General features: G+C 66.1%; 43 protein-coding genes. 17 read left to right on the forward strand and 26 right to left on the reverse strand.

Annotated elements, in window-relative coordinates:
- The 5 genes from tssC to RUU78_RS13850 all read right to left on the reverse strand — a co-directional run.
- Positions 1-1,035 (reverse strand): type VI secretion system contractile sheath large subunit (tssC, locus tag RUU78_RS13830; RefSeq protein ID WP_313917541.1); only part of this gene is annotated, 1,035 nt, incomplete at its 3' end.
- 26 nt (positions 1,036-1,061) lie between these two features.
- On the reverse strand, positions 1,062-1,613 hold the full coding sequence (gene tssB / locus RUU78_RS13835) for a type VI secretion system contractile sheath small subunit (RefSeq protein WP_313917543.1): 552 nt from the start codon (positions 1,611-1,613) through the stop codon (positions 1,062-1,064).
- 157 nt (positions 1,614-1,770) lie between these two features.
- A complete protein-coding gene (gene tssA, locus RUU78_RS13840) occupies positions 1,771-2,811 on the reverse strand; it encodes a type VI secretion system protein TssA (RefSeq protein ID WP_313917545.1) in 1,041 nt (346 codons plus the stop codon).
- 61 nt (positions 2,812-2,872) lie between these two features.
- The gene (locus tag RUU78_RS13845; protein ID WP_313917547.1) at positions 2,873-3,346 is read right to left on the reverse strand and encodes a TssQ family T6SS-associated lipoprotein; all 474 of its coding nucleotides are present in this window, start codon (positions 3,344-3,346) and stop codon (positions 2,873-2,875) included.
- A gap of 194 nt (positions 3,347-3,540) precedes the next feature.
- The gene (locus RUU78_RS13850; protein ID WP_313917549.1) at positions 3,541-6,639 is read right to left on the reverse strand and encodes a protein kinase; all 3,099 of its coding nucleotides are present in this window, start codon (positions 6,637-6,639) and stop codon (positions 3,541-3,543) included.
- Between the two features lie 493 nt (positions 6,640-7,132).
- On the opposite strand from RUU78_RS13850, the gene tagH reads away from it, so the two are divergent.
- The 7 genes from tagH to tagF all read left to right on the forward strand — a co-directional run bounded on the left by tagH (position 7,133) and on the right by tagF (position 17,490).
- The gene (gene tagH, locus RUU78_RS13855) at positions 7,133-8,968 is read left to right on the forward strand and encodes a type VI secretion system-associated FHA domain protein TagH (RefSeq protein WP_313917551.1); all 1,836 of its coding nucleotides are present in this window, start codon (positions 7,133-7,135) and stop codon (positions 8,966-8,968) included.
- Positions 8,965-9,807: a PP2C family serine/threonine-protein phosphatase gene (locus RUU78_RS13860; protein WP_313917553.1), complete on the forward strand. Its 843-nt coding sequence runs from the start codon at positions 8,965-8,967 to the stop codon at positions 9,805-9,807. The genes tagH and RUU78_RS13860 overlap by 4 nt, the downstream gene beginning before the upstream one ends.
- A gap of 192 nt (positions 9,808-9,999) precedes the next feature.
- Entirely contained in the window at positions 10,000-10,545 is a 546-nt protein-coding gene (gene tssJ, locus RUU78_RS13865) for a type VI secretion system lipoprotein TssJ (protein WP_313917555.1), read from the forward strand.
- Positions 10,546-10,587: 42 nt separating this feature from the next.
- Entirely contained in the window at positions 10,588-11,922 is a 1,335-nt protein-coding gene (gene tssK / locus RUU78_RS13870) for a type VI secretion system baseplate subunit TssK (protein WP_313917558.1), read from the forward strand.
- An 83-nt stretch (positions 11,923-12,005) separates the two neighbouring features.
- Positions 12,006-13,295: a DotU family type VI secretion system protein gene (locus RUU78_RS13875; protein WP_313917560.1), complete on the forward strand. Its 1,290-nt coding sequence runs from the start codon at positions 12,006-12,008 to the stop codon at positions 13,293-13,295.
- Positions 13,295-16,894 carry a type VI secretion system membrane subunit TssM gene (tssM, locus tag RUU78_RS13880; protein ID WP_313917561.1) on the forward strand — a complete coding sequence of 1,200 codons (3,600 nt, stop codon included), beginning with the start codon at positions 13,295-13,297 and terminating at the stop codon, positions 16,892-16,894. The genes RUU78_RS13875 and tssM overlap by 1 nt, the downstream gene beginning before the upstream one ends.
- Positions 16,894-17,490, forward strand: a complete 597-nt coding sequence (gene tagF, locus RUU78_RS13885; protein WP_313917563.1) for a type VI secretion system-associated protein TagF — start codon at positions 16,894-16,896, stop codon at positions 17,488-17,490. The genes tssM and tagF overlap by 1 nt, the downstream gene beginning before the upstream one ends.
- 135 nt (positions 17,491-17,625) lie before the next feature.
- Here tagF and RUU78_RS13890 read toward each other — a convergent pair whose 3' ends face one another.
- Positions 17,626-18,180 carry a hypothetical protein gene (locus RUU78_RS13890; protein WP_313917565.1) on the reverse strand — a complete coding sequence of 185 codons (555 nt, stop codon included), beginning with the start codon at positions 18,178-18,180 and terminating at the stop codon, positions 17,626-17,628.
- 191 nt (positions 18,181-18,371) lie between these two features.
- Between RUU78_RS13890 and RUU78_RS13895 the strand changes: the two genes are divergently transcribed.
- Positions 18,372-19,472, forward strand: coding sequence for a nucleotidyltransferase domain-containing protein (locus RUU78_RS13895; protein WP_313917567.1), 1,101 nt, complete (start codon positions 18,372-18,374; stop codon positions 19,470-19,472).
- Positions 19,469-20,227, forward strand: a complete 759-nt coding sequence (locus RUU78_RS13900; protein WP_313917569.1) for a nucleotidyltransferase domain-containing protein — start codon at positions 19,469-19,471, stop codon at positions 20,225-20,227. The genes RUU78_RS13895 and RUU78_RS13900 overlap by 4 nt, the downstream gene beginning before the upstream one ends.
- Before the next feature lie 38 nt (positions 20,228-20,265).
- On the opposite strand, the gene RUU78_RS13905 is transcribed toward RUU78_RS13900, so the two are convergent.
- On the reverse strand, positions 20,266-20,613 hold the full coding sequence (locus tag RUU78_RS13905; protein ID WP_313917570.1) for a cupin domain-containing protein: 348 nt from the start codon (positions 20,611-20,613) through the stop codon (positions 20,266-20,268).
- A 201-nt stretch (positions 20,614-20,814) separates the two neighbouring features.
- Between RUU78_RS13905 and RUU78_RS13910 the strand changes: the two genes are divergently transcribed.
- Both RUU78_RS13910 and RUU78_RS13915 read left to right on the forward strand, forming a co-directional pair.
- Positions 20,815-21,285, forward strand: coding sequence for a MarR family transcriptional regulator (locus RUU78_RS13910; RefSeq protein WP_313917572.1), 471 nt, complete (start codon positions 20,815-20,817; stop codon positions 21,283-21,285).
- Between the two features lie 166 nt (positions 21,286-21,451).
- Positions 21,452-21,877: an organic hydroperoxide resistance protein gene (locus tag RUU78_RS13915; protein ID WP_313917574.1), complete on the forward strand. Its 426-nt coding sequence runs from the start codon at positions 21,452-21,454 to the stop codon at positions 21,875-21,877.
- 110 nt (positions 21,878-21,987) lie between these two features.
- Here RUU78_RS13915 and RUU78_RS13920 read toward each other — a convergent pair whose 3' ends face one another.
- Positions 21,988-22,368: a hypothetical protein gene (locus RUU78_RS13920; RefSeq protein WP_313917575.1), complete on the reverse strand. Its 381-nt coding sequence runs from the start codon at positions 22,366-22,368 to the stop codon at positions 21,988-21,990.
- 77 nt (positions 22,369-22,445) lie between these two features.
- Here RUU78_RS13920 and RUU78_RS13925 point away from each other — a divergent pair, with 77 nt between their 5' ends.
- Complete coding sequence (locus tag RUU78_RS13925; RefSeq protein ID WP_313917577.1) at positions 22,446-22,664, forward strand: hypothetical protein; 219 nt, start codon at positions 22,446-22,448, stop codon at positions 22,662-22,664.
- Positions 22,665-22,767: 103 nt separating this feature from the next.
- On the forward strand, positions 22,768-23,010 hold the full coding sequence (locus RUU78_RS13930; protein ID WP_313917579.1) for a hypothetical protein: 243 nt from the start codon (positions 22,768-22,770) through the stop codon (positions 23,008-23,010).
- Between the two features lie 25 nt (positions 23,011-23,035).
- Here RUU78_RS13930 and RUU78_RS13935 read toward each other — a convergent pair whose 3' ends face one another.
- On the reverse strand, positions 23,036-24,079 hold the full coding sequence (locus RUU78_RS13935) for a hypothetical protein (protein WP_313917581.1): 1,044 nt from the start codon (positions 24,077-24,079) through the stop codon (positions 23,036-23,038).
- Between RUU78_RS13935 and RUU78_RS13940 the strand changes: the two genes are divergently transcribed.
- Positions 24,056-24,436, forward strand: a complete 381-nt coding sequence (locus RUU78_RS13940; RefSeq protein WP_313917583.1) for a hypothetical protein — start codon at positions 24,056-24,058, stop codon at positions 24,434-24,436. The two genes, RUU78_RS13935 and RUU78_RS13940, sit on opposite strands and share 24 nt — an antisense overlap.
- Before the next feature lie 461 nt (positions 24,437-24,897).
- Here the strand turns inward: RUU78_RS13940 and RUU78_RS13945 are convergent, their stop codons facing one another.
- From RUU78_RS13945 to RUU78_RS14005, 13 genes are all read right to left on the reverse strand, one after another.
- Positions 24,898-25,440, reverse strand: coding sequence for a hypothetical protein (locus tag RUU78_RS13945; protein ID WP_313917585.1), 543 nt, complete (start codon positions 25,438-25,440; stop codon positions 24,898-24,900).
- Positions 25,433-26,110, reverse strand: a complete 678-nt coding sequence (locus RUU78_RS13950) for a GNAT family N-acetyltransferase (RefSeq protein WP_313917587.1) — start codon at positions 26,108-26,110, stop codon at positions 25,433-25,435. Before RUU78_RS13950 ends, RUU78_RS13945 begins: the two co-directional genes overlap by 8 nt.
- Before the next feature lie 241 nt (positions 26,111-26,351).
- Positions 26,352-28,511, reverse strand: a complete 2,160-nt coding sequence (locus RUU78_RS13955; protein WP_313917589.1) for a hypothetical protein — start codon at positions 28,509-28,511, stop codon at positions 26,352-26,354.
- 203 nt (positions 28,512-28,714) lie between these two features.
- Positions 28,715-29,017 (reverse strand): hypothetical protein, encoded by a 303-nt coding sequence (locus RUU78_RS13960; protein WP_313917590.1) that lies wholly within the window; start codon positions 29,015-29,017, stop codon positions 28,715-28,717.
- 283 nt (positions 29,018-29,300) lie between these two features.
- Positions 29,301-29,768, reverse strand: a complete 468-nt coding sequence (locus RUU78_RS13965) for a hypothetical protein (RefSeq protein WP_313917592.1) — start codon at positions 29,766-29,768, stop codon at positions 29,301-29,303.
- A gap of 102 nt (positions 29,769-29,870) precedes the next feature.
- Positions 29,871-31,283: a dihydropyrimidinase gene (hydA, locus tag RUU78_RS13970; RefSeq protein WP_313917594.1), complete on the reverse strand. Its 1,413-nt coding sequence runs from the start codon at positions 31,281-31,283 to the stop codon at positions 29,871-29,873.
- A gap of 290 nt (positions 31,284-31,573) precedes the next feature.
- Positions 31,574-33,073 carry an NCS1 family nucleobase:cation symporter-1 gene (locus RUU78_RS13975; RefSeq protein ID WP_313917596.1) on the reverse strand — a complete coding sequence of 500 codons (1,500 nt, stop codon included), beginning with the start codon at positions 33,071-33,073 and terminating at the stop codon, positions 31,574-31,576.
- A gap of 20 nt (positions 33,074-33,093) precedes the next feature.
- The gene (locus RUU78_RS13980; RefSeq protein WP_313917598.1) at positions 33,094-34,182 is read right to left on the reverse strand and encodes a DUF3883 domain-containing protein; all 1,089 of its coding nucleotides are present in this window, start codon (positions 34,180-34,182) and stop codon (positions 33,094-33,096) included.
- The gene (gene preA, locus RUU78_RS13985; RefSeq protein WP_313917600.1) at positions 34,179-35,456 is read right to left on the reverse strand and encodes an NAD-dependent dihydropyrimidine dehydrogenase subunit PreA; all 1,278 of its coding nucleotides are present in this window, start codon (positions 35,454-35,456) and stop codon (positions 34,179-34,181) included. Before preA ends, RUU78_RS13980 begins: the two co-directional genes overlap by 4 nt.
- Position 35,457: 1 nt before the next feature.
- Positions 35,458-36,825: an NAD(P)-dependent oxidoreductase gene (locus RUU78_RS13990; RefSeq protein WP_313917602.1), complete on the reverse strand. Its 1,368-nt coding sequence runs from the start codon at positions 36,823-36,825 to the stop codon at positions 35,458-35,460.
- Between the two features lie 121 nt (positions 36,826-36,946).
- Positions 36,947-38,209: a Zn-dependent hydrolase gene (locus RUU78_RS13995; protein ID WP_313917604.1), complete on the reverse strand. Its 1,263-nt coding sequence runs from the start codon at positions 38,207-38,209 to the stop codon at positions 36,947-36,949.
- Positions 38,210-38,502: 293 nt separating this feature from the next.
- Entirely contained in the window at positions 38,503-40,005 is a 1,503-nt protein-coding gene (locus RUU78_RS14000) for a CoA-acylating methylmalonate-semialdehyde dehydrogenase (RefSeq protein ID WP_313917607.1), read from the reverse strand.
- Between the two features lie 105 nt (positions 40,006-40,110).
- Complete coding sequence (locus RUU78_RS14005) at positions 40,111-41,469, reverse strand: aspartate aminotransferase family protein (RefSeq protein ID WP_313917609.1); 1,359 nt, start codon at positions 41,467-41,469, stop codon at positions 40,111-40,113.
- Between the two features lie 332 nt (positions 41,470-41,801).
- On the opposite strand from RUU78_RS14005, the gene RUU78_RS14010 reads away from it, so the two are divergent.
- The 3 genes from RUU78_RS14010 to RUU78_RS14020 are packed head-to-tail and all read left to right on the forward strand — an operon-like array spanning position 41,802 to position 46,534.
- Positions 41,802-43,091, forward strand: coding sequence for an amidohydrolase family protein (locus tag RUU78_RS14010; RefSeq protein WP_313917611.1), 1,290 nt, complete (start codon positions 41,802-41,804; stop codon positions 43,089-43,091).
- Positions 43,092-43,141: 50 nt separating this feature from the next.
- Complete coding sequence (locus RUU78_RS14015; RefSeq protein ID WP_313917613.1) at positions 43,142-43,681, forward strand: ECF-type sigma factor; 540 nt, start codon at positions 43,142-43,144, stop codon at positions 43,679-43,681.
- Positions 43,682-43,723: 42 nt separating this feature from the next.
- Positions 43,724-46,534, forward strand: coding sequence for a serine/threonine-protein kinase (locus RUU78_RS14020; protein WP_313917614.1), 2,811 nt, complete (start codon positions 43,724-43,726; stop codon positions 46,532-46,534).
- An 83-nt stretch (positions 46,535-46,617) separates the two neighbouring features.
- Here the strand turns inward: RUU78_RS14020 and RUU78_RS14025 are convergent, their stop codons facing one another.
- The 4 genes from RUU78_RS14025 to groL form a co-directional block, all read right to left on the reverse strand.
- Positions 46,618-47,586: an SEC-C metal-binding domain-containing protein gene (locus tag RUU78_RS14025; RefSeq protein ID WP_313917616.1), complete on the reverse strand. Its 969-nt coding sequence runs from the start codon at positions 47,584-47,586 to the stop codon at positions 46,618-46,620.
- Positions 47,587-47,751: 165 nt separating this feature from the next.
- Positions 47,752-49,050, reverse strand: a complete 1,299-nt coding sequence (locus RUU78_RS14030) for a type II toxin-antitoxin system HipA family toxin (RefSeq protein ID WP_313917618.1) — start codon at positions 49,048-49,050, stop codon at positions 47,752-47,754.
- 38 nt (positions 49,051-49,088) lie between these two features.
- Positions 49,089-49,337: a helix-turn-helix transcriptional regulator gene (locus RUU78_RS14035; RefSeq protein ID WP_313917620.1), complete on the reverse strand. Its 249-nt coding sequence runs from the start codon at positions 49,335-49,337 to the stop codon at positions 49,089-49,091.
- Positions 49,338-49,731: 394 nt separating this feature from the next.
- On the reverse strand, positions 49,732-51,188 hold a 1,457-nt coding region (groL, locus tag RUU78_RS14040), incomplete at its 5' end, for a chaperonin GroEL (protein WP_313917622.1).

Raw genomic sequence — 51,188 nt, forward strand, 5'->3', positions numbered from 1 at the left:
CTTGGCGAGTTCCGCTTCGCGCCGATCCGAGATCGCAATCTCGGTGGGGCACTTCATGTCCACGCCGCCGTCGTCGGACGGGAACGTATGCGTTGGCAGGCCTTCGACCGCGCCGCCGGATTCGACGCCGCGGATCGACGTGCACCAGCCGTAGTACTTGAACGAGCGGTTGATGTTCACCGCCATCGCATAGGCCGAGTTCGCCCAGCAGTAGGCACTGTGCGTCGAGCCGTCGGTCGATTCCTCGAAATCGAACTCGTCGATCGGGTTCGTGCGCACGCCATACGGAAGGCGCGCAAGGAAACGCGGCATCGCCAGACCGAGGTAACGCGCGTCCTCCGAATTGCGCAGGCTGCGCCACGCCACGTATTCGGTGTTCTCGAAGATCTTGGTCAGGTCGCGCGGATTGGCGAGTTCCTGCCAGGTTTCCATCTGCATGGTCGAGGGCGCCGCACCCGCGATGAACGGGCAATGCGACGCGGCCGCGATCTTCGACATTTCGGTCAACAGTTCCACGTCGGGCGGGGAATGGTCGAAGTGGTAGTCGCCGACGATGCAACCGTACGGAACGCCGCCGAGCTGGTCATATTCCGCTTCATAGATTTTCTTGAAGATCGGGCTTTGATCCCAGCCTATGCCCTTGTGCCGGCGCAAGGTGCGATGCAGGTCGCGCTTGGAGATCGGCATGAACTTGATCTTGAGCATCTCGTCGACTTCGGTGTTGTTGACGAGGTAGTGCAGGCCGCGCCAGGCGCTTTCGAGCTGCTGGTAATCGGCGTGATGGATGATCGCGTTGATCTGCTCGGACAGCTTGCGGTCGATCTCGGCGATGATCGCCTCGATCGCCTTGTACGAGTCCGCGCCGATGGTGACCGTGTTTGACAGGGCCTGTTCGGCCAGCGTGCGGACGGCGGTCTGTACCGCTTCCTTGGCTTCGTCGGTCTTCGGCTTGAACTCTTTCTGCAGCAGTGCCGAGAAGTCGCTGCCTTCGGCGAGGGCAGTCTGTTTTTCCTGTAGAACCTGGTTCTGCGCCATGAGTGGATTCCCCGTGTTCTATGCGCTCAAGCGGCGCTGTTGTCGGTATCGCCGGCCTTGGGTGCCTGCGGCGCAGCCGCGAGCGACTTGAGCAGGGTCGGGTCGTTGAGCACCTTCGCAATGAGTTCTTCCGCGCCGGTCTTGCCGTCCATGTAGGTCAGCAGGTTGTTGAGCTGTGTGCGCGCGTCGAGCAGTTGCGAGAGCGCGTCGACCTTCCTTGCGATCGCGCCCGGGGAGAAGTCGTCCATGCTCTCGAAGGCGATATCCACGGCCATGTTGCCTTCGCCGGTCAACGTGTTGGGCACGGTGAACGCGACACGCGGCTTGATCGCCTTCATGCGGTCGTCGAAGTTGTCGATGTCGATCTCGAGGAACTTGCGATCGGCGACCGCCGGCAGGTCTTCGACCGGCTTGCCGGCAAGATCGGCCATGACGCCCATGACGAACGGGATCTGGACCTTCTTGTCCGAACCATAGACCTCGACGTCGTATTCGATCTGCACGCGCGGCGCCCGGTTGCGGCCGATGAACTTCTGCGCGCTGCTCTTGTTGGTGCGGGTGTACTTGGAACCGGTCATCTGCGCAATCTCCTGGAATTCACCACAGTTCTATCGGGTCCGCGTGCGCTACAGGCCAAGCGCGGACTGCCGGGGGACAGGCCTGCCGGCGACATGGTGGCAGCCAGGTCGGGCGTTGGAAGGTCTATTCGTGGTCCTGGCGCGAACGGATTCATGGTCAGCTCCGGTTCGTGCCAGCCAGCAGTTCGGCCTGGGCCAGGCCGTCGGGCGCGAGTTCGCGCAGGATCTGGAGGAAATCCATGCCGATGAGCCCGCGTGCGCGCCGGATCAGCAGCGGCGCCGGATTGGCCGGCTCGGTTTCCTCGAGGAATTTGCACACGGCATCGAGCATCTGCACGGCGTCCTGGCGCGTCAGCGCGCGGCGCGGTACGCCGCCGCCCAGGGCGGGACCGGCGGGCGCTGCCGAGGTCATGTCGTCTTCCGTGAGCGTCTCCGTGTCGTCGGCGGCTACGGCGGCATCGCCTCCTGCGGCCTTGCGCTGCAGATGCGGCGGAAAGATCAGATCGATCCAGGCTGTCAGCGAGTGCAGGTCCGGCGCCTCGCTCGCTCCCATCTGCTCGCGGCAGAGGCGGTCGAGTGCATGCGTCGTGGCGCGCAACTCGAGCAGCGCCGCCAGATGCGGATTGCCGTGGCCTATCTCTTCCTGCAGCAGCGGTTCGATCTGATGGCGCGCGATCGGCGCGCTGCCGGCAGCATCGCGACCGGCAGCGACTTTTTCCAGAATTCCCAGTTCCAGCGAACCAATCTGACGCGTTGGCAGTCCCGTCGCGCGCAGGTCGCCGAGCAGGCCGCCGGCGGCGGTCAGGCTGCTGAGCGCGTTGCCGCGCGGCAGCGGATCGTCCTCTCCATCGACCGTAAGCGCCGGATAGGCCTCGGACCAATGGCGCAGCGCCAGTTCCAGCGTGAGCTTGAGGCCTTCGGCCGCGCCGATCAGACCGTGCTTGCGCGTCAATGCCCGCGCGATGAAGACGGTGAGGCGGAAGTCCTTGCTGCGGCCGAGCAGACTGCTGGCCTGGCGCAACACCAGCGACCAGTCCGGCCCTTCGGCAGGAATGACGGTGTCGCCGTACTGACGTTCGGGCTGACCCTCGACGCTGCGCTCCAGCGTCAGATAGTCCGCGTCGTAGTCGAGTTCGGTCCCGCAGACGCGATCGGCGTCTACCGGGGCGAGCAGCGATTCGACATCGATAAAGCTCATCTTGTCCCCTGTTCTCGTACCGTTGCGCGGCTGACGCCGCGCAACGGTCTAGCGACCGCGACTATTGTGCATTTTTCGCATTCTTGAATTCCGGACCCCAGAGCGGATGATTGTGTTCCGCCGGCGTCAGGTCGAAGTTCGGATCCAGCTGCAGAGCGCGTTCAAACGACTGGCGGCACAAGGCCGGCCGCTCGCTGACGCAATAGGTGAACGCGAGATGCTTGAGCGCATCGATCTTGATGCGGTCGCTGGCGGCCCAGATGTCGGGCGACAGCAGCGTGGCCTCGGCCTGGGCGTAGGAACCGGCCTCGTATTCGCCAACGCCCTTGGCGAGCATTTCCTTGCCGCGCACCTCGGCCTGCTGGCGGGCCACCTCGGCCGGATCCGGCGGCGGCGGCGGCGCTGGTTTGGGCTTGTTCGCGGCGCAGGCGCCGAGAAAGGCGGCGAATGCCAGCACCAGAACAAGCCTGGAGACGCGGCGGAACGAATCGACGAAATCCTTGGTGACCACTGACGCTCCCCTGTTCGATGTCATTGCGTTGATCGACGTCCCGCCGATCAGCCGGACGACTGACCGGCCATTCTCACGCCGCCGCCTGGTGGCGACCGATCGTGCCTCCTGCCCGCAGCGCTGTCGCTGCGGATTACCGGCAGTTTCACCGGCTGGATCGTACTGACAGGCGCCCCCCGACGTCCTGTTCCGCTACCGACGGAAACGGTCGAGCATGGTTACTGTGCTCCGCTCCCGGCAGGCTGAAAGCGATGCTCGATCGCGACCGGCTGACCTGCCGTCACGGTGAGCTGACGGCGCAGCGACTGCAGGCCTGGGTTGCGCAGTTCCACGTTGTAGGTGCCGGGTTCGAGCTGCAGGAAACGCACCGGCGGGCTGACGCCCTTGAGGCTCCCATTGATCCACACCTCGCCCCAGGGCTGGATGCTGAGTTTGACATTTCCCGTCGTCGCCGATGCCACCTTGGTCTCGCGCTTCGGGCGGCCGGGGTTTTCGCGTGGACGGCTGGAGGCTCCGTCGCCGCGCGGCGACGCGTTGCCGGTCAGGTCGACGGTCCTGACCGTGTCGACGCTCGCGACTGCAGCTGGCGGAGTAGTCGCGGGCGCGGGTGGAGGGGTTTCGACGACAGCAGGCGGCGGAGCGACAGCCGGCGCGATGGTCTGGCCCGGGCTCTCGAAGCCGGCCGAGGTGGTTTCGGCCGGCGCATTCAACGGCACCAGCACCTCGGCCGGATCGATGCTCGCGACAGACGTGCCGGCGACGCTTGCGGCGGGATCGGAAAGGCCCGGCGCAACGGCGGCTCCAGCTTCGGGCGGCGTCGGCATTGTGGCAACGTCGGCCGACGCGGTCACCGCGTTCGGATCGGTCGAAGGCGACGCGAGCGGATCGATTGTCGCAGCCGGCGCCTGCGACAACGTGGCGGTATCGCCGACCGCCGCCACCGCCGGCGTTTCAGCCACGATCGGTGGCGGCAAGGGCGCTTCGCTCCCCGAACTCAGATACCACGTGAGCACAGTGGCGAGGATGACGAGCGCGGCGCCTCCCGCCGCCGGTAGCAGCCAGGGCCGTGCCGGTGCTGCGGCTGCGACGGAGCCTGCCACCGCGGGCCTGTCGCCGAGGTCGGCGCGTGCAGGCGTATGGATCACCGGTACGGCAACCGGACGCGAGTCCGTCGCCAGACGGCCCGACAGCAAATCTTCCATTTCCGGAAAACTGTTCGTCGGTGGCTTCTCCTGCTTCGGCACCAGTGCGAGCGGATCGAGATCGAGCAGCGACGGCGCGGGCGTTGCCAGTACGACTGGCGAGGGCAGGATGATGGTTGGCTCGTTGGCGTTTGCGGCGACCGGCGGCGGAGCCGCCGCAGCGACGCTGCGCGCCAGCGCGATGGCGTCGGGCGCAGGCATGATGACGGTGGAATCGCTCGTCATCGCCGGCGCTGTTGCGGCCGTCGGGGTCACCGGACCGACGGGCCTGGACGCCGGCTCCCTTGCGCCCGCGCCGACCGCCTTCGCCACTTCGACGAGGTGCCGCGGCACGGGCATGACGACCGTCGCGTCGATGTCGGCGGCGGAGGTCGGACTGTCCACGGCCGACTTCGAGGCCGAGGCCGGCCCTGACACAGCAGGCGGCGGCGTCACCAACGGCGGTGGCAGCGCTACCGGCTCGATGCGCAGTTCGACAACGACGGGTTCGGCTTCCACAGCGGCCTGCGGTTCGGGCTTGACCATCGGTTCGAGGGTGAGCTCGTAACTCGACACCGCGACCGGTTCGGGCAGCTCGGGCGACACGCCGTAGGTCGGAGGAATCGCGATCGCTGATGTCGGTGCCTCGGCGATGATCGATGCCTCCTCGACGACGGGCTCCACCACCGCCGACGGCAGCGGTGCAGTCAGCTCTACGGAGGACAGTGACGGTGATGTGCCCGCCTCGGCATCGGCGACGACCGGCTCCGCCGGCTCGCGCACGACGGACGCCGCGGCCGCGACCAGGGGTGCGATAGCAACGATTTCGGGGGCGCGCTCGAATGCCGTTTCCACCGGCGCGCCCGCAGCCGCCTCAGCCTCGGCTGTCACCGCATCGATCGTTGGCACGGCAACTGGCACGGCGGGATCGGTGCTTTTCCCGCGCTGCATCTCAGCGGCGCTCGCCGCAGCGGCGTTCGCGGCGGCCGCGGCTTTCGCTCCGGCCAGCTGCTGCACCAGCGCAGCGACTTCCTGCGCCGACACGATGACCGTGCGCTCGTCCTCGCTGCCCGGCAGATCGATATCCAACGCAACGGGCTCGACGATGGGCGGTGTCGGCGCGGTCGCTGGTGCCGCGGCAATGATCGCCGGCGGAATCAGCGGCGGCGGCGCAAAATTGATGATCGTACGGTCGTTCTCGGTCACGCGCAGCAGGTCGCGCAGCTCGGCGATCGACTGCGGCCGGTCGCCCGGCTGCAGCGCGAGCGCACGGTCGACCGCCGTAAGGAATTCGCGCGAATAACCGCTGAGACCGGCGGCCGACAGTGGCTGCAGCGAATCCTTCATGATGCGTGAGATCGATGCCGGCGGCGGACAGCCGACGATGGCGAAATGCAGCAGCGCGCCGACCGCATAGACGTCGGTCCACGGTCCCTGCGGCAGCGCGAAATCGCTGGAATACTGTTCGATCGGCGCGTAGCCCGGCTTGACGACGACAGTGATCGCTTTCTGCAGGCCGGTCACGACTTCGCGCGCGGAGCCCAGATCCAGCAGCACCGGCGTACCGTCGTTCTTGATCAGGATGTTGTCAGGCGCGATGTCGCGATGGAACACATTGCGCGAATGCAGCAGATCGAGCACGTCGAGCACCGGCGCGACGACGCCACGCAGCCAGGGCTCGTCACCCTTCCCGCCCATGTCTTTGAGCACCGACCGCAATGTCTTGCCGGTGTAGCGCGGCATGACCATGTAGGCCGTGCCGTTTTCTTCCCAGAACTGCAGCACCTCGACCAGTCCCGGATGCTTGAACTGGGCGAGCAGCCGTGCTTCGTTGATGAAGCCGTTGAGGCCGGCCTCGAAGGTTTCGCGGTTGTGTTCCGAACGGATGCGCACCGTGGTCGTTGCGACACGGCCGGCGAGCGAGATCGGGATGTATTCCTTGATCGCGACGTCGCGCATGAGCTGCAGGTCGCGCGCGCCATAGACGATGCTGAAGCCGCCTTCGCCGAGCGTCTCGATGATCTCGAACTCGCGCAGGCGCATGCCCGCAACGAGCGCATTGCCCGGAGCCAGGTCCGACTGCAGACCCTTGCCGGAAATAATCGGGGTGACGCGCGTGTTTACAGTTGCGTCCATGCCTGAGCATCGGAGAGGGAGGGCGTCGTATGCAATTTAGGCGAAATGAAAGCGTAGTGCAAAGAGCAGGTTTGACCTTTGTGACCCGCATCCATATTTAATCGCTGCTGCGCCGTAATACTGCGTAGACGATTTGTGATGTAGTCGTTGTTTGACACGGTCGCACGATTGCGCAGCCTGAACCCGTTGGTTGTCGCGCGAACGCACAGCCCACTTCCGTGCCACAGTTGCTGGTTCGAGCCTAGCTGTCGCGCGCTACGCAGCAATGACATCACGGCGCGATCCCGGCATGTGAGATCGTGCGTGTCGATGACATCCTGTGCACGTACACTGCGACGGAAGTTGCGCGTTTGCGAAGCCGGATGCGTTTTGATAGCTTCAAAATTTTCAGGGCTTGGCCGTGTGCGCACGGGTGGGTTCCGCAGCGACGTGTAGCGCGACAGACAAGCGCCGCAGGATCCGAAACGCATCGGGCGCGCACGAGGGAGCGTGAATGTCGGCGGTCAGGCTTGAACTCGTGGTGCTGTCTTATAACGGCCAGGCATTGGCCGCGCCGCTGAGCCGCGCCCTCGATGCGCCGGTCAGCGTCGGTCGCGGCAGCGACAACGATCTGCCGTTGAACGATCCGGAGCGCCTGATCTCACGCCACCAGGCGCGCCTGAGCATGGGTCCGGGCGGCACCGTCGACCTCAGCAACCTCAGCAGCAGCAGTTCACTGTTCATCAACGGCAACGAACTAGCGCCCGGACGCAGCTGTACGCTGAGTCCGTCGGATCAGTTGCTGGTCGGCCGCTATGTGCTGGGACTGCGTCCGGCGAGCCTGCCCGCCTCACCGACGCCCATGCTGCCGCCGGCCCCGGCCGAGATGTCCGCGCCGATCGCCCCACCAGGCATTGCGCCGGTCGTCGCACCCACAAGACCCGCGCCGGCGCGTCCCGTGCCGGTGCCCGCGGCCAACCCGATGGCGACGCGGCCGCGCCCGGTGCAGACCATCCCCGACGATTTCGATGTGTTCTCGCCGCCTATGCAACCCCCGGTGGCTGCCTATGGACTGCCGGTCGGTGACGTCGTCATCGAGGACCTCAGCGAGAAGGCCGCCGTACGCGACATGTTTTCGGAGCTGCAGACGCTCGGCAACGACGTGCTGGCAGAGCCGGACGACGAAGCACGCCAGCGACAGCGCGCGCTCGACACCAACCGCAATCCGCTCGACCCGCTGGAGATGCTGAAGATCGGCGGCGACGACAGCGCCGCCAGCGTCTCGCTCGACCACGGACTCGAGATCGACTCCCTGTTCGTGCTGCCGTCGCTGGTGCCCGAAGGCGGCCTTCCGCCCGCCCCGGCGACAGCCGCGGCGTCCTACGCGATACCGCCGCCGACACCGCTGCGGATGCCACCACCGCCGCAACCGGCCGTCCTGCCGCCCACATCGGCAACAGCACCGGCGAGTTCGGTCGCGGCGGCCGAACGGATGATGGCGGACCTGCTCGAATCTGGACCGGCGCTCGATCCGGCCATGGCGATCACGACCTTCGACAACCTGCCGATGATCGAATCGCCGCCGCCCGCCGCCGCGCGTCCCGCGCCAGCTGCTGCGCCGCCGCCGCGCCCCACGCCGCCGGTCGCCTCGCCCGTCGCGATGCCGGCCGCCGCCACGCCGGCGCAACCAGCCACGCCCGCTCCACTCATGCCCGCACCAGCCGCGTCGGCTTGCCCGATCGACCCGGATGCCGCCGCGATCCTGCGCGCCGCGTTCGCGCGGGGCTGCGGCGTGGACATCAACCACATCAGCGAATTCACGCCGCAGGCGATGGAGGTACTGGGTCGCCTCGTTGCGGCGATGACCGCCGGTACCATACGCCTCATGCATGGACGATCCTCGACCAAACACGAAATGCGCGCGAACGTGACCATCATCGCGACCGATGGCAACAATCCGCTCAAGTTCGCGCCCGATGGTGCGGCCGCGCTGACCCAGCTGCTCGGCCGCGGCTCGCCAGGCTTCATGCCGCCGCTACGCGCGATCGACGACGCCTTCGACGATCTCTCTGCGCACCAGGTCGGCCTGCTCGCGGGTTCGCGCGCCGCCATGTACGACGTGGCGACGATGCTGGGTCCCGAACGCTTCCTGGCCCGCGCCGGCGAAAAGAGCGGGCTGGAAACCATGATGCCCGCCAAGCACAAGGCGCGCCTGTGGGACCTCTACGAGAGCGGCTACCAGGAAATGGTCGGCGAAGCGCGCGAGGAATTCGAGAATCTGTTCCAGCGCGCGTTCGCGCGCGCCTACGAGCAAGAGATCGATCGCATCAACACGGGGAAGAGCCGGTGAATACCTACGTCGCTGGCAGCGGAGTCCGCGTCGAGTTCGCCACCCTGTCGGGCCAGGGCGGACGCGACTACAACGAAGATGCCTGCGGCTACTGGACGTCCGACGGCGGCGCCTGCTTCATCGTCTGCGACGGGGCCGGCGGCCATGGCGGCGGCGACATCGCGTCGGAGACGGCCGTACGCACGCTGCTGTCGGCGTACTCGACGACACCGGAACTCAACCAGCAGAACATCGAGCGACTCATCACACAGACAGACGTCGCGATCCGCTACGGTCAGCAGCTCGCCGGCGGCCTGCGCAAGATGAGCGCGACGGTCGCCGCACTGTTCTTCGACGGCCGCGCACAGAAAGCGCAGTGGTCCAACCTCGGCGACACGCGCCTGTACCTGTTCCGCAAGCGCGGTTTCCGCCAGTTGACCAAAGACCATAGCGTGGTGCAGACCTTCGTCGACGCCGGCGTCATCAGCGAAAGCGAGATCCGTAACCACGCCAAGCGCAACCTGCTGTATGCCGCGCTAGGCATGGGCGATGGCGTGCCGCCGACGGCGCTGGAAACCGCGTTCGACGTCAACGACGGCGATGCCTTCCTGCTCTGCACCGACGGCTTCTGGGAAGTCGTGCTCGAGTCCGAGATGGTGGAGAGTCTGGCCCGCGCGGACTCGGCCGAGGAATGGCTGCTGCAGATGGAACAGCTGATCGAGCTGCGCGGCACGCCGCTGCAGGACAACTACAGCGCGCTGGCGGTCTGGGTCGGACGCCCGAACGAGATCACCATGCCCTGGCCCGACCAGAACGGCGTCAGCAACCTCGCCGCCGAGGCCAGCCCGGACCCTGCCTGAGCACTTGGGGTTCTATCGACGCCGCAGGCGAATTTTCTTTAACTGACGCGAACCGGCAACACCATCCCCACCCCCCCTGCCCTTTAGGCGTTCAGCACGATGAGAACCTGCGGTTCTAAGCCATCGTTCTTCACCCCCTTGAAGGGGAGGGATCCAGAGTCAGAGCCTTCCAAACCAACGGTGCCCGACGCCATGACCGCCACCCGCTCGCTAGTGCGCTACGTCAGTCTGTTCTTCTGCCTGCTTCTGCTGGGCATGCTCGGCGCCTGCTCCTCGGCGCCGAAGAAACGCAATCCCGTCACGGTCGAAGTCGTCGTGACGGCGAACAGCAAGCTCAATCCGGACATCAACCAGCGCCCCTCGCCGGCCGTCGTGACCGTGCTCAAGCTCAAGCGCGCCGCTCCGTTCATGGACGCCGACTATTTCACCCTGGCCGACGAGACCAAGGGCAGCCTCGACGGCGTGGTGGTGCTGCGCGATCCGTTTCCGGTACAGCCGGGCGCCACGGTCAAGAAGAGCTACACCTTCGATGCCGACGAGGACGCGATCGGCGTGATGGTCGGCTTCCGCGACATGGAGAACAGCGTCTGGCGCGCCGCACTCGATCTGCCGCCGCAACGCAAGAAGTGGATCAAGCTGCCGGAGTTCCTCAAGAGCGGCAAGCCCACGGTCGAATACAAGGTCAGCCTCGAGGAGCGCAAGGTCACTATCGTCGGTCCGCCGCTGAAGACCAAGTGATTGCCATGAGCCGCCGCCACGCCGCACTCCAGGGAAGGTGAGATGGACCCCTACAAGAAAGTCGTCTGGGCCGAAGGCATGTTCCTGCGCCCGCAGCATTTCCAGCAGCAGGAGCGCTACCTCGAGTTCCATGCGCACCAGCGCAGCCTCGCGGCCGAACCGTTCTTCTGGGGCTTCCGCGAACTGCGCCTGGACGTGGCGGCGCTCGCGGTCGGCAAGCTCGCGATCCAGAACGCGGTAGGGCTGCTGCCTGACGGCACCTCGTTCGCGTTTCCGCTGCAGAGCGCCGCGCCCGAACCGCTGCATTTCGGCGAGGGCGTGGTCAACCAGACGATCTATCTGGCGCTGCCACTCAAGCGTCCAGGTACCGAGCACGTCGTGTTCGAGGACAACCCCGCGTCGCTCGCACGCTATACGGTCAGCGACGCCATCGTACGCGACGAAAACTCGATCGCCGGCGAAGCGGCCGATCTGCAGCTCGGCACGCCGCGCCTGCGCCTGGTGCTCGAGAAGGATCTGGCCGACGGCTGGCTCGGCGTCGGCGTCGCGCGCGTGATCGAATGCCGCAGCGATCGCCAGCTGCTGCTCGACAGTGAGTACATTCCGCCGGTCGTGAGCTGTTCGACGTTCGCGTACCTGATGTCGCTGCTCAACGAGTTGCACGGTCTGGTCAACCAGCGCGCCGACGTGCTCGCCGACCGCCTGAGCCAGCCCGGTCGCGGTGGCGTATCGGAGGTTGGCGAATTCCTGCTGCTGCAGATGCTCAACCGCTACCAGCCGTTGATTGCGCACCTGATCAATCCGTCGGTGCTGCATCCGGAGCGCTTCTACGCGGCGCTGGTGCAGATCGCCGGCGAGCTCGCCACGTTCATGGAAGCCTCGCGCCGCCCGACGAGCTGGCCGCACTACGATCACGACGATCTCTACGGCTGCATCATGCCGCTGATGTTCCTGCTGCGCCGCGGACTGTCGACGGTGCTCGAGCAGAACGCCGTGCAGATCGACCTGCAAATCCGCAACTACGGTGTTCGCGTCGGCCACGTCAACGATGCGGAACTGCTGCGTACCGCCCAGTTCATCCTCGCCGTGCACGCGAGCACGCCACCCGATGCGCTGCGTGCCAACTTTCCGACCCAGGTCAAGATCGGCCCGGCCGACAAGATCCGCGATCTCGTCAACCTGCACCTGCCCGGCGTCGGCCTGCGCCTGCTGCCGGTTGCACCGCGCCAGATCCCGTACCACGCCGGCTATCACTACTTCGAAATGGACACGTCGGTCGAATTGTGGAAACAGCTGCAGAACTCGGGCACGCTGGCCCTGCATGTGGCCGGCGAATTCCCCGACCTGGAACTCGAATGCTGGGCCGTGCGCCGCTGACCGGCGGCGTCCGCGGCAGCCGGGGCGCTCGCAACCCCGGCCGCTGAAACCCGGCTCGCACTGAACTCCTGACAGAAGCGACCATGTCCAACCCCTTCAACGCCGGCAACAACCGCACCTTCGTGATGCCGAGCCCGGGCGGCGCCGCGGCGCCACTGTCGGGCGGATCGCAGCCCGTCTGGCAGTCGCACGAGCCGGAGATCCCGTCCGGCAACTCGCCGCTGATCGCGGTCGCCAATCCGATCCTCAATCTGGTCTACCAGATCCGCACGCTCGTGCACAACGCCGATCCGGACCGGCTCAAGACCTATCTTGCCGACGAGATCCGCCGCTTCGACGCGAACGCCAAGGCGCAGGGCATCCCGGCCGAACATGTCGTCGCCGCGCGCTACTGCCTGTGCACCGTGCTCGACGAGGCGGCCGCGCAGACGCCCTGGGGCGGCTCCGGCGCATGGTCAAAGAATTCACTTCTTGTCACGTTCCACAATGAAACCTGGGGCGGCGAAAAATTCTTCCAGCTGCTGGCCAAGCTCGCGCAGACACCGGGCCAGTACATCGACGTTCTGGAGTTGATGTACTACTGCATCGCGCTCGGCTTCGAGGGCCGCTACCGCATCGTCTCCAACGGCCAGAGCCAGCTCGAGAACCTGCGCCGCCGCCTCGCCGACATCATCAGGACCGCGCGCGGCGTACCGGACCGTCCGCTGTCGCTGCACTGGCAGGGCAATCCGGCCGAGCTGCCGCGCATCTGGGGCATGATCCCGGTCTGGGTCTCGGCCATCGTCGCCGTCGTGCTCGGCGTCGGCTTCTACATGCTGCTGTCGTTCTGGCTCGCCGCGCAGTCAGACAAGAGCTTCCTCGCGATCAGCGCGCTGAAGCTGCCTCCACCGCCGCCCGTCGTGCGCGACGCGCCACCGCCGCTGCGCTTCTCCAAGTTCCTCGAGAAGGAAATCCGCGAAGGGCTGGTGTCGGTCAAGGAGAATTCCGAGCAGAGCACCGTCACGATCCGCGGCGACGGCCTGTTCGAATCCGGCAGCACCACGATGCGGCCGCAGTATCGCGAGATCGTCGACCGCATCGCCGCGGCAATCAACGAGGTACGCGGCCGCGTGCTCGTCAGCGGACATACCGACGACAGGCCGATCCGCAGCGTGCGCTTCCCGTCGAACTGGGAGCTGTCGCAGGAGCGCGCGCGCGTCGTCGCCGCACAGCTCGACGCGACCATCCGCACGCCAGGCCGTGTCAGCACCGAAGGCCGCGGCGAAGCCGATCCCCTGGCCGACAACACGACACCGGCCGGCCGCGCGCAGAACCGCCGCGTCGAGGTCACGGTGTTTGCCTCGCCCGCCGAGCTGAACAAGGAGGTTCGCTAGTGCTGCGCCGTCTGTTTTCGCTGATCTTCAACCGCTACGTCTTCATCGCGCTGGGCCTTCTCGCTCTCGCCCTCGCGATCTGGTACCTGGGCCCGCTGTTCGCGTTCGCCAACTATCGGCCGCTGGAGCCGGCCAGGGTACGCGCCTGGATCATCGTCGGCATTTTCGTGCTCCTGCTGCTGCGCGTGCTGATCCGCCTGTGGAAGAAGCAGCGCATGAACACGCGCCTGATCGACGCGGTCATGGGCTTGCGCGACAACAAGGCCGCGGCGCCGGACGATCCCTCGCGCGCGGCGATCGACGAATTGCGCGCGAATTTCGAGCGCGCGCTGACCCAGCTCAAGAAGACGCGCTTCGGCGGCAAGAAGGAGGGCGGGCTGTTCGCCCAGTTCGGCCACAAGTACCTCTACCAGATTCCCTGGTACGTATTCATCGGCGCGCCGGGCTCGGGCAAGACCACAGCCCTGCTCAACAGCGGGCTGCGCTTCCCGCTGGCCGAGGAGATGGGCAAGGAAAGCATCCGCGGCGTCGGCGGGACGCGCAGCTGCGACTGGTGGTTCGCCGACGAGACCGTGCTGCTCGATACGGCCGGCCGCTACACCACGCAGGAAAGCGACGCCGCTGCCGACAAGGCCGAGTGGGAAGGCTTCCTCAAGCTGCTCAAGCGCTTCCGCCCGCGCCAGCCGCTCAACGGCGCGATCCTGACGATCTCGGTCGCGGACCTGCTGACCTCGAGCGAGGACGAGCGCATCAAGCACGCGGCACGCATCCGCGCGCGCCTCAACGAGCTGACCGAAAACCTCAACATCGCATTCCCGATCTATGTGCTGGTCAGCAAGGTCGACCTGCTCGGCGGCTTCAACGAGTACTTCGCGAACCTGAGCAAGGAGGAACGAGCGCAGGTCTGGGGCTTCACGCTGCCGCTGCAGCTGGGTGCCGACATCAACCGCGAGCAACTCGGCAAGCAGATGGAACAGGAGATGGACGCACTCGCGCGGCGCCTGTTCGACAAGCTGCCTGAGCTCATGCTCGGCGAAAGCGATACCGCACGGCGTTCGCGCGCCTACACCCTGCCGCAGCACTTTTCGAACCTCACGCCGCTCGTGCGGCAGCTGCTGCAGAACGTGTTCGCCGATTCCAAGTTCGCGCCGACCGCGATGCTGCGCGGCGTGTATTTCACGAGCGGCACGCAGGAAGGTACGCCGTTCGACCGCCTGCTCGGCAGCCTCAACCGCAGCCTCGGCTTTGACGGCCGCGTGTCGCTGCAGCAGACGCCCAAGAGCGGCAAGAGCTTCTTCCTGCAGGACCTGCTGCACAAGGTCATTTTTCCGGAAGCGCACCTGGCCGGCCGCAACCGCCGCGCCGAACGGCGCGAGCGCTGGCTCAGCATCGCCGGCCATCTTGGCGTGATCGGCCTGCTCACGCTGGCCGTGGTCGGCTGGGCCGTGAGCTACAAGCGCAACACCGGCTACATCGATTTCGTCGATTCCAAGACCGCGCTCGTCGACAACCATCTCAAGACCATGCAGAAGGGCGAAGGCGGCGCGCTGCTCGAACTGCTGCCGGGACTCAACGCGCTGGTCAAGCTCGCCGACGGCCCCAACTTCAGCGTCGGCGATCCGCCGGTGAACCTGACGTATGGCCTCTACCAGGGCAACAAGCTCGATGCCGCGGCGCAGGATTCGTACCGCAAGGCGATCGAGCGCGCGCTGTTGCCGCGCATCGTGCGCCGGCTGGAAGAGCTGCTGCGTACCACGCCGGAAGACAACCTCGAGCTGACCTACGAGACGCTCAAGGTGTACCTGATGCTCAGCGATCCCAAGCGCTACGACGCAGCCACGGTGGAAGCGTTCCTGCGCCTGGACTGGGAGCGCAGCCTGCCGGCCTCGGCGACGCAGGAGCAGCGCGACCAGCTCTATACACATCTGTCGCGCCTGCTCGATGCGGATTCGGTCGCTTCGCCGTTCCCGGTGGACGTCGACCTCGTCAAGCAGAAGCGCGAACAGCTGGCGCGCTATTCGCTGGCGCAGCGCGCCTACAGCCGCCTGAAAAACCGCCTCGACAACGGTTCCATCAGCGACTTCACGATCGCCGAAGCCGGCGGCCCGCAGTCGACGCTGGTGTTCCGCCGCGCGAGCAACGAGCCGCTGACCAAGGGCATACCCGGCCTGTTCACGTTCCACGGCTACCACAACGTGTTCCTGCCGGAAGCCGGATCGGTACTCGGCCTGCTCGAAATCGAGGAGTCCTGGGTGCTCGACCGCGTCGCTCAGCGGCCGCAGCAGCAGCTGGATTCGCTGACCGAAGGCGCACTGCAGCGCGACCTCAAGCGCCTCTACCTGCATGAATACGTCGGCCTGTGGGAGGCGTACCTGTCGGACGTGCGCATCATCGAGAGCAACTCGATGTCGCAAAGTATAGAAACGGCACGCATCCTGTCCGCGCCCGATTCGCCGATCGCGCAGTTCCTGCGCGCGGTGGCGCGGGAAACCACGCTGATCAAGCCGGAGAACGCCAACGACACGTCGCTGCTCAACCAGGCCAAGCGCCAGGTCAACACCGCCGCGGACGACTTGCGCCGCACGCTGGGACCGTCGGTCGTGCCCACGGCCGTGCGCAAGGAAGAGCGCCTGGAGCGCATCGTCGACGACCGCTTCGAACCGATCCGCCGCCTCGTGCGCACCGACAGCGGCGCGCCGCAGATCGACAACGTCATGAAGCTCTTCAACGAGCTGTACATGAACATGTCCGGCACGCAGGCCGCGCTGGCGACGCGCACCACGCTGACCGTGCCCTCGACCGAGGTGCTCACACGCGTGCGCGCCGAGGCCGCGCAGCTGCCGATGCCCTTGCGCAGCATGCTGGAGAACCTCGCCGACAGCAGCAGCCGCCAGACCGACGGCAGCATACGCAGCACGCTGGGCGGGGAACTCGACAGTTCGCTCGGCGAGTTCTGCCGCCGCGCGATCCAGGGCCGCTATCCTTTCGAGCGCTCGGCCACGCAGGAAGTCACGCTCGCCGACTTCGCGCGCATGTTCGGCCAGGGCGGCATGATGGATGCGTTCTTCCAGAGCCGGCTCGCACCGATGGCCGATGTCTCGGGTGCGACCTGGGTCCTGCGCCAGCCTGGCGGCTCGCAGGTGTCGCTGAGTTCGTTCCAGAAGGCCGCGCGCATCCGCGACGTGTTCTTCCCGTCCGGCGGCAAGGCCATGGACCTGTCGTTCGAGTTCAAGGTGCTGGAAATGGATGCGACCATCGAGCAGATGACGCTCGATGTCGACGGCCAGGTGTTCCGCTACGCGCACGGTCCGCAGGTGCCGCAGCGCGCGACCTGGCCTGGCCCGCGCGCGACCAACCAGGTGCGCATCGTCACGGCCAGCGCCAAGGACGGCGAGAAGTACATGGTCAAGACCGGGCCGTGGGCGCTGTTCCGCCTGTTCGACGAAGGCGAGATCCGGCCCGGCGCCGGACCCGAGCGCTTCGTCGCGGCACTGCTGATCCACGGCAAGCGCATCGTGCTCGAAGTAACCGCCAGCAGCGTGCAGAACCCGTTCCGCCTGCGCGAGCTGGTCAGCTTCTCCTGTCCGGGCCGCATCTGATGTTCGGCGCGGCGCTGACGGGCGAATTCGGCTTCTACGGCAAGATTCCGGCGCTCGGTGACTTCGTCACGCGCAGCCTGCCGCGTGAACAGGTCGTCGTCGTCGACGAATGGATGCAAGAGGGCCTGTTCGCGCTGCGCTCGATCTCCGAGCAATGGCTGGACAGCTATCTCGTCGCGCCGGTCTGGCAGTTCATGCTGCCCGCCGGCATGTGGTCAGTCGCGCCACTGTGCGGCCTGCTGATGCCCAGCGTCGACCGCGTAGGCCGCTATTTCCCTTTTTTCACCTGTGCAACCTTGAACAACGCCGCAGGCTCGGACCCGCACACGCTGTGGCGCGGCATGTCACGCCTGGCGCTGGAGCTGCCGCGCGTCCTGCATGAACAGCTCGACGCCGAGGCGGTCCTGCAGATATTGCAGGACCCGACCATCAACACGGCCGAGGACTGGCGCAGCATCGTCAGCCTCAGCGACTTCAACGCGCAGAGCAACAAGTCGTTCTGGTGGTCCGAACGCACCCACTACATGCCGCTGCGCGAATACCACCATCGCGGCAAGCCGGATACCGAGCTGTTCCTGCGCCTGTTCGGTCATTGAATGCGCCGTAGCCCGCCGCTGGTGCAGCGAGGTGTGCACTGCCGTCGTCATGCATGATCCCGCCAACCTGAAAGCGACCGCGGAACCTGTGGCGGCCATCACGCCGCCGGAGCTGCCGTCACGTCGTCGCGATCCTCAGCGAATCCGCCGCAGCTCCTGCTCGATATCCGCCAGCAAGGGCTCGACCGTCTCCTGCCCCTTCTCACGCGCGTTGAGCGCCGTGAAATCGACCGACTGCACCGGTGCGCTGAACAGCAGTTCGCCGTCGCTGGGCCGGTAGGCGCTCAGGCTGAACTGCGCGCTGTAAAGCGTGGAGACGTTGCCGTAATACTCGACCTCAGTCGCACCGACCGGATCCGCATCGAGATAGAACACCGCATCGGCCTTGCGCGCATAAGCGCCCGGCTGCGACTCGCGCGAGCGGCCGTTGGCCTGGATCACGCGAAAACCCTGCTCCTGTGCGAATGCGACCAGCGCATCGCGCGCCGGCCCGGCGATCACGCTGTCGCCGCTGATCACGATGGCCACCGTCGGCGCGCGCCGCACAGCCGTCATGTCCTTGCGCGCGGCCACGCGCGGGGCTTTCGACCCAGCGGCTCCGGTCGTCTGCGCCATCGCCGAAACCGGCAGGCCGGACACCATCGCCGCCAGGGCCAGCGCGAGCGCGCCGCATATCGTCCGTTGCTGCATGACTCCCTCCCATCGCGTTGCCCCCCGGCCTGGGCATGATAGGCAGCAGGGAACCAGTGGGCAGGCGACCAATTGGCACTTTGGCCGACGGATGCCGGCACCGCGACGTATTGGCGTGCGTTCGACATGTCCGCGGACCTCCGCCTATAGTCACCGGCCCGGTGCACGCGGTGGACGCCGCCAGGTGAACCATGAGCAGCCTCTACGCCGCCGACAATCCGCGCGCCGGATCCATACTCTTTGAATGTGTCTCCGGCAGTCGCGCCTATGGCACCGCCTCGGCCGACAGCGACGAGGACATCCGCGGCATCTTCGCGCTTCCCGCCGTTGCCTATGCCGCGTTGGCGCCCGCGCCGAACCAGATCGCCGACGAACGCAACAATGTTGTGTATTACAGTCTGCGACGCACCATCGAACTGCTGGCTGCGGCGAATCCGTCCGTGCTCGAGCTGCTGTACATGCCCTCCGACTGCGTGCGCCGCAGCAGTCCCGAGATGCATGAACTGCTGCGCCATCGCGCGCTGTTCCTGAGCCGGCGATGCGCCGATACGCACATCGGTTACGCCTTCAGCCAGATCAGGAAGGCGCGCGGACAGAACAAGTGGATCAACCAGCCCAAGCCGGAGCAGCCGCCGCGCAAGGAAGACTACTGTCATGTGATTCCGCGCGAACGGCTCGCTGCGCGGGACGAAGCGCCGTGCCGACCGCTGTCGCTGCAGGCCAGCGGCCTCGATCTGGACGAATGCCATGCCGCGCGGCTGGAACATGCCCGCGACGTGTTTCGCCTGTACCGCTACGGCGCCGCGGCGCGCGGCGTGTTCCGCGGCGACGCGCTGGCGTGCGAGTCGATTCCGGCGGATGACGAGACCACGCACTTCGCCGGCCTGCTGCTCTATAACGAACAAGCCTGGAAGCAGGCACTGGTCGATCACCAGAACTACTGGACCTGGCGTCGCGAGCGCAACGCGTCGCGCTGGCGGCAGCAGGAAGCCGGCGAACTCGATTTCGACGCGAAGAATCTCATGCACACCATCCGCCTGCTGCTGTCGGGGAAGGCCATCCTCGAGCGCGGCGAACCGCTGGTGCGCGTCGAAGGCGAACCGCTGCAGCTGTTGCGTGACATCCGCGCTGGCCGCTACCGCTACGACGAGATCCTGCAGATGGCCGACGCCATCGTCGCCGACTGCGAACGCCTGAAAACGCGCAGCGACCTGCCGCCTGAAACCGATCCGGCGGCAGCCGATACGCTACTGCTGCAATTGACCGCCGACTGGGAGGCACGCTGCGCATGACGCCCGAGATACTCGCTGCTTTGACCGCACTCGAACACGAGCGCGGGATACAGGTGCTGTTTGCCGCCGAATCCGGCAGCCGCGCCTGGGGTTTCGCCTCGCCCGACAGCGACTATGACGTGCGTTTCGTCTACCGCCACCCACGCGACTGGTATCTGGGCGTGATCGAAGCACGCGACGTGATCGAGCGCATGCTGCCGAACGATCTCGACGTCAGCGGCTGGGACCTGCGTAAGTCCTTGCGCCTGTTCGCGCGCGGCAACGTCGCCCTGTACGAATGGCTGGGTTCGCCCATCATCTACCGCGAGGAACCCGTGTTCGCGCAGCGTCTGCGCGAACTGCTGCCGCGCTACTTCCAGCCGGCGTCGGCGCTGCACCACTATCTCGGCACGGCGCGCACCACGTTTGCCGAACATCTCGGCGGCGACACGGTGCGCCTGAAAAAGGTGTTCTATTTCCTGCGTCCTGTGCTCGCCTGCCGCTGGATCGAACACGCGCGCACGCAACCGCCAACCGCGTTCGCCGAACTTGTCGCTGCGGACTGGGTCGACACCGCCGAACGCGACAGCGTAGCCGAACTGCTGCGGCGCAAGCAGCTCGCGTCCGAGAGCGACCGCGAACCGCTCGATCCGGCACTCAAGCAGTGGATGCAGGCGCAGGTCGACCATTTCACGCGGATCGGACCTTCGCTGGCGCGGTCGCGCGAGGTGGACAACAGTGAGCTGGACGCGCTGATGGTCGAACTCTGCGGCTGAGTTCCCAGCGGCGCAGGCGAGATCCGGCACACCGTTCGCTATGTCGCCGACTTCCCTGCAGCGAGCGGTTCACCGTTGGCTTCATACGCCAGCGGGTAGTAGACATTGAGCGTCTTGAGCAAGGTGCGGCCGGTGTTGCGGATCTCGTGGCGCTCGCCGCGCGCAACGACGAGCAGGCTGCCGGCCTTGAGCCTCTGGCGGCGGCCGTCGACCACAGCGAGGCCGGTGCCGGAGACAACGAACAGCCACTGGTCCGCGCCGCGATGACGATTGTCCGGCCCGCCTTCCTTGCCGCCGGGCGCGATGACCATTTCGGCCGCCTGCACCTTGCGCTGCGCGAAGGCGACGCGGAATCCCTTGCCGAATCGCAAGGCCTTGTGCTGCATGCGAGTGCTCCGAGGAAAGATCCACGCCTATCCTGCATGCAGGTGGTGCTGCCGATGTGAAAGACACCGCGAAACCCCGGCGTACGCCGGTTGTGCGATTGGGCAACACGTGGCCATGCAGCAGGCACGCCAAACTGCGGCTTTGCCGATAGCGACTAAAGTTGCTTGCAATTAAATAGCGCGCTATCTACTATGCGCGGCATGAAGACCAAGCCCGCCATCAAGCCCAACGCCGCGTCGGCACTGCTGCTCGATCAGCAGCTCTGCTTTGCGCTGTACTCGGCCAACCTGGCCATGCACAAGGTCTACCGTCCGCTGCTCAACGCACTGGGCCTGACCTATCCGCAGTACCTGGTCATGCTCGTGCTCTGGGAAGACGACGCGCTGACCGTTTCAGCGATCGGCGAACGCCTGTACCTGGACTCAGCCACGCTAACCCCGCTGCTCAAGCGCCTGGAAACCGCGGGCCTGCTGACGCGCACGCGCGCGGCGGACGACGAACGCCAGGTCGTCATCGATCTGACCGCCAAGGGCCGCCACCTGCGCCAGCGCGCCCAGGACGTCCCCAGCGCGGTGTTCTGCGCCGCCGAGTGCTCCAGCGGCGAACTGCGCGCGATCAAGGCCGAGCTGGAGCGGTTGCGCGGGAACCTCACGCGAAATCGCGGCGAATAGACACCGATACGAAGGCTACTCGCTGCAATCCTCGAACTACATCCACGGCTTCACCACGCTGCAACAAGTAGCTCGCGATCAAATAGCTAGCGACTTATATCCAGACCGCGAACGCAACCGTCATCCGTCGACACACAGAACCCACACCAATCCCAAGGAGAACACCATGTCCATCGCCAACGTCCTCTACCGCGCCCAGGCCAAGGCCACCGGCGGCCGTGACGGACAGGCCAGCTCGGCCAACAACGCCCTCAGCGTCAAGCTGTCCACGCCACGCGAGCTCGGCGGCGGCGGTGGCGACGGCACGAATCCCGAACAGCTGTTCGCCGCCGGCTATTCGGCCTGTTTCATCGGCGCGCTCAAGTTCGTCGCCGGCCAGCAGAAGATCGCACTGCCCGCCGATACCAGCATCGAAGGCGTCGTCGGCATCGGCCAGATTCCACAGGGCTTCGGCATCGAAGTCGAGCTGAAGATCTCCCTGCCCGGCCTGCCGCGAGAACAGGCGCAGGCGCTGGTCGACGCCGCGCACCAGGTGTGCCCGTACTCGAACGCGACGCGCGGCAACATCGACGTAACGCTGACGCTGGTCTGATACGCCGGCGGGCCGGCGGCGCACGCGGCGCCGCCGGCCACCACGCTGTCACTCCCGCAGAGGCAGCAGGTGCCGGTGCGATGCCGATACACGCCGGTTCATGCCACCGCTCAGTGCAGGCGGCGCTTGCCGCGCGGCAGCAGCCAGTCGCCCGGCACCGGCGGTGCCACCGCCACCTGAGATTCGGCGTCGTCCGGGCCGGCCTCGTTCAACGCGGCCACGTCCGACGGCAGTACCTCGTCATTCTCGTCAAGATCGACACCCAGCATCTCCGCCGCCTCGCGCCGGGCCCGCGCGTACGCCACGCGGCCAGCTTCGCCCAGCTCCTCCATGGCAGCCTTGAATTGTCTTTCGAGGTCCCTGCCGATGCGCAGCGCCTCATCCGGCGCCATGCCAGCCTTTCCGATCAGCGTCGCCGCGATGCCGTGGGCGTCGCCAGTCTCATCGTCGTCATCGCTGTCGTCGTCGACGTCATACTCAGGGGTCATCATCTGCGATCCCTCCGGACGAGTTGTGGTGCCCCCAGGGTAACGCCGGCCGGCGCGAACGTCGCCACTTTTTCTGTCGGATGCCCTGTGGACTTTGCGCCGGCGACCTGCAGCGCGTGCTGCAGCGCGAGCCGGTACAGGCGCTGGCCAGCTCACGCGGCCACGTCACACGCAATTACCCGCAGCGTCATTGGCCGTGGCTTGCGACCGCGGCGCTGTTCCTGCTCACCATCGCGGGCTTCGCGCTGCGCGTCATGGCCGATCGCGATCGCGATCGCGCCGAGGCCGCCGAGCGCTAGTCGCTGCACGAACGCGACAGCGCCGTGCAGGCGCAAGCGTCCTCGCGCCAGATCAGCGAGTTCCTCGTTTCGGTGTTCAACGGCAGCCATCCCGGTGCAGTCGGTGGCGAAATTCCGACCTCCACGCTGGTCGCGCAGGCGCTGGCGCGCATCGACGGCGAACTCGCCGGCCAGCCAGCGACGCAGGCCGAACTCCATACGCTGGCCGGCGTGCAGCTCGTGCTCGCGCGCCCCGACGACGCGCGCGAACTACGGCAAGGCCATTGCGATCCAGCGCACGCGGGACCAGCCATTGCTGCTCGCGCGCCAGCTCGTCCAGCGCGACGAGGACGACGACGGTCTGTAACTGGGAGGTCACAGCATCCCGACAGCTACGACATCCGCGCAATCCATCGCCGCAGCAGAACTTCGGTGTCCGGCTCTCCGGCCAATTCCTTCGAGCTGCGCGTGCCGGGGATGTCTTCGTTCGGGTCAAGGCCGAGGCGCTGTACGAGATCACCGGACCCACCGCCTGTCGCGCCATCCGGCGGATCGGCAAGCGCTTCCGCCCATTCATCGATTTCCTTCTGCATCTCCTCGACCGGAAGCCGCGCAACGATCTCTGCCGGCAAATCCAGTCCGTCGAGAATCGACGACGGGTCGAGCGGTTCGTCCGCCGGCTCGTCCTCTCGGCACTTATCCGCGTCGGAATCTACGTTCTGCTCGCCTTCTTCGTGCCAGTTCGCCGCAACGAATCGGGTCACCTGCGGCACCAAAGCAACGCTTTGCGGCCCCAGCGATTGCAACAGTTCAAGCAGCGAATCGGCGGACAGTTCACCGGCGTCGACATCGGTCTCATCGAGCCAGCACCCGATGCGTGCAACAGCGGGCACGGACTGCTCCTTCCAGGCGATGAGCGTGTGCAGCGCATTGGCATGCGGATATCCATCGTATCCTTCCCAGTCGCCGAGCCGATCGGCGACGGCGATCGCCAGTTCCGCGGTGGGCGTCCACGCTGCTACGGCCAGGCAAGCATTGCTGCGCGTCACCCAGTCCGTGTCCCGCAACAACGCGATCATCGCTACGTCGTGCGATTCCACATTTCCCATGCGCACCAGACCCCATGCCGATGCGGCACGCAATAGCGGGGCGTTCGATTGCGACAACGTCTCGGCACACTCAAGCAGCCCCCGCGTGGCCGGCGACGAGGCGCCCTGCGCAATTCGGATCAATGCAACGAACAAGGTATAGCGCTCCGAGGCATCCGCACTCCTGTCGAAACGCTCGCGCATCGCGGCAGCCAGCGGCTCGGGGACCTGCGGCAAATGGCCTGCAAGCTCGCAGATCACTTCGATCCGCTGATCGCCGACATTGGCACGCAAGGCATCGGCCAACTCGCACGCAAGCGACGGATGCGCAGCGATGATCGCCGCCAACGCACGCATCGGCTGGTCGGGCGCGAAACGCGCGCCGCGTTCAAACGCCATGTCACGCATGGCCGGGAAGGCAACGATAGCCGCCGCCGGCAGGTTGCCGAGTATCGTCCAGCAGCGGTCGGCGACCAGAGGTTCCGGATGAGCCAGCCCTCGCTGCAACTGCGGCACGAGAAATTCCAGGCGGGCGCTCTGGCCGAGCAGATATTCGCCTATGCCCATACCGAACAATCCGAACGCGTGAAAGCTCGGTCTTTCACGACAGAAAAACACCGGAACATGCGGCGAAGGCTGCCACGATGGCGTCGCATCGGCTCTGCTACCGAATCCTTTCATCCGAGAGGCAAACGCGATTGCTGACGCATCCATCCAGAACAAGGTGAGATCGCGCAGGAAATCCCTTTCCTCGGCCCCGAAGCGCGTTGTTGCCGCATCGATCAATGCGGCCATCTGCGGATTCTTCTCGCCGCCCGATGCGCAGAACAATGAAAACATCAGCGAGTCGGCCGCTTTCCGGTCCGCAATCTCAGGCGCGACTAGCGCGCGCAGCAGCGCGTGCATGGATTCCGCGGTGTAGCTGCTGGCCATGTGTGTCTCGGTATGCGTGTGATGTGCGCGACGTTGCCTGCGTTATGCAGCCATACGCAAGCGCTTGGCGGGCTTCCGGACGCCGGAGTGACCTGTCCTCTTGCCGATGCCGCCCGTTCTTGCAAGGCAAGAGGCTGAAGCCACATTGGCGCAGCGCCCATTCCCAGCATGGCAATCCGCGACGACTGAACGTCGAGGCGCGACAACCGGCGAAGAAGAGGGTGCTGGCATCGCTATTCCGGCACCAGTGGAACAGTCACACCCAGCGCCGCCAGAAACCCGTCGATGTCCTCCGGCGACACGACGAGATCGAAGTCACGCGCCGGCACGAACACCGCATCGCTGGCGGTGAGGATGGTGACGACGGTTTTCTGGCCGGGGCCGGAGTATCGGCGCACCACGAAGCCCGGTATACGGAACCCGCTACGCCGCAGAGGCTGTTCGAGATCCCACAGGGGCGTGCGGGTGAAGCGCTGCACGCGATCGAGCTGGATATCGCGGCGCGCGATCACGTGACGGATGGGACCGCCCTGTACGACGAGCGTCTCGTCGTCGAGTTCGATGCGCATCTTGCAGGCGATGACAACACCGCATGTATATAACATCGCAAATGCGGCAAAGCCGACCCAGACCGTGATGTGATAACCCGGTTCGATGCGCATGAACGGAAGCACACAGGCGAGCAGCGCGCCGACGATGAGCGCAAAGGGCACGACGCGCTCCAGCGCGCCGAAGCCGAAGACCTGCGGTTTTCTGGCGGCGGACGGTTCACTCATCGCGATGCAGCGCATACAGCACCACCGCAGCGCGATCGACATAGCCGAGCCGCTCGTAGACCTGCTTTGCTCGCGTATTGCCCGGGCTCACATGCAGGAACGGCAGCAGGCCCGCGGCGAACACGTCGCGCGTGACTTGCGCGACCAGGCGCTGGGCGTAGCCGCGGCCGGTGTGGTCGGGATGCGTGCAGACTGCGCTGATCTCGCGATGGCCCGGCAAGGCCATGCGTTCGCCGGCCATCGCGGCGAGGCGGTCGCCGATGTAGATGCCAAGATAGCGGCCCATGCGCAACGTGTCGCGACGGAAGTAGCCGGGGAATACGAGGGCGGTGAGTTCCAGCATGTCCGCGACGTGCCCAGCGCCGAGTTCGACCATCGCCGGACCGTCGGGCAGATCCGGCGCGCGCGCGCAGAGCATCTGGTCAATCACGCCGTGGTCGTCGAGGCGCCAGCCCGGCACGACCGGCGGAATCACGCCGACGAGGTAGTACGGCTCGCGATCACCGAGCAGGGTAGCCAGCGCGGCGCCGCACTGCGCATCGGCGGAAGCGACGCCGGCGAATGGCGCGATGTCGGGGTCGTAGCAAGCCGCATGCTGGCCGCCGTCGCCCAGGGCGGCATGCCGGCTGCGCAGCGAATGCCAGATCGGATTGTCGAGCGGCGTGTTCATGACGAGGATGTCTCGGCCCCCGCCACGCGAAGCATTTCCCACGGCCCATCAGCAGCGTCGGGGTCCCGGCGCACGCGCCGCCGTCGCTGCGCGAGATCGCGAATGCGCGCTTTCGCGGCGATTTCCCGTTGACGCTGTCTGCTCGTTCGTTTGCGCATGCGATGTCGTCCGTGGAAAACGCCGCGGCCGGCGCAACCGGCGCAGCGCGGGAAACGTAGTGTGCCGCGGTGCGGCGCGCCGGTCAGCGCGCGGCCGGCAGCAGCCGTGGCTGTTGCCCGAACCATTCTGCCGCCTTGAGCAGGTGGAATTTGCGCTCGTCGTCCTTCAATTCAAGCCCGAGTCCAAGCCGGGCCCAGCGCAGGAACAGAGCGCCCTGCGCGCGCTTGTCGGCGAGGCGCACGCGCGCCTTGAGGTCGAAGCGGTCGTTACTGACGGACAGATCCTCGAGCACGATGGCGCCGTCGCGCATCACGGCGCGCATCGACGCGTCCACGACGCCCGCATCGAGCAGACGCAGCACCCAGCGCGGATAGTCCTTGTTGCGCGTGAACAGCGCGAGCAGCAGGCTCACGTCGTGCAGGCGCGCGGACGCCGTCGCGTCGATACGCAGCGGTGATCCCCAGTGCAGACGTCCACGGTCGAAGCGGATGTCGGCCCACCAGTCGCCAGGCGAGGCGCGCTCCGGATCGCTGACCTTGACGTTGCGAACACCCAGCCGCGTGCCGTCGAGCACGAACTCCTCGTTCCCGAGGTCGGCGCGCGCGAGTTGAGCGGCGACGTCGACGTCGCCGCTGAATTCGAGGTCGCTCAACGCCAGCTGTGCCTGGCGCGCCTGCACCTGCAGGCGGCCCTTGCCGACCTTGCCCGCAGGGTCGAGCTGCAGGTCGCCGCTGAGCTGGCCGCGACCACCGAGGAATCGCAGCGTGTGGCCCGGCAGATAGCGGTTGAAGCCGCGCAGGTCGGGCACGTCGGCGCGCTCGAACACGAGCCGCGCGCGCAGCGAATCACGGAATTCGATGACGCGGCCGGTCGAGCGCAGTTCGAGGCGCAGGTTCTTGCCGCGTACCATGGCCTGCTGCGGCGAGGCCGATTCGCCGATCTGGAACTGCTGCACGACGATATCCACGCGCGGGCGCAACTCGCCGTCTTCGGTATCGACGCGACCGTCGGCGCGCGCGCGCCCGGTGAAGCGTTCGCCCTGCACGTCGGCGTGCCACGCCACGTCCGGAATCTTCAGCGTGCTGCCCGCGTCGATGCGGCCGTCCTTGAGCAGGATATTCGCGTCGATTTCGCCGGCGCCGTCGAGGTGCAGCCACGCCGCCTTGGCCAGCAGCGGGCCGAACCAGTCCAGCGAATCGAAGCGCCATTGGACCCCGACCGTGCCCGAGACGCGCGGCAACAGCGGCGGCGCCTTCTGGTGCGGGATCACCTCGCGGCCGGCGACGCGCAGATCGGCCGAGATGCGGCCCTTTCCGGACGGCGGTGGCGGCAGGTCGAGCTTGAGTTCGATCGTCTCGGCAACGCGGCCTTGCAGGTTCGCCTGCTGCGTCCAGCGCTTGCCGGCGCTGTCGGTGGCCTGCAGCGGTACGCCGAGCGTGAGCACGCCGCCGGGCATGAGTTCGCCGCGCTCGAGCGCAAGCCTCGCGTGCACCGTGCCGCCCTCGCCCTGCCCCACCGCACCGCGCCAGCGCGGTTCCTCGTCCATGTGCACCGCGAAGGCCGGCACCTGGCCATCGAGCTCCAGCGACAGCGTCGCCAGCGCGAGCCGGTGCCAGCCGGCCGCCTCGTCGCGCGTGTGCCGCGGCAGCGCAAAGCGAACCGCCAGCGTGGCATCGCGCAGCCAGTCGATGTCACCCTGGCGCAGCCGCACCGTCCGCAGCGTCGCCTGCGACGGGAAAATTTCCAGAGCGCCGCCACGCAGCTGCTTCCACATACCGAATTCGGCGCGACCGTCCGAGGTCAGGGTGTGGCTGCCCCAGCGTGCTTCGCGCAGGCTGTCGGTGGCGATGCGGTCGAAGCGCAATACCCAGCCGCCCGGCCGCGGTTCCGCCGGTTCGAGCTCGTGCGTGAGATCGAGCCCACCGGTCACCTGGTCGGCCCAGGTATGCGGCACCTGCAGTTCGCGCCGCAGCAACGGCCACAACGCGATGCGTCCGCTGAGCCGGTCGGCGCGCGCATGCCAGGCGATGCGACGCGCGTGCCCGCGGAATTTCGCCTGCCACAGCACGACATGCCCCGGATACAAGCTGAGGCCATGCTCCCACTGCATGCTGAAGCGGTCCGGCTTGCGGTTGATCAGGCCCGGCCCGAATCCCGCGTTGAGAAACACGTTCGCCGCAATGAGATACAGCACGAACAGCAGGGCCAGCAACCAGCCGATACGACGCAACGCTCTGGCCACGAGTCCACTCCGGCGATGGGCCGGTGCAGCATGCCTCAATTGACCGCACCGCCGTAAGCGCGGACGATGTACGCGGTGGCCGCCGTCGGCCGTGGCGCTTTAGCTCTCTCCCCCAAGTGCGTTCACGCGCTTGGGGGAGACGGAGAACCTGACGGCCGCGCTGATTGAATGGTGGCTTTCGGGGTCACGTCAGCTCGGAAAGCTCATATGCCGGACTCCGCCTTGCGCGCGACGCTCGCGGCGACCCGACGGCCTTCCTGCTGTGCCTTGTGGACCGCGAGCAAGGCTTCGTAGCGCTCCTGGCCAACCGCCTGCGTGAACTGATGCTTGACCTGCATGTAGGAGGCCTTGAACTCCGGATACGCCGCCGAGGCGCCGAACAGCATCGCGACCTGGCGCGTGCTCAGGTCGGACTGCGCTGCGAGCACGTCGAGATCGATGCGGGATTCCGCCATGGCCGTGGAACCGCACAGGGCCAGGGCAAGCGCGAACAGACGAGCTTTCATGATGACCTCCACTTCAGGCAAGCCGGACTGCGGGCCGACACCGCGCGATCCCGTGGATCGCTTGCCGTCACGTTCTGCGTGACTGCGGAATCATCTGACGCCTCTACGGAGGACTTGGCTGCGCGCAGCACCGATGACGTCAAGAACCGCACATTCGCGGCGTGTCATTGGGCAGGGATGCAAAACGACAACGCGATGTTGCCGATCTCGCCACGCAATTCCTGCAACGCGCGAGACGCTGCCGGACGTTGTTCGATCGGTCTGGCCTTGCGTGAGAAGCCGCTCAAAGCACGATCCGGCCTACAGCCTCCGCGTATATCCAGCGACCTTCTTTTTTCTCGAATCGCACGGCCTCGCCTCCACCCTCAGGCCACCCACACGACACCAGATACGTCAAGAACGCTTCTCGATCGGATGTGATCCTGAAGTCGAACATCGTCAACCAGCAAGCCCTTACCGCGGGAAATCCTTTTCGTGTGCAGACCTGCCTGTCGCCTTTCTCCACGCAGACGCACTCGGCCGGACCGCCCAGGTTGCGCCCGTGGTCGGCGGCATAGCGCGAAAGCGTGTTCGGCAGCAGCGGAGCGTTTTCTACGGACACGCAGACAAAGTGCGTGTCCTCGATTTCGGACAATGCTTTTTCCAGCAAGATGGCCACCGCTTCTGTCCGAAATTCGCTGTCGTCAACAGGTGCCGCGGCTGGCGCAGCAATGGCTGCGGACAGCACTGCGAATGCAACGGCGACTCTCATCAGGTTTCCCTCTGCGCGACGCCGGCGCCGCCGAAATGGGCGGCTCCGCACTGTTGCGGGATTTGCCGTACAGGTCAGCAGACATTGTGCCGTGCGACGAGTTCAGCCACGCCGCTTCGCATTGGCCTCGAAATAGCTCGGGAATGTCGGCCGCGGCAGATAGCGGCCGGCGCCGCGTTCGGCGCGCAGGTCGCCATCGGTCCAGACCAGCTTGCCCCCGGCGACGGTATGGCGCGCGAGTCCCTGCACCGTGCGTCCCTCGAAGATGTTGAAGTCGACGTTCTGGTGGTGCGTGCTCGCCGAGATCGTGCGCGTCGCGGCCGGATCCCAGACCACGAGGTCGGCATCGGCGCCGACGTCGACCGCGCCCTTGCGCGGATACAGGTTGAAGATGCGCGCGGCATTGGTCGAGGTCACCGCGACAAACTCGCTGGGCGTCAGACGGCCCGTGTTGACGCCGTAGTGCCACAGCACGCCCATGCGGTCCTCGACGCCGCCGCAACCGTTCGGGATGCGTGTGAAGTCGTCCTTGCCCGCGGCCTTCTGCGGCGCGCAGAAGGTGCAGTGATCGGTCGCGGTCGTGTGCAGGTGACCGGCCTGCAGCGCCTGCCACAATGCTTCCTGGTGGTGCTTCGGACGGAACGGCGGACTCATGACGTGCGCCGCGGCGCGTGTGAAATCCGCATCGAGATAGACCGAATCGTCGAGCAGCAGATGCCCGCCGAGCACTTCGCCGAACACGCGCTGGCCTTCGCCGCGCGCGCGTGCGATTTCCTGCACGGCTTCGCGCGCCGACACATGCACGATGTACAGCGGCACGCCGATGACTTCGGCGATGCGGATCGCGCGGTTGGCCGCTTCGCCTTCGACGGCGCTCGGCCGCGACAGCGGATGCGAAGACGGTCCGGTCTTGCCCTCGGCCAGCAACTGCTTCTGCAACTGGTAGACGAGCTCGCCGTTCTCCGCGTGCACGGTCGGCAGCGCGCCGAGTTCCAGCGCACGGCGGAAGCTGTTCACGAGGATCTCGTCGTCGGCCATGATGGCGCCCTTGTACGCCATGAAATGCTTGAAGCTGGCCACGCCGTGTTCGTTGGCGAGCACGCCCATCTCGCGATGCACCGACTCGTCCCACCAGGTGACGGCGACATGGAAGGCATAGTCCGACGCGGCCTTTTCCGCCCAGCCGCGCCAGGCGTGAAAGGCCTCGAGCAGCGACTGCTGCGGGTTGGGAATGACGAAGTCGATGATGCTCGTAGTGCCGCCGGCGAGACCCGCCGCGGTGCCCGAATAGAAGTCGTCGCTCGCGACCGTGCCCATGAACGGCAGCTCCATGTGCGTATGCGGATCGATACCACCGGGCATGACGAGCTGTCCGCCGGCGTCGACAATCACGGCGCCGGCTGGGGCTTCCAGGTCAGTACCGATCTGCGCGATGCGTCCGTCGATGCAGAGCACATCGGCACGGTAGCTGTGGGTGGAATCGACGACGGTGCCGCCACGGATCAACAGGGTCATGGGATGTCTCCGGACTGGATGCGGCATGGTTGCTGCCGACGAATGACTAGGACGACGTGGCGCGGCGATCTGGCGGCGAAGCAAACACCATCCCCACCCAACCCTCCCCTCGAAGGGGAGGGCTTGTTCAGGCCGTACGCACGCGGCCTGGAACGGCGGTAAATACCGTCCCCTTCAAGGGGGGTGGAAGCGGTGGCGGAGAACCGCAGGATTCTTACCGTCTCAAGGGCCGGACGGGCCGGAGGGCTTGGATGGGGATGGTGTTCGCCGTGCACGTCATGCCGCCCTGTTCAATGCGGCTGAACCAGCGACTCACGCGAAACCACGCCACGCATCAGCACCGCATAGACAATCGCCGAAATGCCAAGCCCTGCGAACCACGCGTAGGTGTAAAGCACCTTGAACACCTCCGGCACGCCCGCGAAGGACTGCGGAAACGCCGCATGCAGGAAGCCGGGCAGGTTCGGCAGCACGCCGGCCAGCAGCGCGATGATCGCGGCCGGGTTCCAGCCGTTGCGGTAGGCGTAGATGCCGCGTTCCTCGAACAGCTGCTTCACGTCGAGTTTCGTATCCCTCAACACGTAGTAGTCCACGAGCATGATGCCGGCCACCGGGCCAAGCAGCGCGGAATAGCCGACGAGCCAGGTGAAAATATAGCCTTGTGTGCTTTCGAGAATCTTCCACGGCATCGCGAGCAGCGCGATGCCCGCGGTCATCAGGCCACCGGTGCGATAGGAGATGCGCTTGGGATTCAGGCTCGCGAAATCGTAGGCCGGGCCGACGAGGTTCGCCGCGAGGTTGCAGCACATGGTGTCGAGCGTCAGCACCAGCAGCGCGATGCCTACGCCGATGCCGGTAAAGCGGCTGGACAGGTCCACCGGGTCCCAGATCGCCTTGCCGTAGATCACGACCGTCGCCGAGGTCACGATGACCGACATCAGCGCGAGCAGGCCCATTGGAATCGGCAGGCCGATGGTCTGGCCGATGAGCTGGTCGCGCTGCGAGCGCGCGAAACGGGTGAAGTCGGGGATATTCAGCGCGAGCGTCGCCCAGAACCCGACCATCGCCGTCAGCGAGGGCCAGAACACCACCCAGAACAGACCGGCCTTCTCACCGCCTTCGACGAATTTCGACGGCATCGACATCATGCTGCCGAAGCCGCCGGCGTGGCTCAGCGCCCAGCCGACGAGGAACAGGCACATGACGATCTTGATCGGCGCGGACACGGTTTCCAGCCAGCGGATAGAGTCCGTGCCGTGCACGACGAAGTAGAGCTGCAGCGCCCAGAACGCGAGGAAGCAGATCAGCTGGCCGGCATTGATGCCGAGCAGCGGCAGCGCATCGGACTGCAATGCGTTGCCGGTGATGATGTTGAGCAGCGTGTACATGGCCAGGCCGCCGAACCAGGTCTGGATGCCGTACCAGCCGCAGGCGACGACGGCACGCAGCAGCGCCGGCAGCTTGGCACCCTGCGTGCCGAAGGACGAGCGCACCAGCACCGCATACGGGATGCCGTATTTGGTACCGGCGTGACCGATCAGCAGCATCGGCACGAGCACGATGGCATTGCCGAGCAGCACCGTCGTCACCGCCTGCCACGGCGACATGCCCTGGTCGATCAGCCCCGCCGCGAGCGTATACGACGGGATGCACATGACCATGCCGACCCAGAGCGCGGCGAAGTGATACCAGGTCCAGGTGCGCTGGGCCGCGGTGGTCGGCGCCAGGTCGGCGTTGTACAGCGAACCCGTAGCAAGAACCTCCACGCCATGGGTGAACTTATCGGTCATTTCCAAATATCCTAATCATTTTAGGTCTTCGGGATCGCCTCAAACTTGATTGGCTCCAAGGCGTAATACCTGAGTAGCTGCTCAGATGTCATCTCGCTAGAAGACTCCGGAACCCCGCTGCCGAAGTTCACAATCACGAACACAGAATTTGGATGGTTTTTGACCGAAAAATCGACTTGCGCGCTTGATATGAATATACGCCCCGTTTCAGACGACCGCATTGACTTCACTTCTATGAAATGGTCGCAGTAGCCAGTACCCGACCTATCCTTTCTCTTGGTCTTGATATCGAACGGTGCCGTTGGGGTGGCTTGAGAAGTCCATTCTACCGATGAAGCACTGAGACCGATTGTTTTTACGTACTCGACTTCTTTCTCAAATACATATTTTTCCCCCAAGTAGCCAATTTCGTGATCAGCAGACTGGGGCGATCCGTGATTTCTTTTCGACATCCCCGAAGCTGCAGAACCAAAATATGCTCCCCGTATCTTTTCGAGAACAGCGCGCTCGCGCTCGCGCGCATAAACTTCTGTTGGTGAACTAGCGGGTCCGCATTCGTTTAATCCACGAAGCGCCGCATTCAGAATTGATTGAGCATGTAAAGGCTTAAGGTTTCTCAGGCCATAGCCCCATTTTGAGTACGCTGGCGTAAATTCCCCATCGCCCGCAGCATATGGCAGACGAGCAGAGAACAGCGTAGTCAAGGCTGGGTCCGCTTCGAAGTGATACCAGAATGGATCTACACCCCGAGCGTTCTCATAACTGGGACGAGGCAAACCATCTCGCCCCAAGAAGCGGCAACCTGCATGCACCCCAACGACTTCCGAGGATCGCTCTCGGTCGCCCTTATATGTAAATGAGAAGACAACAAGATCCTCCTCAGACTTCTTGGGCATGCATGTTGGCGGTAGATACGCCCTAACTTTTTCGTAGTCCGTCGGTATTCGAAAATTCAGGCACTCATGAAAACCTTGACCACCTATGCCGCTTTCGTAGAGGCTGAGATATTCGTCGTTCTCTTGCTTAGTGGCGGCCCGTGAGTATTTGGCGAAATAGGGCAAATCTCCACGATGATCGTAGTGAATCTTAATCGCTATGAAAGTAGTCATACGATTTCAGTCTTTCCGACCCGGCCCGGGTTGTTCTCGTGCGTGGTCCAGTTGGCATAGCCGCCCTCGTCGACGCGCACCATGCTGATGCAGTTGTCGACCGGACACACGTGCATGCACAGGTTGCAGCCGACGCATTCCTCGTTGATGACCTCGAAGTGCCGCTTGCCGTCCTTTTCCTTCGCGATGGCCTGGTGCGCAGTGTCTTCGCAGGCGATGTGGCAAAGGCCGCACTTGATGCATTTGTCCTGGTCGATCAGCGCCTTGATGTCGTACTTGAGGTTGAGGAACTTCCAGTCGGTGACGTTGGGCACGGCGCGGCCGCGGAAGTCCTCGAGCGTGCGGTAACCCTTCTCGTCCATCCAGTTCGACAGTCCCGCGATCATGTCGTCGACGATGCGGAAGCCGTAGTGCATGGCCGCAGTGCAGACCTGCACGTTGCCGGCGCCCAGGGCCATGAATTCGGCTGCGTCGCGCCAGGTCCCTATTCCGCCTATCGCGGAGATCGGCAGGGTCCGCGTTTCGCTGTCGCGCGCGATCTCGGCAACCATGTTCAGCGCGATCGGCTTGACCGCCGGCCCGCAGTAGCCGCCGTGCGTGCCCTTGCCGTCGACGGTCGGCGTCGGCGCCATGATGTCGAGATCGACCGAGACGATGGAGTTGATCGTATTGATCAGCGACACCGCGTCGGCGCCGCCGCGGAATGCGGCGCGCGCCGAGTGGCGTATGTCGGTGATGTTCGGCGTGAGCTTCACGATGCAGGGCAGGCGCGAGTGTTGTTTCACCCAGCGCGCGACCTGTTCGACGTATTCGGGCACCTGGCCGACGGCCGAACCCATACCGCGCTCGGACATGCCGTGCGGGCAACCGAAGTTGAGTTCGACCGCATCGCAGCCGGTGTCTTCCACCAGGGGAAGAATGTACTTCCACGACTCCTCATCACAGGGAACCATCAGCGAGACGATCATGGCGCGATCGGGCCAGTCGCGCTTGACCTGGCGGATCTCGTCGAGATTGACCTGCAGCGGACGATCAGTGATCAGTTCGATGTTGTTGAGGCCGGCGATACGCTGGCCGTTCAACTGCACGGCGCCGTAGCGCGAACTCACGTTGACGACATGCGGGTCGAGGCCGAGCGTCTTCCAGACCACGCCGCCCCAGCCGGCTTCGAACGCGCGATTGACGTTGTAGGCCTTGTCGGTCGGCGGCGCGGAGGCGAGCCAGAACGGATTCGGCGACCGCACGCCGACGAAGTTATTGCGCAGGTCCGCCATCTCAGTTCTCCGCGTTTGCGTGGGTGCCCAGGCGCGCATGGATCGCGCGCGCGGCGCGCTTGCCGTCTTCGACCGCCTGTACCGTGAGGTCCACCTTGCTGCCGACGCAGTCGCCGCCGGCCCAGACGCCACGCACCGAGGTCTCGAATTCGGCGTTGACGACGATGCGGCCGTTGCTGACTTCGATGACCGCGCTACCGTCGCCGTTCGCGCGCGGCGCGAGTAGCACCTGGCCGATGGCCTTGAGCACGCTGTCGGCGGGCAGGCTCAGGAATTCGCCGGTGCCGAGCAGGCGGCCGGACTCGTCGAGCTGGGTGTATTCGAATTCGATCGCGGCCACGGCGCCGTCGCCGAGGATGCGACGCGGCTGCGCCCATTCGATCACGTTGACGCCCTGGGTCTTGGCGAACTCTTGCTCCGCCCAGGTCGCGCTCATGCTGCTGCTGCCGCGGCGATAGACCAGGGTCACCGATTCGGCGCCGAGCTTGCGGCTTTGCACCGCCGCGTCGATCGCGGTATTGCCGCCGCCGATCACGACGACGCGGCGGCCGACCGGCAGCTGCGTCAGGTCGTCGCATTGGCGCAGGTCGGCAATGAAGTCGACCGCATTGCGCACGCCAGCCAGCTGTTCGCCCTCGATGCCGAGCGCGTTGACGCCGGACAGGCCCAGGCCGAGGAATACTGCATCGTAGTCGCGGCGCAGTTCGGACAAGTGCAGGTTTTCGCCAAGCGCCTGGTTGCCTTCCCAGGTGATGCCGCCGATGCCGAGCAGCCATTCGATCTCGCGCGCGGCGAAATCGAGCACCTTGTATTCGGCGATGCCGTATTCGTTGAGCCCACCCGGCTTGGGCTTGGCGTCGAAGATCGTGACGTCGTGGCCGGCGCGTGCGAGCGCATGCGCGCAGGACAGGCCGGCCGGCCCGGCGCCGACGACCGCAACGCGTTTGCCGCTGGCGGCTGCGCGGTCGAACAGAACGGTGTTGCTGTCGAATACCCAGTCTGTCGCATAGCGCTGCAGCGCGCCGATCTGCACCGGCTGCGATTCCGCCGTGTTGCGCACGCAACTGCCCTCGCAGAGGATTTCGGTCGGGCAGACCCGCGCGCACATGCCGCCGAGCACATTGGCCCCGAGTATGTCCTGCGCCGCGCCGCGCAGATTGTCGGTCGTGATGCGGCGGATGAAGCTCGGGATGTCGATGCCGGTCGGACAGGCCTCGATGCACGGCGCGTCGTAGCAGTAGTAGCAGCGCTGCGCCGCGATCAGCGCGGCCTGGCGATCGAGCGGCGGCGAGACGTCATCGAAATTCTGTGCCAGCGTGGCGGCCGGCAGACGCGCGGCGGCGATGTCGGCGGTGTCTTTGCGGGGCATTCGGGCTCCTGGGTTTGATGCGGTTGCCTGGGAGTGCTGGGGCTCTCTCGGGTCTTGGGCGAGAGCGTGTTCTTGAGCCCTCTCCCCCGCGCTTGCGCGGGGGAGAGGGAGTTTGCAGCGATCAACTCTGCGCGCGCTCCAGCATCGCATGCAGCAGCACGTTCGCGCCGGCTTCGATCCACTCGGGCGTCGCGTCCTCGATCTCGTTGTGGCTGATGCCGCCGATGCAGGGCACGAACACCATGCTGGTCGGCGCAACCTTGGCGAGATAGCACGCGTCGTGGCCCGCGCCCGAGACGATGTCGCGGTGCGAGTAGCCGAACTTCTGCGCACCGGCGCGTACCGAGGCGACGCAGTCGGCGTCGAACGCGACTGGCGCGTAGTAGAAGATCTGCTCGAGCGTCGTCACCTCGACGGCCGCCTCGCTCGCTGCCGCGGCGATACCGGCGCGCAGGTCGGCATCCATCTGCGACAGCACCGCGTCTTCCGGATGACGGATGTCGACCGTGAAGAACACGCGGCCCGGAATCACGTTGCGCGAATTCGGATGCACCTGCAGCATGCCGACGGTCGCGCAGGCGTAAGGCGCGTACTTGTGGCCGATCGCGTTGACGAGCTGGATGACTTTCGCCGCGCCGAGCAGTGCATCGCGGCGGCGCGGCATTGGCGTCGGGCCGGCATGCGATTCCTGGCCGGTGAACACGACTTCGTACCAGCGCTGGCCCTGCGCCGCATGCACGACGCCGATGGTCGTGCCTTCGGCTTCGAGAATAGGCCCCTGCTCGATATGCAGCTCGAACGCCGCGTGGATGGGCCGGCCGCCGACGGGCTGGTCGCCGGCATAGCCGATGCGCGCGAGTTCCTCGCCCATGGTCTTGCCATCCACGTCAGCACGCGACAGGCCGTAGTCGAGCGAGAACACACCGGCGAACACACCCGAGGAGACCATCGCCGGCGCGAAGCGCGAGCCTTCCTCGTTGGTCCAGATCACGACTTCGATCGCGCGCCGCGTCGTGATGCCGTGGTCGTTGAGACTGCGGATCACTTCGAGCCCGCCGAGCACGCCGTAGATGCCGTCGAACTTGCCGCCGGTGGGCTGCGAGTCCGCATGCGAGCCGGTGATGACCGGCGCGAGGCTGTCGTCGCTGCCGGCGCGGCGCGCGAACACATTGCCCATCCTGTCGACACTGATCGTGCAACCGGCCTCCCTGGCCCAGCGCACGAACAGGTCACGGCCCTGCTTGTCGAGATCGGTCAGCGCGAGGCGGCAGACGCCGCCCTTCGGCGTCGCGCCGATCCGCGCCATTTCCATGAGGCTGTCCCAGAGGCGCTGACCGTTGACCTGCGGCCCGGCCGTCGAATCGTCTTTCAGCACAGCACTCATGAGTACACTCTCCGCGCAAGAATGAAGTAGGACGCGACACGAGACGAATCGAAACGCGATGTGCTTTCAGCCCTCTCCTGCGTCCTTGCGAAATTTCCCGTTACGCCGACATCTGCTGTTGATCTTGGAGCCCCCTTGAGTCAAGGGGGTGAAGAGTGATCGCTCAGAACGTAGGTTCTGATCGCTCTGAACGCCCGACGGGCCGGACCGGCCAAACGCAACGCGTTTGGCCAGGGTTGTGGAGATCTGGTGCCGGGCACAAGAGCGACCATGCAAACGCCGCCCAGATCTTCCTAAGTATGCGGCATCACAAACTGCGCGCCCGCTCGGATGCTGGTCGGCCAGCGCGTGGTCACGGTCTTGAGGCGCGTGTAGAAGCGCACGCCTTCGGGGCCGTAGACGTGATGGTCGCCGAACAGCGAGGCTTTCCAGCCGCCGAAGCTGTGGAAGGCCATCGGCACGGGAATCGGCACGTTGATGCCGACCATGCCGATCTGCACGCGCTGGGTGAAGTCGCGCGCGGCGTCGCCGTCGCGCGTGAACAGCGCGACGCCGTTGCCGTATTCGTGCGCGTTGACCAGCGCGACGGCTTCCTCATACGTGCTCACGCGCATCAGCGACAGCACCGGTCCGAAGATTTCCTCGCGGTAGATGCGCATGCCGGGTTGGACGTGGTCGAACAGGCACCCGCCGAGGAAGAAGCCCTCTTCGCACCCGGCTACGCGATGGCCGCGCCCGTCGACGACGAGCTGCGCGCCTTCGTCGACGCCGATGTCGACGTAATCCTTGACCTTGTCGCGATGCGCGCGCGTGATCAGCGGGCCCATGTCCATGGCCGCGTCATCCCCGCGGCCGATCTTCAGCGCGGCCACGCGCGGCGCGAGTTTCGCGATCAGCTTGTCGGCCGTCTCGTCGCCGACCGCCACGGCGACCGAGATCGCCATGCAGCGCTCGCCGGCCGAGCCGTAGCCGGCACCGAGCAGCGCGTCGGCGGCCTGGTCGAGATCCGCATCGGGCAGCACGACCATGTGGTTCTTCGCGCCGCCGAGCGCCTGCACGCGCTTGCCCGCAGCACAGCCGGTCGCATAGATGTAGCGCGCGATCGCGGTGGAGCCGACGAAGCTCACGGCGGCGATGTCCGGATGCGCGAGGATCGCATCGACGGCGACCTTGTCGCCCTGCACGACGTTGAACACGCCGGACGGCAGGCCCGCCTCGGTCAGCCAGTCGGCCAGCAGCAGCGACGGCGACGGATCGCGTTCCGACGGCTTGAGCACGAAGCAGTTGCCGCAGGCGATCGCGATCGGAAACATCCACAGCGGCACCATGGCCGGGAAGTTGAACGGTGTGATGCCGGCCACCACGCCGAGCGGCTGGCGCAGGCTGTGCGAATCCACCGCCGAGCCGACGTTCTCGGTCATCTCGCCCTTGAGCAGCTGCGGAATGCCGCAGGCGAACTCGACGACCTCGATGCCGCGCTGCACTTCGCCGAGTGCGTCGCTGTGGGTCTTGCCATGTTCGGCGGTGATTGCCGCGGCGAGTTCGTCGGCGCGCTGCTCGATGATCTCGCGCAGCTTGAACAGTACGCGCGCGCGCTTGAGCGGTGGCGTCTGCGACCAGGCCGGGAACGCGGCACGCGCGGCCTGCACGGCCGCATCGACGTCGGTCGGCGTGGCCAGCGCGAGGCGCCCGGTCTGCTCGCCCGTGGCCGGGTTGTAGACCGGCGTCGTGCGCGCCTCGTCAGTGCTGTGACGTTCGCCGGCAATGAAGTGCGGAATGATGGCGGGGGCTAGCATGGTTTTCTCCTGGGCATCGGCCGCGCTGTGCGAGACCGGTGCGATGGCTTCGCGCGGAAGCCGGTTCAATGACAGGGGCGCAGCGAAAAACCGCCGCGCTGCCCATCACGCCACGGCGCGGATGCAGGCACGTACGCCTTCGATCATCTGCTCCAGTTCCGTATCGGTCGTGATGACCGGCGGCGCCATCGCGACCGTGTCGCCGGTGAAGCGCAACAGAAGGCCGCGCTTCAAGCCTTCCTCGAACAGGCGCAGGCCGCGCAGTCCCGGCTGGCCCGGCAGCGAGGACAATTCCACCGCCGCGGACGCGCCGCAGTTGCGGATGTCGATCACGTTGGGCTCGCCCTTGAGCGTATGCACGGCGTCCTCGATCTTGCGCGCGAGTTCGGCGAAACGCTGCGGCACGCCGTCGTCGTGGAGGATGTCGAGGGTCGCGTGCGCCGCGGCCACGGCCAGCGCATGCGCGGAATAGGTATATCCGTGGAACAGTTCCACCGTGTAGTCGGGGCCTTGCATGAAGGTATCGTAGATCGCGTCGGTCGCGATCACACCGCCCATCGGCACGGTGCCGTTGTTGACGCACTTGGCGAAGGTGATCAGGTCCGGCGTCGCGCCGAAGACCTGCGCGCCGAACCAGTCGCCCATGCGGCCGAAGCCGCAGATCACCTCATCGAAGATCAGCAGGATGCCGTGCTTGCTGCAGATCTCGCGCAGGCGCGCGAGGTATCCCTGCGGCGGCACGACCACGCCGACCGAACCCTGCATGGGTTCGACGATGACCGCGGCGATGGTCGAGGCATCGTGCAGCGCGACCAGGCGCTCCAGATCGTCGGCCAGGTGCGCGCCCCAGGTCGGCTGGCCGCGCGAGAACGCCATTTCCTTGAGGTTGTGGGTATGCGGCAGGTGGTCGACGCCGGGCAGCATCAGCGGCGCGAACATCTTGCGGTTGGCGAGCATGCCGCCGGCCGAGATGCCGGCAATGCCGACGCCGTGATAACCCTTCTCGCGGCCGATGATGCGGGTACGCGAGGCGTCGCCGCGCAGGCGGTGGTAGGCGATCGCGATCTTGACCGCGGTATCGACCGCCTCGGAGCCGGAGTTGGTGAAGAACACGCGATTCAGATCACCCGGCGCGACCGCGGCGATGCGCTCGGCCAGGCGGAAGGTGTCGGGACTCGCGACCTGGAACGCGGGAATGTAGTCGGCCTTGTCCAGCTGCGCCTTGACCGCCTCGACGATGCGCGGATCGCGATGGCCCAGCGACGAACACCACAGGCCGGACAGGCAGTCGAACAGGCGCTGGCCTTCGACGGTCGTGTAGTACGCCCCTTCGGCGCCGACCAGCAGGCGGTCGAGCGGACGGTGGGCTTTGAAATAGCGGTTGTGCGTGAATGGCATCCAGTACGGGTCGAGGTTGAGATCCGTAGCGGACGGCGGCGCCGGGGCGGTCGCGGCAAGATTCATGGTGGGCTCGGTCCTGGGGTTTCGTGCGGGCAAGACCGGATGGTGCCGCAATGGCGCCGGTTCCGCTTGCGCGCGCCTGGGTTAGCGCGAGTGCAATGTGCGGGAACGGCGTCGCCGGGGGCGCCCGCTGTTCCTGCTGTCTTTCGCTGCGGGCGCGAGGCCGCACGGCGGGAAGTTTCTGCGCGCTGCGGACTGACTGCCGCAGCGCAATCGGCGAGACCGTATCGCCGACCGAACGCCGAGCGTTGCACTACCTGCGCACGGATGCAAGCGGCGGCGCAGCGGCGCGGCGCGTGCTAGCTTTCGGCTCCGTTTTCGCTACCCGCCACGCCATGGACCTGATCCTGCGCCACGCCAACCTGCCCGACGGACGCCGCGACCAGGACATCGCGATCCGCGACGGTCGCATCGCTGAAGTCGCCCCGAACCTGCCGGCAACGGCGCGCCAGGAAATCGAGGTCGGCGGGCGTCTGGTCTCGCCGCCGTTCGTCGACGCGCACTTCCATCTCGACGCCGCGCTGTCGCTGGGCCTGCCGCGTCGGAACCGATCCGGCACCTTGCTCGAAGGCATTGCGCTCTGGGGCGAACTCAAGCCCACACTGACCCAGGCCGCCCTCGTCGAGCGCGCGCTGGCTTACTGCGACATGGCCGTGAGCCAGGGGCTGCTCGCGATCCGCAGCCATGTGGACATCTGCGACGACCGCCTGCTGGCGGTCGATGCGCTGCTGGAGGTCAAGCGCCGTGTCGCGCCGTATCTGGACCTGCAGCTCGTCGCGTTTCCACAGGACGGCCTGCTGCGGTGTGCCACGGCGCAGGACAACCTCTTGCGCGCGCTCGACCGCGGCGTCGAGGTAGTCGGGGGCATCCCGCATTTCGAGCGCACCATGGCCGACGGCGCCGAATCGGTACGCCGGCTGTGCGGGATCGCCGCCGACCGCGGCCTGCTCGTCGACATGCACTGCGACGAGTCCGACGACCCGCTGTCGCGACACATCGAGACGCTGGCCGCCGAAACCCATCGGCTGGGCCTGCACGGTCGCGTGACCGGTTCGCACCTGACCTCGATGCACTCGATGGACAATTACTACGTGTCCAAGTTGTTGCCGCTGATGGCGCAAAGCGGCGTCGCGGCGATTGCCAACCCGCTGATCAACATCACGCTGCAGGGGCGCCACGACACCTATCCGAAACGCCGTGGCATGACGCGCGTGCCGGAGCTGCTGGCGGCCGGCGTGAACGTCGCGTTCGGCCACGACTGCGTCATGGATCCCTGGTACTCCTTCGGCAGCGCCGACATGCTCGAGGTCGCGCACATGGGCATCCATGTGGCGCAGATGACGTCGCAGGACGCGATCCGCCAGGCCTTCGACGCGGTCACGGTCAACGCCGCGCGCATCCTGCACCTGGACGGCTACGGCCTCGAGCCGGGCTGCCGCGCCGATCTCGTCGTGCTGCAGGCGGCCGATCCGTTCGAGGCGATACGCCTGAAGGCCGCGCGCCTGTACGTACTGCGCGCCGGCCGCATCGTCGCGCGCAGTCCCGAGCGCCGCAGCGAGCTGGACTTGCCCGACCGGCCGCGCGACCTGACCCTGGAATTTGCGGCAGGGTCCATAGCCGGCTGAGACCAATCCGGGCGCACAATGCGCCACCGCATTCCGACACCGGCCCGCGCATGTCCTCGACACCCGACACGACGCCCGATGTCCCCGCGCCGAATGCCGACGCCCTGTTCGGTGAAGTCTACGAACGCCTCAAGCGCATGGCGCACCGCGAACTCGGCCGCGTCGGCGGAGGCACCGTCAACACGACCGAGCTGGTGCACGACCTGTATGTGCGGATCAGCCACGGCGACGAACTCGCGTTCGCCGATCCGGCCCAGTTCTTTTCCTATGCGGCGCGCGCGATGCGTCACATTCTCGTCGACCGCGCGCGCCAGCGCCTGCGTCTGAAATCCGGTGGCGACCAGGTGCGCCTGTCGCTGACCGACCCGGCCGTCGACGCCGTCGGGCTCGGGCCGCAGCAGGCGCTGCAGCTGGACGCCGCGCTCGACGCGCTCGCGCGCGACGACGAGCGTGCGGCCAGGGTCGTGGAGCTGCACTATTTCGGCGGGCTGACGCTCGACCGCGTGGCCGAGCTGCTCGGCGTCGTGCGCCGCACGATCGACCGCGACTGGCGCTATGCGCGCGCCTTCCTGCTCGCGCAGATGGAGTAGGACCGTGTCGCAGCCGTGGGGCGAACCGCGTTACGTGCTTGCATGAAGCCACAGGACGCCAGCAAGACCACGACCAATGCCTCGCAGCTGCGCGAGCTGTTCGAACGCTGTGCCGAACTCGACGCCATCGCGCGTGACGTATTCCTGAGCGCGCACGGCATCGGCGAGCAGACCCGGCAACTGATCGAATCCATGCTCGCGGCCGACGCGCGCAGCGGCGACGTGTTCGCGCATCCGGCCCAGGTCTGGGCCGACGAGCTGCAGCCGCCGCCCGGCGACACGAGCGAACTGCTCGGTGGCAGCATCGGCGGCTTCCGCTTGCTGTCAGTGCTGGGCCAGGGCGGCTCGTCCGTCGTGTTCCGGGCCGAGCGCCAGGTCGGCGGCGCGCTGCAGCCAGCGGCACTGAAACTGCTGCGCACAGGATTGTTTTCCTCGGATGCGCAGCGCCGCTTCCGCCGCGAGCAGGCGATCCTCGGCCAGCTCGCGCATCCGAACGTCGCGCATCTCATCGATGCGGGCATCAGCGAGGCTGGCATCCCCTATATCGCGATGGAGCTGGTCGAAGGCGCGAGCCTGACCGACTACGCCCAGCAGCGCGCGCTGGACCTGCCCGCACGCCTGCGTCTGCTCGCGCAGCTCGGCCACGCCGTCGACGCGGCGCACCGCCTGCTGATCGTGCATCGGGATCTCAAGCCGTCGAACGTGCTGGTCACAGCGGATGGCCAGATCAAGGTGCTGGATTTCGGTATCGCCAAGCTGCTGGGGGATACCGAGGACGGCGACACGCAGACCCAGCACATCGCGCTGACGCCGGCCTATGCCGCGCCCGAGCAGTTCCGCCGCGGCGCCGTCACCACGGCGATCGACGTGTATGCGCTCGGCGTGATCGCCTCGGAACTGCTGCTCGGTGTGCGCCTGGACGCCGACGCGGGACTGCCGCGCGACACTGTCGAAGCAGACGGCGTGCGCGGGCGCTGGCGCGCGCTCGATGCGGACCTGATCACCGTGCTGCGCACTGCACTGGCCACCGACGCGCAGCGGCGCTATGCCTCGGCACGCCATTTCGCCGAAGACCTCGAGCGCTTCCTGCGCAACGAGCCGATCGCCGCGCGCGCGCCGTCGCGGCGCTACCGCGCGCGCAAGTTCATCGCGCGCCATCGCCTTGGCGTGTTCGCCGCCTGCGCCTTCGTCGCGACGCTGATCGCAGCGCTGAGCGTGGCACTGTGGCAAGCCAGGCTCGCGCGCCAGGAAGCGCGCCGCGCGAACAGCGTCAGTGCCTTCGTCGAAGGCCTGTTCGCGCCACTGCGCGACGGCATCGCCGAGGGGCGCCAGCCCAGCCTGACCGAACTCGTGGGCAAGGGCGTCGCGCGCATCGACGAGACACCCACGCTCGGCGCAGCCGAGAAGGTGGATCTGCTGCTGCTGTTCTCGCGCGTCTACGACTACCTCAACGAGCGCGGCGAGATGCAGCGCCTGACCCAGCGCGCGGGCGAACTCGCCGACGCCGAACTCGGCCGCCTGCATCCGCTGGCGCAGGAAGCCGCGGTCAGTCGTGGACTCGCGCTGCTGCGTGCATCGGACTACACGCGCGCCGCATCCGTGTTGCACGAGGCCGAGCAGCGCCTGGAGGAAAGCGGCGCGCGCAACGACTCGTGGATACGGCTCCACGACGGCCTCGCCGCGGTGGCCAACGACAACGGCGACCCCGCCCTCGCGCTGGCGCACGAACGCACGGCGCTGGCCACGCGCATCGCGCTGTATGGCGAGAACAGCGAATCAGGCCTCGGCGGCTACGCCAACCTCGCGTTCGCGCTGGAAGGGGCCGGCCAGTTCCGCGAAGCGGCGGAGGCCTACCGCCGCGTCTATGCCGCGCGCGTCGCGCTGGCCGGTGCGCAGTCGGGCCGCAGCGCCGGCACGCTGGCCGGCCAGGGCGCCAGCGAACTCATGGCCGGCGATCTCGTGCCCGCGCAACAACATCTGCGCGACGCGATGCAGGTGTTCGACGGCCTGGGCGGCAAGCCGCGCGCTGCACATGTGCAGATCGCGCAGCAGGCGTGCACGGTGGAAATCGCCATCGGCTCGGACGCGGCAGGCGCACGCTGCGCGCACGCGGTCGAACTCGCGCGCCAAGCCGAACTCGTGCCCGGCAACGGCGTCGCGCGCGCGTTGCGCCTGCAGGGCCAGCAGCTGTTGCTGGCCGGGTCCATCGACCAAGCCGAGGCCGCACTGACTGAGTCGTCCGCATTATTCGCCGCCGACGCACCGGCCAATTGGAAAGGCCGTACCGACATCGCCCTCGGCGATCTGAAACTGCATCGCGGCGAAACCGCCGCAGCCGCGACGCTGCTCGCGCGCGGCGTCGAACGCCTCGGTCAAGGCTATCCGCGCTACCTGCGCCGCCATGGACTCGCCCTGCTCGCGCTGGCCTGCACGCAGCAACCCGACGCCGACGCAGCGTGTACGAACCAGCCGCGCGACACTGCCGAAGCGCTGCTCGTCGACGATCCGTATGCGTTCAATCCGCTGTTGCTGCCGGCGCATGTGGCACTGGCGCGCGTGGATCTCGCGCGCAAGGAAACCGGCAAGGCACGGCAGCGCCTGCAGCGCGCGATCGCCGAGGCACAGAAGCAGCAGTTGCCGAGGCACGATGTGCGGCTGCTCGACGCGCAGCTGTGGCTTGCGTTGGCCAACGTGGCTACCGATTGCGCGTCGTCGCAGCGCGATGCCGCTGCCGCGCTGGAGCTCACGGAAACACTGCCTGACCTGCAGCGCGCCTGGCTGACCGACGCACGCGCAGCGCTGCGCAAGCCGCTCGATTGCAGGCTGCTGCCAGCGGAAACGGCTTCGGAATAGACGCAGACCGGCGTCCGCGTGAAGTGGCGCCCCGGATCGTCGCACGCGTCGGACCGCGGAGCCGTCGACACGGGCGTCGGCCGCTACTCGGCGGCGAGCCTCTGCCGGAAGGTCTCTTCATCGAGTTCTTCCAGCATTCGGATACCGTCTCGCTGCAGGTCACGCAGGTACGCGATCAGCGGCTGCAGCTGCGGATCGCGAAGACGCGTCAGGCGCTGGATCCACAGACCCGCGCAACGTTTCGCATCATCGTCGCGGCCTTCGCTGAACAGCATGGTCACTTCCAGGTGGGACAGCGAAATCGCGTTCGGGTCGATCTTCCGCGCCTGCCCGAACAGGTCCCAGGCGAGCACGAAATTTCCCCTGTCGGTCGCCATCGACGCAAGCCGCTGCAGTGCGCCGGAGCGCAGCGTTGCGTCGCCGAAGCGAGCCGCACGATCGAGCAGCTGTTTTTTCTTTCGTGGCTTGTCGAGATCGAAATACAGATCTACCAGCATGTCGAAGAGCGGCTCGCGGCGAGCCACGAAGCTGTCGTCGCTGGCGAACCACGGCTCCAGGAGCGTCAGCGCCGCCTTGTCGTCACCGATACGGCGACACTCATCGGCGGTATGCGCGATTCGATCAATGTCGACGCGGCTACCGGGCAGCGTCTTCCAGGTCCTGCGTGGAACAACGGCGAGAACCCGCGGCAACAGATCCACATCCTTCAGCGGGACGTTGCGCATGATCGGCTCGCAACACTGCTTGAACTTGCGTCCCGACCCGCAGTAGCAAGGACTATTGCGCTCCGGCGACGGCGCTTTCGGACACGCGTAGTCCAGCGCCGGCAGCGGCAGCGCGCACCACACGGCACGCGCCATGGCCAGACCGATCCGTCGGCGCAGCGAATCGTCGTCGCGCAGATTGCCCTGCGGCGGTGGTGGGAACAGATGCTCCTCCACACGCAGATAGCGGGCCTGGTACTCGCTCAGGTCCTTGCTGCCAAGCGCGAACTGCACGCAGTGGTCAACAAAAGAGTCGAAATCGAAGGGAACTATGTTTGGGTCGTTCATGGCAATGTCGACTAAGGGCGGGGCAACGGTGGTAAGTTGGCGTGGCGAAGTTGGGCAAGAATGCGGACTGGACCTGAGGCAAGCACCCGGTCATGTTCTCCGCGAGCGACACAGAGGCAGAAGCCGCGGGGAGCTTCGTCATAGCGAACGTGCTGCGCGGCGCCTTCAGCCGCACCGCTCCGGCTCGGCGAGGAAACGGCGGCGGAAATCCAGCATGCCCTTGCACACGGCGTCGTAGAGGTACAGCGGAAAATCATCCGGAAGCCTTGCGCCGACGGCCTCGAGAACGGCTGGTGTGCGCTCGGCAAGGACACCAATGAGTTCGGCTGCCTCCGGCAGGCCCAGCCGCCGGCCCATGTCGACCCAATGCCAGCGATGGATGTCGTGAAGTCGGTAGTGGCGATTGGCTCCCTCGACGGCCATGGCCAGCTTCAAGCGGCGCGGATCCAGCTGATAGTTTCTGCGGCCGGTGATTGGATGTACCGAAATGACGTCATAGAGCGGCGTCATCCGGTAACGCCCCCGCGGCCCTATCGTCAGGCTGAAGTTCTTTGCGTGCCCATCCGTCGCCGCCATCAGCCAGAACAGAAACTGCGCCGAAAAAAACGTCCTGCGGTCCTGCTGCGCGGATTCCGAACTGCGCAGTATCTGCATGATGCGGGCCGTGCCCGGGCCGCCTTCTGCTTCGTATTTCCGCGTCGGCGGTAAACCGGCGACCTGGCAGAAGTCTTCCTGCGGAATCCGCATCCACCATTTCCGGTCCGGCGCGAGACGGCGATCAAAGCGCTCGACGATCAGGGTTTTTTGGTTCTCGAATCGACCGATCTGCGCCTGCGCAACAGGCAGACCGAACTCGCGCAGGATCTCAAGGCTCAGCCACTCCAGCTCGGCCGAATCTCGCATGTCGGCCTGGACATTGGCCACCAGCCCGAGTGGCAATTTGAAGATGTGCGTGCTCGGCGTCGCTCCTCGTGGCCGGCACCAGCGCTTGCGGTGCCACAGCAACGCGGTCTTTTCCTGCGCACCGGCGATCGACAACCGAAACGCGTCCTCGCTCTCGAAGCCCAACCGGTCGGCACGTACGGTATTGCGCAGCAGCGCCGCGACCTGGGCTTCAGTCAGCGTTTCGGCTTCGATTCGACGGTGTTCGTCCGGCCTCTCGCCTTGAGGCAGAAGCTGAACAGCGCCGGCGCAATCTCTCCCGAGCTCGGCCAGCAGATCGAAGGCTCTCGTCGAGCGGAGCCGGTGGCGCTCCTGCAGGCGGCGCAGGATCTGCTCGTTGTCGGGAATCAGATTGTCGAAATAGGCGGCTACTGTCGCGCCGCGCAATGCTGCGCCGCCGCCGAAGGGCAAGGACAGGGACAACGGGCGCCCCTGCTCGTCCGCCATCCATTCGGGTGCATAGACGAGCACGTCCTGTCCGCCGGAGCTGCGCCGCCATTGGCCGACAAACAAGCCGTTCATCCAGATGTCCAACGCCGCTGCACGCCGCGTTGTCATGGCTACCAGCCGCCCTCGGACGAGTTCGGCGATGTACGGCTGCGCAGGAACATTTCCATACCTAGCACCTGGCACAGCTGATGGATTCGCTCGAAGGAAACTCGGCTGGCATCCCGCTCCAGTTTCGACAGCGCCTGGACGCTGATGCCCAACTGTGCGCCGACCTGCGCCTGGGTCAGTTTCTTGCTGAGTCTTTCGGAGCGCAGCAAGGAACCGAGCTGCGCCGGAATACGTATGGCTTCGTCTCGCATGCAATCGATCTCCCGGAGAACGAGGCGCGAATTTCTCGCAGAATCCGCCGCAGATTCGGATAGGGGCATCATGAACCGCCAGATTCATTCCGCACGGTGAATCTTTCGATTCAAGTTATGCGATGAATTAATCGAATTCAACTTACACGACGAATTAGCGGAATTCAACCTATACGATGAATTGGCGGAATTCAACCTGTGCGATGAATTGAGGTCCGTTCAATTCTTGAACGCAAAGCCTCTTTGTCGGCGTGGAAGAACGAGATGACGAAGTTCTCTTTTCCGGAAAATTTCCCCGGAAAACAAAAAAGCCCCGCATCGCTGCGAGGCTTTCGAGTATCGCGGATCCGCCGCGCGGCGCGCGGCGGATCGCTGGCTGCGGTGTCGCGGGCGATCAGAAATCCATACCGCCCATGCCACCCATGCCGCCACCGCCGTGGTCATGACCGCCGCCGGCCGGCGCGTCTTTCTTCGGCGCTTCAGCGACCATGGCTTCGGTCGTGATCATGAGGCCGGCGATCGACGCGGCGTTCTGCAGCGCCGAACGCGTGACCTTGGTCGGGTCCAGGATGCCGAACGCGATCATGTCGCCGTATTCGCCGTTGGCGGCGTTGTAGCCGAAGTTGCCCGTGCCTTCCTTGACGCGGTTCAGCACGACCGACGGCTCTTCGCCGCAGTTCGCGACGATTTCGCGCAGCGGCGCTTCCATCGCGCGCTTGGCGATGTTGATGCCGTGGTTCTGGTCTTCGTTTTCACCCTTGACCGCACCGATGGCCTGCAGCGCGCGGATCAGCGCAACGCCGCCGCCCGGGACCACGCCTTCTTCCACCGCAGCGCGCGTGGAGTGCAGGGCGTCTTCGACACGGGCCTTCTTTTCCTTCATTTCGATTTCGGTCGAGGCGCCGACCTTGATCACCGCAACGCCGCCGGCGAGCTTGGCTACGCGTTCCTGCAGCTTCTCGCGGTCGTAGTCGGAGCTGGTTTCCTCGATCTGCGCCTTGATCTGCTTGATGCGCGACTGGATCGCGTCAGCGTCGCCGGCACCGTCGATGATGGTCGAGTTTTCCTTCGAGATGACGATCTTCTTGGCGCGGCCGAGATCCTTGATCGTGGCCTTTTCGAGCTGCAGGCCGACTTCTTCGGAGATCACGGTGCCGCCGGTCAGGACGGCCATGTCTTCCAGCATCGCCTTGCGACGGTCGCCGAAACCCGGCGCCTTGACGGCGCAGACCTTGACGATGCCGCGGATGGTGTTGACCACGAGGGTCGCCAGCGCTTCGCCTTCGACTTCCTCGGCGACGATCAGCAGCGGCTTGCCGGACTTCGCGACGCCTTCGAGCACGGGCAGCAGCTCGCGCACGTTGGAGATCTTCTTGTCGTGCAGCAGGATGTACGGGTCTTCCAGCTCAGCCTGCATCGACTGCTGGTTGTTGATGAAGTACGGCGAGAGGTAGCCGCGGTCGAACTGCATGCCCTCGACGACGTCGAGTTCGTTCTCGAGGCCCGAGCCTTCCTCGACCGTGATCACGCCTTCCTTGCCGACCTTCTTCATCGCTTCGGCGATGATGTCGCCGATGTTGGAGTCGGAGTTGGCCGAGATCGTACCGACCTGGGCGATCGCCTTGTCGTCAGTGGTCGGCTTGGACAGCGACTTCAGCTCGACGACGGCGGCCGTGACGGCCTTGTCGATGCCGCGCTTGAGATCCATCGGGTTCATGCCGGCGGCAACGGCCTTCATGCCTTCGCGGATCAGCGCCTGGGCCAGCACGGTCGCGGTGGTGGTGCCGTCGCCGGCGACATCGGAGGTCTTGGAAGCGACTTCCTTGACCATCTGCGCGCCCATGTTCTCGA

This window comes from Tahibacter sp., from assembly GCF_032229445.1.
In the GTDB taxonomy this organism is placed as follows: domain Bacteria; phylum Pseudomonadota; class Gammaproteobacteria; order Xanthomonadales; family Rhodanobacteraceae; genus Tahibacter.

What these genes read in the sequence shown, in the direction of transcription:
- tssB (WP_313917543.1), bottom strand. Translation starts at nt 1,613, where the DNA reads ATGACCGGTTCCAAGTACACCCGCACCAACAAGAGCAGCGCGCAGAAG.
- tssA (WP_313917545.1), bottom strand. Translation starts at nt 2,811, where the DNA reads ATGAGCTTTATCGATGTCGAATCGCTGCTCGCCCCGGTAGACGCCGAT.
- RUU78_RS13845 (WP_313917547.1), bottom strand. Translation starts at nt 3,346, where the DNA reads ATGACATCGAACAGGGGAGCGTCAGTGGTCACCAAGGATTTCGTCGAT.
- RUU78_RS13850 (WP_313917549.1), bottom strand. Translation starts at nt 6,639, where the DNA reads ATGGACGCAACTGTAAACACGCGCGTCACCCCGATTATTTCCGGCAAG.
- tagH (WP_313917551.1), top strand. Translation starts at nt 7,133, where the DNA reads ATGTCGGCGGTCAGGCTTGAACTCGTGGTGCTGTCTTATAACGGCCAG.
- tssJ (WP_313917555.1), top strand. Translation starts at nt 10,000, where the DNA reads ATGACCGCCACCCGCTCGCTAGTGCGCTACGTCAGTCTGTTCTTCTGC.
- tssK (WP_313917558.1), top strand. Translation starts at nt 10,588, where the DNA reads ATGGACCCCTACAAGAAAGTCGTCTGGGCCGAAGGCATGTTCCTGCGC.
- RUU78_RS13875 (WP_313917560.1), top strand. Translation starts at nt 12,006, where the DNA reads ATGTCCAACCCCTTCAACGCCGGCAACAACCGCACCTTCGTGATGCCG.
- tagF (WP_313917563.1), top strand. Translation starts at nt 16,894, where the DNA reads ATGTTCGGCGCGGCGCTGACGGGCGAATTCGGCTTCTACGGCAAGATT.
- RUU78_RS13890 (WP_313917565.1), bottom strand. Translation starts at nt 18,180, where the DNA reads ATGCAGCAACGGACGATATGCGGCGCGCTCGCGCTGGCCCTGGCGGCG.
- RUU78_RS13895 (WP_313917567.1), top strand. Translation starts at nt 18,372, where the DNA reads ATGAGCAGCCTCTACGCCGCCGACAATCCGCGCGCCGGATCCATACTC.
- RUU78_RS13900 (WP_313917569.1), top strand. Translation starts at nt 19,469, where the DNA reads ATGACGCCCGAGATACTCGCTGCTTTGACCGCACTCGAACACGAGCGC.
- RUU78_RS13905 (WP_313917570.1), bottom strand. Translation starts at nt 20,613, where the DNA reads ATGCAGCACAAGGCCTTGCGATTCGGCAAGGGATTCCGCGTCGCCTTC.
- RUU78_RS13910 (WP_313917572.1), top strand. Translation starts at nt 20,815, where the DNA reads ATGAAGACCAAGCCCGCCATCAAGCCCAACGCCGCGTCGGCACTGCTG.
- RUU78_RS13915 (WP_313917574.1), top strand. Translation starts at nt 21,452, where the DNA reads ATGTCCATCGCCAACGTCCTCTACCGCGCCCAGGCCAAGGCCACCGGC.
- RUU78_RS13920 (WP_313917575.1), bottom strand. Translation starts at nt 22,368, where the DNA reads ATGATGACCCCTGAGTATGACGTCGACGACGACAGCGATGACGACGAT.
- RUU78_RS13925 (WP_313917577.1), top strand. Translation starts at nt 22,446, where the DNA reads ATGCCCTGTGGACTTTGCGCCGGCGACCTGCAGCGCGTGCTGCAGCGC.
- RUU78_RS13940 (WP_313917583.1), top strand. Translation starts at nt 24,056, where the DNA reads ATGCGCAGCGATGATCGCCGCCAACGCACGCATCGGCTGGTCGGGCGC.
- RUU78_RS13945 (WP_313917585.1), bottom strand. Translation starts at nt 25,440, where the DNA reads ATGAGTGAACCGTCCGCCGCCAGAAAACCGCAGGTCTTCGGCTTCGGC.
- RUU78_RS13950 (WP_313917587.1), bottom strand. Translation starts at nt 26,110, where the DNA reads ATGAACACGCCGCTCGACAATCCGATCTGGCATTCGCTGCGCAGCCGG.
- RUU78_RS13960 (WP_313917590.1), bottom strand. Translation starts at nt 29,017, where the DNA reads ATGAAAGCTCGTCTGTTCGCGCTTGCCCTGGCCCTGTGCGGTTCCACG.
- RUU78_RS13965 (WP_313917592.1), bottom strand. Translation starts at nt 29,768, where the DNA reads ATGAGAGTCGCCGTTGCATTCGCAGTGCTGTCCGCAGCCATTGCTGCG.
- hydA (WP_313917594.1), bottom strand. Translation starts at nt 31,283, where the DNA reads ATGACCCTGTTGATCCGTGGCGGCACCGTCGTCGATTCCACCCACAGC.
- RUU78_RS13975 (WP_313917596.1), bottom strand. Translation starts at nt 33,073, where the DNA reads ATGACCGATAAGTTCACCCATGGCGTGGAGGTTCTTGCTACGGGTTCG.
- RUU78_RS13980 (WP_313917598.1), bottom strand. Translation starts at nt 34,182, where the DNA reads ATGACTACTTTCATAGCGATTAAGATTCACTACGATCATCGTGGAGAT.
- preA (WP_313917600.1), bottom strand. Translation starts at nt 35,456, where the DNA reads ATGGCGGACCTGCGCAATAACTTCGTCGGCGTGCGGTCGCCGAATCCG.
- RUU78_RS13990 (WP_313917602.1), bottom strand. Translation starts at nt 36,825, where the DNA reads ATGCCCCGCAAAGACACCGCCGACATCGCCGCCGCGCGTCTGCCGGCC.
- RUU78_RS13995 (WP_313917604.1), bottom strand. Translation starts at nt 38,209, where the DNA reads ATGAGTGCTGTGCTGAAAGACGATTCGACGGCCGGGCCGCAGGTCAAC.
- RUU78_RS14000 (WP_313917607.1), bottom strand. Translation starts at nt 40,005, where the DNA reads ATGCTAGCCCCCGCCATCATTCCGCACTTCATTGCCGGCGAACGTCAC.
- RUU78_RS14005 (WP_313917609.1), bottom strand. Translation starts at nt 41,469, where the DNA reads ATGAATCTTGCCGCGACCGCCCCGGCGCCGCCGTCCGCTACGGATCTC.
- RUU78_RS14010 (WP_313917611.1), top strand. Translation starts at nt 41,802, where the DNA reads ATGGACCTGATCCTGCGCCACGCCAACCTGCCCGACGGACGCCGCGAC.
- RUU78_RS14015 (WP_313917613.1), top strand. Translation starts at nt 43,142, where the DNA reads ATGTCCTCGACACCCGACACGACGCCCGATGTCCCCGCGCCGAATGCC.
- RUU78_RS14020 (WP_313917614.1), top strand. Translation starts at nt 43,724, where the DNA reads ATGAAGCCACAGGACGCCAGCAAGACCACGACCAATGCCTCGCAGCTG.
- RUU78_RS14025 (WP_313917616.1), bottom strand. Translation starts at nt 47,586, where the DNA reads ATGAACGACCCAAACATAGTTCCCTTCGATTTCGACTCTTTTGTTGAC.
- RUU78_RS14030 (WP_313917618.1), bottom strand. Translation starts at nt 49,050, where the DNA reads ATGAACGGCTTGTTTGTCGGCCAATGGCGGCGCAGCTCCGGCGGACAG.
- RUU78_RS14035 (WP_313917620.1), bottom strand. Translation starts at nt 49,337, where the DNA reads ATGCGAGACGAAGCCATACGTATTCCGGCGCAGCTCGGTTCCTTGCTG.